The organism is Gluconacetobacter dulcium (assembly GCF_014174165.1).
Classification (GTDB): Bacteria; Pseudomonadota; Alphaproteobacteria; order Acetobacterales; family Acetobacteraceae; genus Gluconacetobacter; species Gluconacetobacter dulcium.
The window spans coordinates 1-48,819 of sequence record NZ_JABEQN010000032.1 but is presented as its reverse complement, the minus strand read 5'-3'; the positions used below and the strand labels follow the sequence as shown (position 1 = coordinate 48,819).

At 65.7% G+C, this 48,819-nt stretch carries 38 protein-coding genes and 4 pseudogenes; 18 read left to right on the top strand and 24 right to left on the bottom strand.

Going from position 1 to position 48,819, the window contains the following annotated elements; translation table 11 throughout:
• Positions 1-91: 91 nt before the first annotated feature.
• The 7 genes from HLH25_RS18460 to glgA form a co-directional block, all read right to left on the bottom strand.
• Entirely contained in the window at positions 92-1,660 is a 1,569-nt protein-coding gene (locus tag HLH25_RS18460) for an inorganic phosphate transporter (RefSeq protein WP_375289005.1), read from the bottom strand.
• Positions 1,661-1,823: 163 nt separating this feature from the next.
• Entirely contained in the window at positions 1,824-4,436 is a 2,613-nt protein-coding gene (gene treY / locus HLH25_RS18455; protein WP_182975470.1) for a malto-oligosyltrehalose synthase, read from the bottom strand.
• Positions 4,433-6,469, bottom strand: coding sequence for a 4-alpha-glucanotransferase (gene malQ / locus HLH25_RS18450; protein ID WP_182975469.1), 2,037 nt, complete (start codon positions 6,467-6,469; stop codon positions 4,433-4,435). The genes treY and malQ overlap by 4 nt, the downstream gene beginning before the upstream one ends.
• Positions 6,462-8,237 (bottom strand): malto-oligosyltrehalose trehalohydrolase, encoded by a 1,776-nt coding sequence (gene treZ / locus HLH25_RS18445; RefSeq protein ID WP_182975468.1) that lies wholly within the window; start codon positions 8,235-8,237, stop codon positions 6,462-6,464. Before treZ ends, malQ begins: the two co-directional genes overlap by 8 nt.
• Positions 8,230-10,356 carry a glycogen debranching protein GlgX gene (glgX, locus tag HLH25_RS18440; RefSeq protein WP_456305506.1) on the bottom strand — a complete coding sequence of 709 codons (2,127 nt, stop codon included), beginning with the start codon at positions 10,354-10,356 and terminating at the stop codon, positions 8,230-8,232. Before glgX ends, treZ begins: the two co-directional genes overlap by 8 nt.
• Positions 10,357-10,435: 79 nt before the next feature.
• The gene (glgB, locus tag HLH25_RS18435; protein ID WP_182975467.1) at positions 10,436-12,652 is read right to left on the bottom strand and encodes a 1,4-alpha-glucan branching protein GlgB; all 2,217 of its coding nucleotides are present in this window, start codon (positions 12,650-12,652) and stop codon (positions 10,436-10,438) included.
• A gap of 99 nt (positions 12,653-12,751) precedes the next feature.
• Positions 12,752-14,392, bottom strand: a complete 1,641-nt coding sequence (glgA, locus tag HLH25_RS18430; RefSeq protein WP_182975466.1) for a glycogen synthase GlgA — start codon at positions 14,390-14,392, stop codon at positions 12,752-12,754.
• A gap of 289 nt (positions 14,393-14,681) precedes the next feature.
• On the opposite strand from glgA, the gene HLH25_RS18425 reads away from it, so the two are divergent.
• Positions 14,682-15,941: an MFS transporter gene (locus HLH25_RS18425; RefSeq protein ID WP_375289006.1), complete on the top strand. Its 1,260-nt coding sequence runs from the start codon at positions 14,682-14,684 to the stop codon at positions 15,939-15,941.
• Positions 15,942-15,993: 52 nt separating this feature from the next.
• Here HLH25_RS18425 and acuI read toward each other — a convergent pair whose 3' ends face one another.
• Positions 15,994-16,977, bottom strand: a complete 984-nt coding sequence (gene acuI / locus HLH25_RS18420; protein WP_182975464.1) for an acrylyl-CoA reductase (NADPH) — start codon at positions 16,975-16,977, stop codon at positions 15,994-15,996.
• 29 nt (positions 16,978-17,006) lie between these two features.
• Positions 17,007-17,621 (bottom strand): acrylate utilization transcriptional regulator AcuR, encoded by a 615-nt coding sequence (gene acuR, locus HLH25_RS18415; RefSeq protein WP_182975463.1) that lies wholly within the window; start codon positions 17,619-17,621, stop codon positions 17,007-17,009.
• A 153-nt stretch (positions 17,622-17,774) separates the two neighbouring features.
• On the opposite strand from acuR, the gene HLH25_RS18410 reads away from it, so the two are divergent.
• From HLH25_RS18410 to HLH25_RS18400, 3 genes are read left to right on the top strand one after another with little or no spacing between them, the layout of a single operon-like run.
• Positions 17,775-18,176: a hypothetical protein gene (locus HLH25_RS18410; RefSeq protein WP_220791904.1), complete on the top strand. Its 402-nt coding sequence runs from the start codon at positions 17,775-17,777 to the stop codon at positions 18,174-18,176.
• The gene (locus HLH25_RS18405) at positions 18,173-18,382 is read left to right on the top strand and encodes a helix-turn-helix transcriptional regulator (protein ID WP_182975462.1); all 210 of its coding nucleotides are present in this window, start codon (positions 18,173-18,175) and stop codon (positions 18,380-18,382) included. The genes HLH25_RS18410 and HLH25_RS18405 overlap by 4 nt, the downstream gene beginning before the upstream one ends.
• A 46-nt stretch (positions 18,383-18,428) precedes the next feature.
• Positions 18,429-18,605, top strand: coding sequence for a hypothetical protein (locus HLH25_RS18400; protein WP_182977205.1), 177 nt, complete (start codon positions 18,429-18,431; stop codon positions 18,603-18,605).
• Between the two features lie 186 nt (positions 18,606-18,791).
• On the opposite strand, the gene HLH25_RS18395 is transcribed toward HLH25_RS18400, so the two are convergent.
• The 3 genes from HLH25_RS18395 to HLH25_RS18385 form a co-directional block, all read right to left on the bottom strand.
• Positions 18,792-21,305: a TonB-dependent siderophore receptor gene (locus HLH25_RS18395; RefSeq protein ID WP_182975460.1), complete on the bottom strand. Its 2,514-nt coding sequence runs from the start codon at positions 21,303-21,305 to the stop codon at positions 18,792-18,794.
• A gap of 130 nt (positions 21,306-21,435) precedes the next feature.
• Positions 21,436-22,434, bottom strand: a complete 999-nt coding sequence (locus HLH25_RS18390) for a FecR family protein (protein WP_182975459.1) — start codon at positions 22,432-22,434, stop codon at positions 21,436-21,438.
• 47 nt (positions 22,435-22,481) lie between these two features.
• Positions 22,482-23,003, bottom strand: a complete 522-nt coding sequence (locus tag HLH25_RS18385) for an RNA polymerase sigma factor (protein WP_182975458.1) — start codon at positions 23,001-23,003, stop codon at positions 22,482-22,484.
• 183 nt (positions 23,004-23,186) lie between these two features.
• On the opposite strand from HLH25_RS18385, the pseudogene HLH25_RS20865 reads away from it, so the two are divergent.
• From HLH25_RS20865 to HLH25_RS18365, 4 genes and pseudogenes are all read left to right on the top strand, one after another.
• Positions 23,187-23,606, top strand: a pseudogene (locus HLH25_RS20865) (sigma-70 family RNA polymerase sigma factor); the annotation flags it as partial.
• A 29-nt stretch (positions 23,607-23,635) separates the two neighbouring features.
• A pseudogene (locus tag HLH25_RS20860) lies at positions 23,636-23,917 on the top strand (transposase); the annotation flags it as partial.
• A 213-nt stretch (positions 23,918-24,130) separates the two neighbouring features.
• Positions 24,131-25,111 (top strand): alpha/beta hydrolase fold domain-containing protein, encoded by a 981-nt coding sequence (locus tag HLH25_RS18370; protein ID WP_182975457.1) that lies wholly within the window; start codon positions 24,131-24,133, stop codon positions 25,109-25,111.
• Positions 25,112-25,140: 29 nt separating this feature from the next.
• Positions 25,141-25,493, top strand: a pseudogene (locus HLH25_RS18365) (transposase); the annotation flags it as partial.
• Here the strand turns inward: HLH25_RS18365 and HLH25_RS18360 are convergent.
• Together HLH25_RS18360 and HLH25_RS18355 are read right to left on the bottom strand one after the other, a co-directional pair.
• Positions 25,477-26,748 (bottom strand): FAD-dependent monooxygenase, encoded by a 1,272-nt coding sequence (locus HLH25_RS18360; RefSeq protein WP_182975456.1) that lies wholly within the window; start codon positions 26,746-26,748, stop codon positions 25,477-25,479. The pseudogene HLH25_RS18365 and the gene HLH25_RS18360 overlap by 17 nt on opposite strands.
• A gap of 11 nt (positions 26,749-26,759) precedes the next feature.
• Positions 26,760-27,503 (bottom strand): siderophore-interacting protein, encoded by a 744-nt coding sequence (locus HLH25_RS18355; RefSeq protein WP_182975473.1) that lies wholly within the window; start codon positions 27,501-27,503, stop codon positions 26,760-26,762.
• 98 nt (positions 27,504-27,601) lie between these two features.
• Between HLH25_RS18355 and HLH25_RS18350 the strand changes: the two genes are divergently transcribed.
• Complete coding sequence (locus HLH25_RS18350; protein WP_182975455.1) at positions 27,602-28,237, top strand: TetR family transcriptional regulator; 636 nt, start codon at positions 27,602-27,604, stop codon at positions 28,235-28,237.
• On the opposite strand, the gene HLH25_RS18345 is transcribed toward HLH25_RS18350, so the two are convergent.
• Together HLH25_RS18345 and HLH25_RS18340 are read right to left on the bottom strand one after the other, a co-directional pair.
• Positions 28,225-28,404 carry a hypothetical protein gene (locus tag HLH25_RS18345; protein ID WP_182975454.1) on the bottom strand — a complete coding sequence of 60 codons (180 nt, stop codon included), beginning with the start codon at positions 28,402-28,404 and terminating at the stop codon, positions 28,225-28,227. The two genes, HLH25_RS18350 and HLH25_RS18345, sit on opposite strands and share 13 nt — an antisense overlap.
• A 77-nt stretch (positions 28,405-28,481) precedes the next feature.
• A complete protein-coding gene (locus tag HLH25_RS18340) occupies positions 28,482-29,627 on the bottom strand; it encodes an NAD(P)H-quinone oxidoreductase (RefSeq protein WP_343065510.1) in 1,146 nt (381 codons plus the stop codon).
• Between the two features lie 35 nt (positions 29,628-29,662).
• Between HLH25_RS18340 and HLH25_RS18335 the strand changes: the two genes are divergently transcribed.
• On the top strand, positions 29,663-30,541 hold the full coding sequence (locus HLH25_RS18335; RefSeq protein ID WP_182975453.1) for a LysR family transcriptional regulator: 879 nt from the start codon (positions 29,663-29,665) through the stop codon (positions 30,539-30,541).
• A gap of 170 nt (positions 30,542-30,711) precedes the next feature.
• Here HLH25_RS18335 and HLH25_RS18330 read toward each other — a convergent pair whose 3' ends face one another.
• The 3 genes from HLH25_RS18330 to HLH25_RS18320 all read right to left on the bottom strand — a co-directional run bounded on the left by HLH25_RS18330 (position 30,712) and on the right by HLH25_RS18320 (position 34,749).
• Positions 30,712-33,282, bottom strand: a complete 2,571-nt coding sequence (locus tag HLH25_RS18330; protein ID WP_182975452.1) for an HWE histidine kinase domain-containing protein — start codon at positions 33,280-33,282, stop codon at positions 30,712-30,714.
• Positions 33,279-33,845, bottom strand: a complete 567-nt coding sequence (locus HLH25_RS18325; RefSeq protein WP_182975451.1) for a biliverdin-producing heme oxygenase — start codon at positions 33,843-33,845, stop codon at positions 33,279-33,281. The genes HLH25_RS18330 and HLH25_RS18325 overlap by 4 nt, the downstream gene beginning before the upstream one ends.
• Positions 33,846-34,167: 322 nt before the next feature.
• A complete protein-coding gene (locus tag HLH25_RS18320) occupies positions 34,168-34,749 on the bottom strand; it encodes a TetR/AcrR family transcriptional regulator (RefSeq protein ID WP_182975450.1) in 582 nt (193 codons plus the stop codon).
• 92 nt (positions 34,750-34,841) lie between these two features.
• Between HLH25_RS18320 and HLH25_RS18315 the strand changes: the two genes are divergently transcribed.
• Positions 34,842-35,822, top strand: coding sequence for an SDR family NAD(P)-dependent oxidoreductase (locus HLH25_RS18315; protein WP_182975449.1), 981 nt, complete (start codon positions 34,842-34,844; stop codon positions 35,820-35,822).
• 113 nt (positions 35,823-35,935) lie between these two features.
• Positions 35,936-36,628: a CBS domain-containing protein gene (locus tag HLH25_RS18310; RefSeq protein WP_246402722.1), complete on the top strand. Its 693-nt coding sequence runs from the start codon at positions 35,936-35,938 to the stop codon at positions 36,626-36,628.
• 101 nt (positions 36,629-36,729) lie between these two features.
• On the opposite strand, the gene HLH25_RS18305 is transcribed toward HLH25_RS18310, so the two are convergent.
• From HLH25_RS18305 to HLH25_RS18295, 3 genes are all read right to left on the bottom strand, one after another.
• Positions 36,730-39,084: a TonB-dependent receptor gene (locus HLH25_RS18305; RefSeq protein ID WP_246402718.1), complete on the bottom strand. Its 2,355-nt coding sequence runs from the start codon at positions 39,082-39,084 to the stop codon at positions 36,730-36,732.
• A 154-nt stretch (positions 39,085-39,238) separates the two neighbouring features.
• Positions 39,239-40,051: a phosphate/phosphite/phosphonate ABC transporter substrate-binding protein gene (locus tag HLH25_RS18300; protein ID WP_182975447.1), complete on the bottom strand. Its 813-nt coding sequence runs from the start codon at positions 40,049-40,051 to the stop codon at positions 39,239-39,241.
• Positions 40,048-40,938 carry a fatty acid desaturase gene (locus HLH25_RS18295; RefSeq protein ID WP_246402717.1) on the bottom strand — a complete coding sequence of 297 codons (891 nt, stop codon included), beginning with the start codon at positions 40,936-40,938 and terminating at the stop codon, positions 40,048-40,050. Before HLH25_RS18295 ends, HLH25_RS18300 begins: the two co-directional genes overlap by 4 nt.
• Positions 40,939-41,095: 157 nt before the next feature.
• Between HLH25_RS18295 and HLH25_RS18290 the strand changes: the two genes are divergently transcribed.
• On the top strand, positions 41,096-41,935 hold the full coding sequence (locus tag HLH25_RS18290) for a helix-turn-helix domain-containing protein (protein WP_182975445.1): 840 nt from the start codon (positions 41,096-41,098) through the stop codon (positions 41,933-41,935).
• A gap of 26 nt (positions 41,936-41,961) precedes the next feature.
• Positions 41,962-43,206, top strand: coding sequence for an MFS transporter (locus tag HLH25_RS18285; RefSeq protein WP_182975444.1), 1,245 nt, complete (start codon positions 41,962-41,964; stop codon positions 43,204-43,206).
• Between the two features lie 56 nt (positions 43,207-43,262).
• Here the strand turns inward: HLH25_RS18285 and HLH25_RS18280 are convergent, their stop codons facing one another.
• Complete coding sequence (locus HLH25_RS18280; protein ID WP_182975443.1) at positions 43,263-44,156, bottom strand: DMT family transporter; 894 nt, start codon at positions 44,154-44,156, stop codon at positions 43,263-43,265.
• Between the two features lie 107 nt (positions 44,157-44,263).
• Between HLH25_RS18280 and HLH25_RS18275 the strand changes: the two genes are divergently transcribed.
• Positions 44,264-45,745, top strand: coding sequence for an aminotransferase-like domain-containing protein (locus HLH25_RS18275; RefSeq protein ID WP_182975442.1), 1,482 nt, complete (start codon positions 44,264-44,266; stop codon positions 45,743-45,745).
• Between the two features lie 55 nt (positions 45,746-45,800).
• Positions 45,801-46,271 (top strand): annotated as a pseudogene (locus HLH25_RS18270) (DUF523 domain-containing protein).
• A gap of 538 nt (positions 46,272-46,809) precedes the next feature.
• Here HLH25_RS18270 and HLH25_RS18265 read toward each other — a convergent pair.
• Positions 46,810-47,199, bottom strand: a complete 390-nt coding sequence (locus tag HLH25_RS18265; RefSeq protein ID WP_182975441.1) for a PRC-barrel domain-containing protein — start codon at positions 47,197-47,199, stop codon at positions 46,810-46,812.
• 264 nt (positions 47,200-47,463) lie between these two features.
• Here HLH25_RS18265 and HLH25_RS18260 point away from each other — a divergent pair, with 264 nt between their 5' ends.
• Positions 47,464-48,303 carry an aldo/keto reductase gene (locus HLH25_RS18260; RefSeq protein ID WP_182975440.1) on the top strand — a complete coding sequence of 280 codons (840 nt, stop codon included), beginning with the start codon at positions 47,464-47,466 and terminating at the stop codon, positions 48,301-48,303.
• 54 nt (positions 48,304-48,357) lie between these two features.
• A partial coding sequence (locus HLH25_RS18255; RefSeq protein WP_182975439.1) for a cupin domain-containing protein occupies positions 48,358-48,819 on the top strand: 462 nt, incomplete at its 3' end.

The following is a 48,819-nucleotide window of genomic DNA, read 5'->3' as shown; positions in this document are numbered from 1 at the left end:
CACCGCGGCGTCAAGCGGCTCAAACCACGTTATCCTCGTCGCCATCGTGGCAGGCCTCCACCCTATCGCCCCAATATCGTCATTATACCCTCTAAGTGAACAGTATTGGGGTGATCACCCAGGCCATGGCCATGGTACGCAGCGTCCGCCATTGCAGGCCCGAGCCCGCCGCCGCCATGGTGCCCGCCACGCCGCTGGAGAGGATATGGGTGGTGGAGACCGGCAGGCCATAGCCCTCGGCCAGGCCGATCGTCCCCATCGCGACCAGTTCCGCCGAGGCACCCTGTGCGTAGTTCAGATGCGTCTTGCCGATCTTTTCGCCCACGGTGACGACGATACGCTTCCAGCCGACCATCGTGCCCAGGCCCAGCGCTACCGCGACGGCAACCTTGACCCATGTGGGGATGAAGCGCGTGCCCGCGTTGAGCTGCCCCATGAAGCCCTTCAGACCGGCTGCCTCGGCTCCTGCGAAGGCATTGGTCTTGCCCAGCACGCGGATCGCATCCGACACCAGATACATGTCGGTGCGGACGTTCGGCACCTGTGCGGCGGGGATGGCGTTGAGGGTGCGGTAGCCCTTGACCGAATTCGCGATGTCGTCGGAGAGCACGGCCAGCGCGCCATAGACCTGTCCATCCGCAACCGCCCGGTCGCGCAGTGCCGCCGTTACCCGCGCACGGGCCGCCGCCACATCATCGACATCGGTGCCCGTCATGTGATGGCGGAAGATGCCCGCGGCGTCACCGGCCGACTGGACGAAAGCCGGCATCGCGGTTTCCGGCATCGCGCGGTTGAGGGCGTAGGCGGTGGGTGCGGCGCCGATCAGGATGAGCATGATCAGGCCCATGCCCTTCTGCCCGTCATTGCCGCCGTGGAAATAGGAAACGCCGGTGCAGGTGCCGATCAGCAGGCCGCGAATCCACAATGGGGGCGGCTTGTGGCCTTCGGGGGTCTCGAACAGCGTGCGGTTGCGCACGAGGACGCGGAACAGCCAGAACAGCGCCATGGAGAGTACGAAGCCGCAGAGCGGGCTGAACAGCAACGCACTGAAAACCTTGGACACTTGCGACCAGTCGACGCCGTAGGTGGCGGCCCCGGCGGGCGCCATCAACTGGTTGGCGATGCCCACCCCCATGATCGAGCCGATCAGGGCGTGCGAGGAACTGTTGGGCACCCCCATCGCCCAGGTCGCGAGGTTCCATACGATCGCGGCGATCAGGAGCGCGAAGATCATCGCATATCCCGCGCCGCTGCCGACCTGGAGGATGAGTTCGACCGGCAGCAGCGTGACCACGCTGTAGGCGACGGCACCGGATGAGACCAGCACGCCCAGAAGGTTCCACACGCCCGACCATACGACAGCCACCATGGGCGGCATGCTGTTGGTGTAGATCACGGTCGCGACCGCGTTGGCCGTGTCGTGGAAGCCGTTGACGAATTCGAAGCCCAGCGCGATCAGCAGCGCCAGCGCCAGCAGGGCGAAGGCCCCGATCGCCAGTCCGTTCCCGCCTGCCGCCCGCACGTCGGCCAGGACGCTGTAGCCGACGAAACCCAGCGCGCACGCCAGCACGGCCAGGAAGAATATCCTGAACGCGGGGGTTCCCCCACTCTCCATTCTAGGACGCAGAAAATGACTGCGCGGTATGGTTGTCTCCGACAAGGCTTCCCCCCCTTGGCCAAAAAGTGCTGTGACAGCGCGACACTCAGCGGAAAGTCCGGTCCAGAAACAGTGAAGTTATTTTGAAAGGGGAACCGTGCCCCATGCACGGAGCGGCCTTTCCGTGCGATATCCGCAGGATGGCCGAACTGCCGCCATCGGGCGTTCAGCCGGATACCAGCACATCCAGCGGCGCTCCGCCGGCCAGCATGGCGAGGTCCAGCATCGCCGCACGGTCGATGATGCGGTCCGGGTGGAGCAGCGAGCGCCACGGCCCGGCGGGGGCATCGTCCCAGTCCAGCGTCGTGCCGCGCCACAGCATCGCCGGGCAGGACAGGTTGGCCGGGTCCGGCATCAGGGCAGCGGACAGGCGCGGCGCGACCACCAGCATCGTGGTACCTTCCGTCACGCGGGTGAAGGCGAGCAGATGCTGCCGCCGCGTGCCCGCGACCCGGACCGGACGGTACGCGCCATCGGCAAACAGGGCCGGATAAGTGGCCCGGAACCGCAGTACGGCCGCGATCAGCGTCTGTTTTACTCTGCCGTCGCGCCAGTGCGGCAGCAGCGACCCGACATCCGCGCTTTCGGCCAGGGCCGCCATGCGGACCGGGAAATCCACCGGGCGGCGGTTGTCGGGATCGACCAGGCTGAAATCCCAGAACTCGCAGCCCTGGTAGAGATCTGGCACGCCGGGGCTGGTCAGGCGCAGCAGCGTCTGCGCCAGCCCGTTGAGGGCGCCGGCGGGGGCGATCTGGTTGGCGAACGCATCGACCATCCAGGGGAAGCGGTTTTCGGGGTGGGCGGATAGCAGGGCGGCGAGGTAGGCGCCGCAAGCCTCCTCGTAGGCGGGTTCCGGGTCGATCCAGCTTGTGTGACGCTTGGCCTCGCGGAGCGCCTTGACCTGCCAGGCGGCTATGCGGTCGTGGAAGTCCGGGGTGATCCTGTGTTCGAGCGGGCTGTCGCCGATCGGCCAGGCGCCCAGCAGGGTCTGGTAGAGGATCAGTTCGTCGGCGCGGTCGGGTGCCGTGCAGGGGCCGGACCGGGTGGCGACACGGTGGCGCAAGGGCGCATTGAACTCGCTCCAGCGGGTGGCGACGCGCACCCATTCCTGCGCCAGTTCGGACAGCACCGCGATGCGGGCGCGGGCGTCCTCGCCGCGTTTATGGTCGTGGGTGGCGGTGGCGAGCATGGCGCGGGGCCAGTCGCGCTGACGCGCGATATTGGCGGCGTGAAAGGCGGCGACCGTGCCGCCGAAATGGCCGGGATGCGTGCCGACATCGTTGCGCGACAGCAGGCGGCCATAGCGGTAGAAGCCTGTATCTTCTACCGATTTTGCGGCCAGCGGGGCTGTCAGATGCACGAAGCAGGCGATGGCTTCGGCGGGGCCGCCGGGGCCGAGTTGACGCTCCAGCCAGTCCAGAACCGGCTGCTGCGCGGGCACCAGCGTGGGGCGCACGGTCTGGCAGATGGTGTGCAGGACCGCGCTGTCTTCGTCATAGGTCCGGTAGACGGGAAAGCGGATCAGGATCTGGCGCAGCACACGGTCCAAGGCGGGCGGCGTGAAGTCGCGGGCGCGCGGGTCGCGGCGGGCGAGGCCGGACAGGACGTGGACCAGGCGGGCGAGATCGGCGGCCAGGGTGCCGTTCAGCACCGCCTCGCGTGCCGCCTGTTCTTCCTCGCGGAAGCTGGTGGCGCCGCCGGCGCCCCAGACCCACAGATCGTCCAGCGCGTCGGCGCCGCGCTGGTCGTGGAGCAGCAGGTCGACCTGTTCCAGAAAGTCGTAGCCGGTGGTGCCGTCGATCGGCCAGTCGGCGGGCAGGGCTTCGTCCGCCGCCAGAATCTTCTCCACATAGAGGGGGGTATGCGATGGGGCCTCGGGAGGGCGGCGTGGGGCAGCGGCGGACAAGGCGCGATGCAGGCGAGAGGTGTAGGCATGGGGGTCGGTGAGGCCGTCGATGTGATCCACCCTCACGCCGTCGATCAGCCCGTCTTCATACAGGTCGATGACGGTACGGTGCACGGCGTCGAACACGTCGGGATGTTCGACGCTGAGGCCGGCCAGCGTCGTGATGTCGAAGAAGCGGCGCCAGTTGATCAGGTCGGAGGCCGTGCGCCACCAGGCCAACCGGTAATGCTGACGCTCCAGCAGCGCGTGCAGGCGCGCCCGGCCCTCGGGGCTGTCCGGCGCCATGCGCGCCAGGACGGCGTCCGGCGATCCGTCGGCGTCCGCGAACAGGTCGGCATAGTGATCCGGGCAGATCGGGAAGCGATGCTCGTAATGCCAGCAGGCGAACGAGCCGTCGGCCGCGTCGTGGCGCAGGCGCAGCGTGCCGTTTTCCAGGCAGTCGCCATAGGGCTCGGCCAGGAACGGCAGCAGGACGCGGCCGCGCAGGCTTTCGTCCGGCGGGTTCCAGTCGATGTCGAACATATGCGCGCACCGGCTGGCCTGGCCCCACGCCAGAACGTCCTCCCACCACGCATTGCCGCTGCCGCCGACCGCCATGTGGTTGGGTACGATATCGAGGATCAGGCCCATGCCGCGCGCGCGCAATCGGGCCACCAGCCGGGCCAGGGCTTCGCGGCCGCCCAGTTCGGGGTTGATACGGCTGTAATCGAGCGTGTCGTAGCCGTGGGTCGAGCCCGGACGGGCGGCCAGCAGCGGCGAGGCGTAGAGATGGCTGATGCCCAGGTCGGCGAAATAATCGACCAGCTTCACAGCGTCGTCGAGCGTGAAGCCGGCGTGGAATTGCAGGCGGACGGTTGCGCGGACACCTGTCATGCCGGGCTCCGTGCCGTGCGCAGCAGGTCCAGCCGGCGGGCGGCGTCCGGCCGGGCCAGCAGCGGCGGGCCGGGCGGATAACGCTGCTGCCAGTTGGGATGGCCGGAGACGGTGCCGGGCAGGTTGGGCTGCTCGGGCAGGCCCAGCGCGTCTTCCAGCGGCAGGATGGCCAGCGGCGACGCGGCCGCGCCGACGAAGCGGGTGGCCGCATCGACCACCTGGGCCGCGCCGTCGGGCGTGACCGGGGGAAGTTCTGGCGCCTCGGGCGGGTGCAGCGCCGCCCACAGGGCCGCGCGGTCATGCGCGCGGGCGGCCAGCGCGTCTTCGGCGCGGGTGCCGCGCGGCAACTGGCGCAGGGTCTTGCGCCAGCCGATATCGGTGGCCTGCCACCAGCCGGCGACCGTCGGCAGGTCGTGCGTCGTCGTCATGGCCACGTCGTTCGCCCCCCATTGATCCGGCGGCAGGAACATGCCCTGAGCGTCGCGCTGGAACCACAGCACGTTCATGCCCATGATGGAACGCTGCGCGGCACGGGTGCGGAAGCCCGCGGGCACGGTGCCCAGGTCCTCGCCGATCACCACCGCGTCGTGCCGGTGCGATTCCAGCGCCACCAGCCGCATCAGGTCGCGGCCCGGAAAGGACAGATAGGCGCCGTCGGCGGCCGAGGCGCCCTCGGGGATGACCCACAGCCGCTCCAGCCCCATGACATGGTCGATGCGGATGCCGCCCTGGCGCGTCAGCGTCGCGCGCAGCGTGTCGATGAAGGCGCTGTAGCCGTGGGCGCGCAGCGCGGCGGGGGAGAAGGTGGTCAGCCCCCAGTTCTGCCCCAGCGGGCCGAGCGGGTCGGGCGGCGCGCCGACCGACCCGCCGATCAGGAAATCGTCCTGGTTCGCCCAGCACTGGCTGCCGCCCGGATCGGTGCCCACCGCCAGGTCCGCGATCAGGCCGATGCGCATGCCCGCCGCGCGCGCGGCCTCGCCCGCGCCATGCAGGCCGCGCGCCGCCAGCCATTGCAGGAACAGGTGGAAACCGACCTCGTGATGACGCTCGGCCGCGAAGCGCGCGACCTCGGGGCTGGCGGGGTTGCGCAGGGGGGCGGGCCACGCGCGCCAGTTGCCGCCGCGCGGGCCACGGCCGAGCTGATGCGCCTGAAGCGCCTCGAACACCGCGTGACGGTGCAACGCGGGGCCATGGGCGGCGACGAACGCCGTCAGTTCGGGCGGCGGGGTATCGCGGATATGCTCGTCATACAGGCCGCGCAGCATGCGCAGCCGGAGCGCCGCCGCCGCCGGCCAGTCGATCAGCGGTGCCTCTTCCAGCGCGTGCGTGGCCTGCGGCGCGATGCGCAGCCGGCGCATCATCGCCCCGATATCATGCGTGGAAAACCAGCTTCGCATATCGGCCAGCAGCACGTTCAGGAACAGCCGGCTGGACGGGGAATAGGGGCTGAACTGCGTGGGGCATGCGCTGAACATGGCATGGACCGGGCTGATGGCCAGCGCATCGGCCCCGGCGGCCGCCGCCTGCCGCGCCAGGTCGGCCAGCGCGCCGAAATGGCCGATGCCGCCATCGTGCCGCGCGCGCAGGCCGGGGATCTGCACCGACAGGCCCCAGCCGCGCGCGCCCTCCGTCGCATCGGCCACCGTGCGGCAGCGGGCGGGCGCGATGGCCAGCACGACGCGCCGGCCCGCGATGTCCAGACGGTGATAGCCGACCCGCGCGATGGCGGGCAGCCGCACGCGGCCGTCGCGCGAGCGGCCGGCCTGCCCTTCGAGCGTGCCGCCATCCTCATAATCCAGCCGGAACGCCGTCTGGCGGGATAGCGGTCGCAGCGGCAGCACGGTGGCGACCCCGACCTGCCCCACGATCATCGGCGGCAATGCGCCTTCCTCGGGCATCGAGCCGTCTTCGAGCACGCGCAGCAGGCTGCGCAACGTATCGAGCCCGACCCGATGCGAGGCGCCGGCGGCATCCTGCCAGACCGTGACCAGCCCGGCCTTGCGGGCGCGCGCGCGCAGGGTCCGGTCATCCATGGGCGGGCTCGGCCAGATGGATCGTGACGGCGTGGCGCGGCAGCCGGGCGCCGGTGCCGGCGGCGGGCGGGTACTGGAACAGGACCGGGCCGGCGACCCAGTCCGGCAGATCGACCGTGTCCGCGCCCAGATTGAGGCCGACCGACAGGATCGCGCCGTCGGCCATGCGCCAGCGCGCGGCCACCGCGCCCGGCCCGACGACCCGTGCCCCCAGCCCCTGCGCGCCGCGCAGGCGCGGCGTGATGCGGGCATGGCGCAGGCGCAGCAGGCTGGCGAAGAAGGCCAGCCAGTCCTGCCCCTGCGGCGTTTCGGCCTCGTCCGGCGGCGGGATCGAGGCGGCGAAGGTGGCGGGGTCGTTGGGGTCGGGGATCGTCTCGCGCCGGGCCGGGTCGCTGAAATGGGCGAAGGCCGCGAATTCGCGGCGGCGGCCGTCGCGCACGATGTCGCCCAGGATCGGCGGATGGCTGGTGAAATACAGGAACGGCCGGCGGGAGCCCCATTCCTCGCCCATGAACAGCATCGGGATCTGCGGGGACAGCAGCAGCAGGCCGTAGGCGGCGCGCAGGGCCTGAGGGGCGGCCAGCACCGTCAGCCGCTCGCCCAGCGCGCGGTTGCCGATCTGGTCGTGATTTTGCAGGAACAGGACGAAGGCGGTGGCGGGCAGGCCGCCCGTTTCCATGCCGCGCGGATGACCGAGGGTGGGGAACATCTCGCCCTGGAAGGCGAAGCCCTCGGCCAGCACCCGCGCCAGCCGCCCGGCGGGGTCGGTGGCGAAATTGGCGTAATAGCCCTCGTCCTCGCCCGTCAGCAGCACATGCAGGGCGTTGTGCCCGTCATCGTTCCACTGGGCGTCGAAGCCCGCGCGCAGCAGGCCGGAATCGTTGTTCTCGTTCTCCAGGATCAGATGCACATGGCGGCCGGGCTCGACCCGCGCGCGGACGTGGGCTGCCAGGTCCACCAGCCAGTCGCGCTCGCCGATCGCCTGCACCGCATCGAAGCGCAGGCCGTCGAACCGGTATTCCATGAGCCAGTACAAGGCATTTTCGGCGAAATACGTCTGCACGGCGGGCTGGCGGAAGTCGATGGCGTCGCCCCACGGCGTGGGCCGGCCGGCATGGAAGAACGGGGCGGCGTAGGCAGCGAGGAAATTGCCCTCCGGCCCGAAATGATTGTAGACGACATCGAGAAAGATCATCATGCCCAGCGCGTGGGCGTGATCGACCAGCGCCTTGAGGTCCTCCGGCGTGCCGTAGGACGATTCCGGCGCGTAGGGCAGCACGCCGTCATACCCCCAGTTGCGGCCGCCGGGAAATTCCGACAGCGGCATCAGTTCCACCGCCGTTATCCCCAGCGCCTTGAGCCGGGCGAGCTGCGCGCGCACGCCGCGAAACCCGCCGGCCGCGCCGACATGGATTTCGTAGATGACCGCCTGTTCCCACGGCAGGCCGCGCCAGTCGTCATCCTGCCACGCATAGGCGCGGGGATCGACCACCTGGCTTGGCCCCGACACGTCGCGCGGCTGGGCGCGGGAGGCCGGGTCGGGCACCGCCAGATGCGGGTTGAGCCGGTAGCGGTAGAGCGCGCCGGCGCCGCAGGGGGCCGTGGCCTCGAACCAGCCCTCGGCATCGCGCGCCATCGGCACCGGGGGATGGCCTTCGATTTCCACCGACACGCTGGCGCAGGACGGTGCCCAGAACCGGAAGCGCGTCTGCTGCGGCGCGAGCAGGGTCGCCCCGAAATGACCCGAGAACGCATGGGTTTTACGCATCGGCCGTTCCCTTTGCATGCTGGCCATCCGGCGTGAAGCCGAACAGCGCCACGGCGTGGGCTCCGACCGTCCAGCGCGCCAGCCTGTCCGAACGGGTGCCGGTCCGCGTGGGATCGGCACTGTCGAGCAGCAGCGTCCATTCGCCCGAGACCGGCGGCAGGATGCAGTCCTGGTCCTCGTCGCCCGTGTTCATGATCAGATAGGTGCTGTCGGGGGGGCCGTCATCGGTGCTGGAGCGGAAAAGCCCCAATATTCTTCCATGTTCGTCGTTCCAGGCGTCGGAGGTCATGGGGTGGCCCTCGGCGTCGTACCAGGCGATGTCGAGCAGGCCCGGCGCTGTTTCGCGCTTGCCGTACAGGTAGCCGCGGCCGCGCACCGAGGCGTGGGCGGCGCGCAGGGCGGCCAGTTGGCCGACATAGGCGGTCATCGCCTGTCCGGCGGGTGTGGCGGCCAGCGGCCAGTCCAGCCAGGACGTGGCGTTGTCCTGGCAGTAGGCGTTGTTGTTGCCGTTCTGGCTCTGGCCGAATTCGTCGCCCGCCAGCAGCATGGGCGTGCCCTGCGAGAAGAACAGCGTGGCCAGAATGGCGCGGCGCACCCGGTCGCGCACCGCCAGGATCGCCGGATCGTCGGTCGGGCCTTCCACCCCCCAGTTGCGGCCGAGATTGTCGGAATGGCCGTCCTGGTTATTCTCGCCGTTGGCGTCGTTATGTTTATGATCGTAGCTGACCAGATCCATCAGCGTGAAGCCGTCATGCGCCGTGACGAAATTGACCGATGCCCAGGGCCGTCGCCCGCATCGGTCGAAGATGTCGGCCGAGCCGGCGAGACGGGCCGCCATGTCGCCGCGCGTCAGCGCGTCGCCCCGCCAGAAGCGACGCAGCGTGTCGCGATAGCGGTCGTTCCATTCCGCGAAGCCCGGCGGATGGTTGCCGAGCTGGTAGCCGCCCGGCCCAGGATCCCACGGTTCGGCGATCAGCTTGCGGGTGGACAGGACCGGGTCCTGGCGCAACACGTCGAAGAAGCCGCTGAACGGGTCGAACCCGTAGCTCTCGCGCCCCAGGGTGGAGCACAGATCGAAGCGGAACCCGTCGATATGGAAATCGACCGCCCAGTGACGCAGGGAATCCATGACCATCTGCAACACGCGGGGGTGCGACAGGTTCAGCGTATTGCCGCAGCCGGTATCGTTGATCAGGTGGCGTTCGTCCTCCGGCACCAGGCGGTAATAGACGGCGTTGTCCAGGCCGCGATAGCACAGGGTCGGGCCGAGTTCGTTGCCCTCGCACGTATGGTTGTAGACCACATCGAGGATGACCTCGATGCCGGCCGCGTGCAGGCGGCGGATGGCGGTGCGGATCTCGTGCGGGGAGCCTTCGGCCAGGTAGGCGGCCTGGGGGGCGAAGAAGGACAGCGTGTTGTAGCCCCAGTAATTCGTCAGCCCGCGCTCGACCAGGAACCGCTCCTTGACGAAGGAATGGACCGGCATCAGTTCCAGCGTGGTGACGCCGACGCGCAGCAGGTGATCGATCAGGCGCGGGTCGGACAGGGCGCGGAAGGTGCCGCGTTCGACCGGCATCAGGTCGTTGCGCCGCATCGACAGGCCGCGCACATGGGCTTCCATGATCACCGTGCGTTCCCACGGCACGCGCGGCAGCCGGTCTTCGCCCCAATTGAAAGCGTCGTTGGTGACGACGCTTTTCGGCATCGCGGGCGCGCTGTCGCGCCGGTCGATCGACAGGTCGGCGCGCGGCGAGTTGACGCGGTAGCCGAACAGGGAGTCCGACCACGTCAGCGCGCCATGCAGCGCGCGGGCGTAGGGATCGACCAGCAGCTTGTGCGGGTTGAAGCGGTGGCCGCGCAGCGGTTCGTACGGGCCGTAGGCGCGGTAGCCGTAGAGCATGCCGGGCCGGGCGTCGGGCAGGTAGCCGTGCCAGACTTCGTCGGTGCGCTCGGGCAGTTCGAACCGCGCGACTTCGCGCCGGCCCGAGTGATCGAACACGCAGAGGTCGATCCGGTGCGCGTTGGCCGAGAAGACCGCGAAATTGACGCCCAGCCCGTCCCATGTGGCGCCCAGCGGCGCCGGGGCGCCGCGCGTCAGGCGAGCGGGAAAGCGCATCACGATGCGGAATCCGTCTGGAAACCGGCACCGGCGGCGGGCGGGCGTGGGCCTGCGTCTTCAGGCCCGGCCTTGAACACCATCATACAGCCCACTCCGGCGTGAGATAGAGGACGGCGAGCGGGGGGAGAACCAGGACGCAGGAATGGGTGCAGCCATGGGCGGGCTCGGGTTCCGCCATTGCGCCGCCGCCATTGCCCATGCCTGACCCCGCATATTCGCCACCGTCGGAATTGAGCAGTTCGCGCCAGTAGCCGCCAGCGGGCACGCCCACGCGGTAGGCCGGGCGCGGCACCGGCGTCATGTTGCATACCACCAGGACCGGGGCGGCGTCTGGCGCGCGGCGCAGCCAGACGAAGACCGCGTTGTCGACATCGTCCCCGACCAGCCATTCGAACCCGTCGGGCGTGCAGTCGGCGCGGTGGAGGGCCGGGATGGCGCGGTGCAGGCGGTTGAGGTCGCGGACCAGCGCCTGCATGCCCCGCCCCTCCGGCTGGTCCAGCCGGTACCACGCGATTTCGCCATCCGCCCGCCATTCGTGCGGCTGGGCCAGTTCGCCGCCCATGAACAGCAGTTTCTTGCCCGGATGCACCCACATGAAGGCGAAATAGGCGCGCAGGCCGGCATGTTTGCGCCAGTCGTCGCCCGGCATGCGCTCCAGCAGCGAGCCCTTGCCGTGCACGACCTCGTCATGCGACAGCGGCAGGATGAAACGCTCCGAAAAAGCATAGTGCAGGCCGAACATGATTTCGGAATGATGGTAGCGGCGCCAGATGGGGTCGCGGCCCATATAGGCCAGGGTGTCGTGCATCCAGCCCATGTTCCATTTGTAGGAAAAGCCCAGGCCGCCATCGGCCACCGGCCAGCTTACGCCGGGCCAGGCGGTGGATTCCTCGGCGATCATGAGCGTGTGGGGGCAGAGTTCGGCGACGGTCACGTTGAGGTCGCGCACGAAGGCGACGGCCTCCAGATTCTCGCGGCCGCCATGGATGTTGGCCAGCCATTCGCCCTCGCGTCGGCTGTAGTCGCGGTAGAGCATCGAGGCCACGGCATCGACCCGCAGCCCATCGACATGGTAGCGCCGCAGCCAGGTGAGCGCGCTGCCGATGAGGAAGCCCCGGATCTCGTTCCGGCCGAAATTGTAGATCAGCGTGTGCCAGTCTGGGTGGTAGCCCTCGCGCCGGTCCGCGTGCTCGTACAGGCACGAGCCGTCGAAATGGGCCAGGCCGTGGGCGTCGGCGGGGAAGTGAGCCGGCACCCAGTCGAGGATGACGCCGATGCCGGCGCGGTGGCAGGCATCGACGAAGGCGGCGAACTGGTGCGGCGCCCCGAAACGGGCCGACGGCGCGTACAAGCCCAATGTCTGGTAACCCCATGATCCGTCGAAGGGATGCTCCATGACCGGCATCAGTTCGATATGGGTGAACCCCATGTCGACAACGTAGGGAATCAGCGTCCGTTCCAGGTCCGCCCAGCGCAGGATGCCGTGGGGGTCGCCCTCCGGCCGGCGCCAGGAGGCCAGATGCACCTCGTAGATCGACAGCGGGGCGGTGTGGGCCTGCCGGCCGGCGCGGCCCTGCATCCAGTCCTCGTCGGTCCAGGCGAAGGGGGAGGTGTCCGCCACCACGGAGGCGGTGGCCGGGGGTTGCTCGGCCGCCAGGGCGTAGGGGTCGGCCTTGGGGGGGAGCAGGCGCTGTTCGGCGTCGATGATTTCGTATTTATAACGCTCGCCGGGGCCGATGCGGGGGATGAACAATTCCCAGATGCCCGCCTCGTGGCGCAGGCGCATGGGGTGGCGGCGGCCGTCCCAGACATTGAAATCGCCGATGACCGAGACGCGGAAGGCATTGGGCGCCCAGACCGCGAAACGCACGCCGGCCACGCCGTCGATCACCATCGGCTGGGCGCCCATCACCCGGTCCAGGTCGCGATGGTCGCCGCGCGCGAACAGGTGCAGGTCGAGATCGCCCAGCAGCAGGCCGAAGGAATACGGGTCCTCGGTTTCCTCCCAGCCATCGGCCCAGCCGATCTTGAGCCGGTAGCGGGCGCCGGCGGGCACGGTGCCGACATACAGGCCGCGTTCGTCCACCCGGCGCATCGCCCGCTCGATCGGGGCCGAGCGCGGGCGTTGCACCACCAGACGCACCGCCCGCGCGTCGGGGCAGAAGGCGCGCACGATGTCCAGCCGCCCGTGCGGCTGGCGGCCGAGGATGGCGAACGGGTCGGGGCAGGTGCCCCGCAGCAGGTCTTCGGCTTCCGGCGGGAGGGAATAGACACTTTCGTTCGAGGCAACATTCATGAGGCGGGATTCCGGCGGGCAGGAGATGCAGGCGGAGAATGGCGGACGAACACACGGACAGGCGGCCGGTCATGCCGGGTAGAGGACGGCGCGGGGCCGTCAGCCGGGGCGGCCGAACGGATCGTTGGCGCGGACCCGCCCACGCCGGGCCGCCTGGTAGCTGGCCCGCGCATTGCGCGCGGAATGGGCCGGGCCGGTCGGGCCGGCGAGTGGCGGGCGGCGGCGCATCGAGGACTGGTCGAATTCGGTCATGCCGACTTCCGCGCGGCCGAGGACGCGGCGGAAAAGTCGGGCATATTCCTGCGCCTTGCGCCCCCACGAGACATCGTAGCGCGCGCCGTTGCGTTGCAGGCCCGCCCAGCGCGCCGGCTGGCGGTACAGCGTGGCGGCGCGGCGGATGGCGCCGGCCAGCGTCTCGCCATCGACCGGGGAGAACAGGAATCCGGTCGCGACATCGCTGGCCATCGCGGCCTCGTTGGCGTCGATGATGGTGTCGGCCAGACCGCCGACGCGCGAGGCGATGGGCACGCAGCCATAGCGCACGGCGCAGAGCTGGGTCAGGCCGCACGGTTCGAAGCGCGAGGGCACCAGCAGGGCGTCCGCCGAGGCCTGGATGCGGTGGCCAAGCTGCTCGCTATAGCCGATATGGCAGGCCAGCCGGTCGGGATACTGGCGGGACAGCCGGGCCAGGGCGCGCTCCATCCCGACCTCGCCGCTGCCGACCACCACGAGCTGTGTCTGGTCGTCGAGAATATGGGGGATGATATCGGCGAGGATATCCACGCCCTTCTGGCCCGTCAGGCGGCTGACCAGACCCAGCAGGAAGACGTTCGGGTCCTGCCGCAGGCCGAATTCCGCCTGGAAGGCGCGCTTGTTGGGCCGGCGGCCCGCCAGATCGCCCACCTGGTAGGGGAAGAGGACCGATGGGTCGGTTTCGGGATTCCAGTCGTTGGTGTCGATGCCGTTGAGAATGCCGCGCAGGCGGTCCGCCCGGCTGCGCAGCAGGCCGTCCAGCCCCATGCCCCATTCGGGGGACTGGATTTCGCGCGCGTAAGTCGGCGAAACCGTGATGATGCGCTCGGCGAAGAGCAGGCCCGCCTTGAGGAACCCGACCGCGCCGTAGCATTCCACGCCGTCGATCGAGAACGCATGAGGCGGCAGGCCGAACCGAGCGAGATCCGCCGCCGGGAAGCGGCCCTGGAAGGCGAGATTGTGGATGGTCTGCACCACCGAGGCGGCCGGCTGGCCGTCATAATGCAGATAGGCGCCCGTAAGGCCGGCCTGCCAGTCATGCGTCATGACCAGATCGGGCCGGCGGCCGGGCACATGCCCCTGCGCGAGACTGGCCGCGACGCGGGACAGGCAGGCGAAGCGCAACCCGTTATCGGGCCAGTCGGTGCCGTCGGGCGCCAGGTAGGGATTGCCCTTGCGCCGGAACAGGGAGGGACAGTCGATGACCAGCAGGCGATGGCCGGCCGCGTAGCCTTCGAGCAACGCGATTTCGACCCCCGGCAGCGGCGACATCTCGGCCACGCGCACCGGACCTTCCAGCGCGTCCAGCACCGCCGGGTAGCCGGGCAGCAGGGTGGTGACCAGCACGCCCTCGGTGTGCAGCGCCGCCGGCAGGGAGCCCACCACGTCGCCCAGTCCGCCCGTCTTGACGAAGGGGAACATTTCCGATGCCACGGAGAGCACGCGGATCGGACCCGATGGCTCCTGTTCCTGCTGGTGACGGTGCATGCCGCGTACCCTTCTTGGTCAGGAGGAAAGGAAGGCGCCCGATCGGGCCTCTGAAAAAATCTAACGACGGCGAAGGGCCAGGGAACAACTATCACGATAAAGTGATTGATTCGAAAGAATCCTGCCAGTTCGGCGAGAAATGCGAACTCGTGATGCGAACTTTTCGCCGCCTCGCCGATCGGGACCGGACGGTGGGCAGCGGGCATTTTTCCTTCGGGGCCGGTTCCCCCCTGCCATCGGGGCCAGTTGCCGCTAGAACGGAGAAAAGCAATAAGGAACCGTCCCGATGATGACCCCCCTGCCCCCGACCGGCGCGGCCCCGCCGCTGCGCAGCCCGAGCGACGCCCGGCATATTATCGCCGCGTGCTTTCTGGGCTGGACGCTGGATGCCTGCGATTTCTTCATCGTGCTGTTTACGCTGGATAATGTGGCCCAGAGCTTTGCGACCTCGCTGGAGGCGATCCTGCTGGCGCCGACGCTGACGCTCATCAGCCGGCCGGTCGGGGCGTATCTGTTCGGCCGGGCCGCCGACCGGTACGGTCGCCGCCCGATCCTGATGGCGACGATCGTGACCTATTCGACCATCGAACTGCTTTCGGCCTTCGCGCCGAACCTGACGATCTTTCTCGCGCTGCGGCTGCTGTTCGGCGTGGCGCTGGGCGGGGAATGGGGCGTGGGGACCTCGCTGACCATGGAGACCGTGCCGCCGCACTGGCGCGGCACGGCATCGGGGCTGCTCCAGGCCGGGTATCCGGCGGGCTACCTGCTGGCGTCGCTGATGTTCCTGCTGCTGCCGGCGCTGGGGTGGCAGGGACTGTTCGTGCTGGGGGCCTCGACCGGGCTTTCGGTGATCTATGTCGCGCTTTACGTGAAGGAAAGCCCGGTGTGGCTGGCCAGCCAGCAGCGGATGGCCGGGATGCCGCGCGCGGCGAAGCCGTCCATGCTGTCGGTGCTGCGGCGTTACCGGGGGCTGGTGGTGTATGCCGTGTGCCTGATGGCGGCGTTCAATTTCTTCAGCCATGGGTCGCAGGACCTGTTTCCGAAAATCTTCCTGGCCCTGCAACGGCATTTGCCGCACCCGACCATTACCGTGATCGTGGTGCTGTATAACCTCGCCGCCATCGCGGGCGGGCTGTGCTTCGGCGCGCTGTCGGAGCGGATCGGGCGCGCGCGGGCCATTGCGCTGGCCGCGGTACTGGCGCTGCCGCTGCTGCCGCTGTGGGCGCTTTCGGCCACGCCGCTATGGATTGCCGTGGGGGCGGTGCTGATCCAGTTCTGCATCCAGGGCGCCTGGGGTGTGGTGCCGGCGTATCTGAACGAACTTTCGCCCTCTGACGTGCGCGCCACCTTCCCCGGCGTGGCCTATCAGTGCGGGAACCTGATCGCGGCCAGCACCGGGCTGATCCAGCACCGGATCGCGCTGGGGCTGGGCGGCGACCTGGCGCCCGCGCTGATGATCGTGGTGGGGGGCGCGGGCTGCGCCATCGCGCTGCTGGCGACGTTTGCCGGGCCGCGCTTTCACGCACAGCTTGACGGCGCGCCGGAGTAACGGCGCGCCATCGGCCTATCAGGAGCCTATCAAGGGGCCTATCAGGGGCGCATCAGGGTACGTGGACGACGACGCGGCCGCGTACCCCGCCTTCGAGCAGCGCCGCTGCGGTTTGCGGCACGTCAGCCAGCGCGATTTCACTGACCATCGCCTCCAGCTTCTCCGGGTCGATCAGTTCGGCCAGGCGGCGCCAGGCTTCCAGCCTGCGGGGATAGGGGCACATGACGCTGTCGATGCCCACCAGCGTGACGCCGCGCAGGATGAAGGGGGCGACCGTGGCGGGAAAGTCCATGCCCGCCGCGAGGCCGCAGGCCGTCACCACGCCTTCGGGCAGCATCGCCGCGCAGATATTGGCCAGCACCACGCCGCCCGCGACATCGACCGCGCCGGCCCAGCGCGCCTTTTCCAGCGGGCGGCCGGGGCTGGAGAAATCGGCGCGCGGCAGGATTTCGGCCGCGCCGAGGCCGCGCAGATAATCTTCCTCCTCCGGTCGGCCGGTGACGGCGGCGACGTGGTAGCCCAGCCGGGCCAGCAGCATGACGGCGACGCTGCCCACCCCGCCGGCGGCCCCGGTGACCACGACCGGGCCGTGCGCCCGGGTGAGGCCCTGCCGTTCCAGCGCCATGACGCACAGCATGGCGGTGTAGCCGGCGGTGCCGATGGCCATGGCCTGCCGCGTGGTGAATGCGTCGGGCAGTTTGACCAGCCATTCGCCCTTGACCCGCGCCCTGCCGGCCAGGCCGCCCCACCAGCGCTCGCCCACGCCCCAGCCGTTCAGCACCACCCGCGTGCCGGGCGGGAGGTCGGCGCGGGACGAGGTTTCGACCACCCCGGCGAAGTCGATGCCGGGGACCATGGGGAATTGCCGCACGATCGGGCCGCGCCCGGTGATGGCCAGCGCGTCCTTGTAATTCAGCGTCGACCATTCGACGCGCACCGTGACGTCGCCATCGGGCAGGCGCGCGTCATCGACCGGGCCGACATGGACCGTCTGTGCGCCGTCGGCGGATTTTTCGATTATCGCGGCATCGAACATCGTCTGATCTCCTTTCGGCCGGCCGGGCGTCACTGCCCGACCATGGCCTCGAATCCATCCAGAAACAGGTGAAGCGGGCGGGGTGAGCGTTCCAGCCGGGCGCGCAGCACCGCACCTTCCCAGCCGGTCCAGAAGAAGGCCGCGTAGCGGCGGGCGGCGTCCTGCCCGTACTGATCGGCCAGGCAGGTGGCCAGCCGGGTTTCCCATGACGCCAGTACAGCCGAGAGGGCCTGGCGATAGGTGTCGGGCAGTACCGCCAGTTCCTGCCCCAGATTGCCGATGAGGCAGCCGCGCCGGAAATCGTGCCGGGCCATGCCGGCGGCCGCGTCGGCCACGAAATGGCGCAGCCGCCGCATGGGGGGAAATTGGACGTCGCCCAGCCAATGTTCCAGCTTGGCTGTGAAATAAGCATCGTAGCGGGCGATCAGTTCCAGGCCGAATGCCTCCTTGCTCTCGAAATAATAATAGAATGAGCCTTTCGGCACGCCGGCCGCGCGCAGCAGGCCGTCGAGTCCGGTGGCCGTGAAGCCCTGTTCGGTCAACGCCGCGACACCGGCGCGGACCAGATGCTCGCGCGTCTGCGCGTGGCTGTCTGGTGCGCGGGGCGGGCGGCCGCGCCGACGGGGGGGTGTGGTGGCGTCCATGGGGCATTATTAGACCGATCGTCTATTAAATGCCAGCACGTCGGGCCGGGCGGGTGGTCACGAAACGGGGATCGGCGCGATGTAAAGCGTGCTTGACACCGTTCGTCGGCCGCCGATAGAAATGTAAAGCGTGCTTTACATAAGGAGGGATTGATGTGGGACCTGATGTCGCGGTTGAAGTCGAAAAGACGGTATCTGATCGAGCTTGGCGTGTGCCTCGCGCTCTATGTGCTGGCCATCAGGCTCTCGATGCTGCTGCTGAATGACGGGATTGCGACCGGCATCGGAAAGCCGATCGCGGCGTTGATCCCGATGGTGCCCGGTAGCGGGATGTGCTGGGTGATCGTGCGGCAGTTCCACCGGATGGATGAATTGCAGCGCCGGATTCAGTTCGAGGCGCTTGGCTTTGCCTTTGCCGGCACCGCGATCGTGACCTTTTCGTACGGGTTTCTGGAAACCGTCGGTTTTGCGAAGGTCTCGATGTTTTTCGTGTGGAGCGTCATGGCCGTTCTGTGGTCGCTTGGAATGGCCGTGGCCACGCGGCGCTACCGATGAACAACAACATCCGCGCCCTGCGCACGGCGCGGGGCCTGTCGCAGGAAGCACTTGGCAGTGCGTTGAACGTGTCGCGCCAGACCATCAATGCCATCGAGGCCGGGCGCTATGACCCCAGCCTGCCGCTGGCGTTCAAGCTGGCCCGCTTCTTCGCGCTGCATATCGAGGATGTTTTCGATGATGGGGAAGAGACTCTCGGGTCGTAGCGCCCGCGACGCTCTGCCGGTTTGACGCCGGGGCGGGCATAATGCGGTGCCCGTGAATTTTCACCCGCCATCGAGCCGGACCATCCTGAATCCGGCGGATGCCAGTGCTGGGTTCGACCTGGGCGGCTTGCAGGAGCGGTTGCAGGATGCGCTGGGCATACGGGGCGACCTGTTGACGCCGGCGACATCAAACCCTCCCCTTCGGACACGCATCCTCTGCTGATTGTGTCGCCCTGTGATGCGGAAGAGCCTCAACGAACTGCTCGCGTCGATTCCGGCAGGCACGGACAAGGCCCTTGCCTGTACCGCCGGGATGGCGCGAGAGCCGTTTCTGGCCTTTATCGTTATCGGGGAAACTTCTGCCGAGCGCGGCCCATATTTTCGGGGAACCTTCGAGGTAGCAACATGGTTACCAATTGTAGGTCAGGTTTCCATAAACACGCCGGCCCTGGCCGAGATAGCAACTGAAGTTTCCGCATGCCGTGACGTAATAGGCGTTTGTCAGATTGGACATGGCGAGTTGGGCCTTGAGACCACGCAGCAGCGGGGTCGTAGCCCCGAGGTCGTAATGCGCGCCGACGTCGAAGAGAATATACGACGGAATCTTGTAGGATTCGACATTGGTGGCGTAGGTGGAGCCGACATAGCGCAGGCCCCAGTTGAACCCCAGGCCCTTCATGATCGTCGAAGGAATTGTGTAATCGGCGAACACGGAAAACATGTTGCGGGGAATCTGCGGAACGAATTTTCCGGCTTCCGCCGTCAGGGCGCCAGAGGCGCCGGTGTAGGGATCGGTCTTGCGGGCGAAGAGATTGTTCTTGTTGAAGCGAACATCCGCGAAACTGTATGACGCGATCACCCGGAGGTCTTTTGTCACGTTGGCATTTGCCGAGAGCTCGAACCCCTGCGAGCGGACGCGGCCCGCGTCGTCACTATAGCCCGTATGGATCAGATCGCTGATCAGGTAATGGTCTTCGTCGATACGGTATGCGGCCGCCGTCAGAAGGATGTCGCGACCGGGGACCTTGTATTTCATGCCGGCTTCGAGTTGCTTTCCCGACAAGGGCGGAAAAAGCTTCCCCTGCCAGTCGGTCGAGGTCTGCGGCGTGAAGGACGTGGCATAGCTGAAATAGGGGGCCAGGCCGAAATCGAACTGGTAGACCAGCCCGGCGCGCCAGGTGAAGGCTGCCTGGGAGATCGATGTCTGTCTTCGTGAACGGGCCAGATAGCTGTATGAATTGGTCGAGGAATTGAACCAGTCTTCGCGGCCGCCGAGAATGACGGACAGTCTTTTCCACTTCATCTGATCCTGGAAATACACACCTTCCTGGAAATAGCTCCAGGTGCCATCATAACCTCGGACGCGGCATCCGGAAGACGGGCTGGTGTCCATGCATGGCGTGACATGCGTGGCCTGCGGATCGTACAGGTCGATGATCACGTCGGATGCCGCGATGACGTTCTTCTGCGGATTGTCGTAGTGTCGGAAATCGGAGCCGACGACCCAGGTATGGGCGACCGGTCCGGTGTCGAAGCGACCATCGAACCGGGTATCGAACGCCACACCTTCCGACGAGTAGGCGCGGATCTCCGGCCGATAATATTGCAGGTTTGGGCGGGAGAGATCGACATTGCCGTTGTCGTAGGAATCCCTGTCGTCGCTGATGCTTTTTTCCCAGCGCAGGATCTGGCTGAAATTCAGGTATCGGCTGAACCTGTGCTGGAACTGATATTCGAACATGGCATCCTTGACGCTCTGTTCGTTGAAATTTCGCAGACCCGCGAATGTGTGGCGCGAGATTCTTCTGTAGCCGTCGGTGATCAGGGTGCCGCGCTGCGGATATTGCGCGCCGGGATTGGTGCCGGTGTCGGGCGTGTAGTTGTAGGAACCGATCAGGGTCATGGACGTATCCCTGTCTATATCCCACGTCACCGACGGCAGGACGGCCACCCGCTGGTAATGCACGTAATCCGTCTGTTGGTCCTGGGTGTTGCCGATCGCCGCGATGCGGTAGCGGACATTGCCCGATTTCGTCACCCTGTCGCTGACATCGACGGTTGCCTCGTACCGGTTCCAGTTGCCGAAGCCCAGACTGACCTGGTGAAGCGGCGTGGCGGTTGGTTTCTTCAGGCTCATCGTGATCAGGCCGCCGGGGGCGTTCTGGCCGTACATGACCGATGCCGGACCGTTGACGGCTTCGATCCGTTCGAGAAAACTCGTCTCGCCTGCTGCATAGGATGTGCTCAACAGCCCGTCGACATACTCGCTCGCCGCGAAGCCGCGCTGCTTGATGCCGCTTCCGCCCATCGCGGCGCCGACCGAAAAACTTCCGAAAGATTCGGAATAGACGCCTGTGCTGTAGCGCAAGGCTTCGAGCACGTTCTGGGGCTGCTGGTCCTGCATCTGCTGTTTCGTCACGATATGGATGGAATTGGGAATCTCCATGAGTGACGTGTTGGTCTTGGTGCCTGCCATGGTGTTTTCGGCCACGTAGCCGACACCGGGGCCGGTCGGGTCCTGACGTGCGACGGTTCCGCCCACCCGGACGGGGCCGAGCGTGATGGCCGAACCAGCCCTGGCGAGAACGACCGTTCGGCCATCGGTGAAATTGTAGGACAGGCCGCTGCCGGTGAGGAGGCGGGACAGGGCCTCGGCGGGGGTCATCGTTCCCCTGAGGCCTGGCGAGGGCAGGTTGCGCGTCAGGGACGCATCATACACAAGCTGGATATTGCTTGTTTCGCTGAAACGGTTGAGGGCGATGGCAAGTGGGCCGGCGGGGATATTGTAGCTTTGACGGCTTGCGGCCTGGGCGGCGGGGGCGGCATGCGCCGCGACGGGGGGCAGGCAGGCGGTGGCGAGCAGGAGGCAGGCCGCGAGGCTTCCGAGCCCGCCCTTCCGGTGGTCAATGGTCGTAGGGAACATCGCTTTCGATTGGCCTCTTCGGATCGGACATCACGCGGTGGCATGTTGCTTGTTGCAAATGCCTCTCATCTGGATGACGCCTGGGCTGCGAGAACGCGAACCTGCCGGTGCGGGATTTTTTTGGATTATTTTATTTTCTGATCAGAATCAGCGCGTTGGTGAGTTTGGTGACGCGCAGGTTCATTGAATGCCCCAGCGTGTCGATGGCGGCGACCGGGTCGGTCGCCACGAAGGAGCCGCTGACGCGCAGGTCGCGCAGCCCGGTGCCGACCAAGCGGATATAGCCCCGGTGATAGCGGGACAGTTCGGCGATGACCTCGCCGAGCGGGCGGTCGACGAAGACCAGGCGATCGCGGGTCCAGGCCGCCGCGCTTTCGACATCCACCTGATGAGGGGGCGAGAGTCCTTCCGGGCCGTAGGTGGCGGCTTCGCCTTCGCGCACCACTTCCTCCGAAGGGCCGCCCTCGTGCGGGGCGACGACGTGGACGCGATGTTCCGTGACCAGGATGTCGGTCCGGCTGCCGTCGCGCCTGACGATGAAGCGGGTGCCGAGGGCCGTTGTCGTGCCCTGGGCGGCCGCGACGGTGAAGGGGCGGGACGGGTCGGGCGCGACGGTGAAGGCGGCCTCGCCCTTCAGCAGGCGGATGCGGCGCTGGCCGGGCGTGTCGTCGACCGCGATGGCGCTGTCGCTGTCCAGTTGGACGCGCGAGCCGTCCGCCAGCGTGATGGTGCGGATTTCGCCGACCGACGTGCGCGCGCTGGCCTGCCACCAGATGAGGACGGACTGGCCCTGCAAGGAGACGCCCAGGACGACGCATGCCGCGAGCGCCATGGCCTGGTACCGGCGGCGCAGGAGCGGACGGGCGGCGCGTGACGGTGGGGATGGGGCGGAAGGGGACGCGGCGGAAACGGGCGGCGCGGTTGGCTGGCGGGCGAGCGCGCGGGTTACGGCGGGGGCACCCATGGCGCCCCAGGCTTTGCAGGCCCTGGCATAGGCTTCGGCGTGGGCCGTGTCCGCGTGGAGCCAGGCGGACAGTTGCTGCGCCTCGGAAGGAGAAAGGGCGTCTGAATCCTGCCGGATGACCCAGCTTGCCGCTTCGTCGTCGATCTGTGCGGAGGGTGGGGTCATCAATCAGGCTTTGTAGAGAACAGGGAGGTCGCTTGTGAAGCACTGCATCACGAGGCGTCGGTGCCGGTTTCGGCGAGGCGCGCCATGCAGTGCGTCAGGGCATTCTGGAGGTGACGGGCGACCATGCTGGGCGAGATGCCCAGGCGGTCGGCGATGTCCACGACCCGGAGATTTTCGACCTTTCGCAGGATGAAGACCTCCCGACAACGAGGGGACAGGCTGGCGATCGCGGCCAGTACGATGCCGAGGTTTTCCTGGTCGATCAGGTGCCGCTCGGCCGACGGGACCGGGGCTGCGATTTCCTCGGAGATCGGGCCGGAGGCGAACAGGGCCTCCCGTCTCTCCCCTGCCCTGAGACGATCCAGGGCGACGTTGCGGGCGAGGCGGTAGAGATAAGCCTGCTTGTCGTTGATCGGGGGTGTGTCGGTGACCGTCTGGATGCGTAGCCACAGGGTCTGGGTCACGTCTTCGGCGTCGGACGTGGTGCCGACGATGCGCCGGATGAGGCGGAGCAGCGAGGGACGCTCCTTCAGCAGGAGCTCCGTCAGAATCGTGGCGTTGGCGTTCATCTTGTCGGGTCTGTACCGGTAAACCTTCGGTCTTGCTATAGGAATTGAGAATTAATCGCAATGCATGCGCGGCGGCCCGGTTTTCATTGCGCTTGCAATCGGCCATGCCTTGGCGTAGCGAAACCTGAGAATTGTTCTTAGTTCCGGCCGGATGACCTGGTGGCGGGTCGTCTTGCGGATTGGATGGCATACGTGGGCAGTGAGAAGGATAATCTTGACCTGTTCATGACCCATCGGCAGCGGCTGGTGGATTATGCCACGACGATATTGGGCAGCGCCGCGCAGAGCGAGGATGTGGTGCAGGAAGCCTGGATCCGCTTTTCGGGGGCTGCCGACCCCGGCGCGCTGCGGGAGCCACTGCGCTACCTGTTCCGGATCGTGCGCAATATCGTGGTGGACGGGCATCGCGCGCAGGTGAGCCGCGGCCGCTATCTGGTTGCCGCAGCGACGCCCGAAACCACGCTTTCGCGGCCGGACGACCGGCCGGCGCCGGAAGCCGAGATCCTGTATCGGCAGCAACTGGCGATCGTGCAGGAGGCGCTGGCCGAGTTGCCGCCACGGACACGGCGCGCGGTGGAACTGCATCGTCTGGAAGGACTGAAGACGCGGGAGGTGCCCACGCAGCCCATCTTGTCGCACATGACGTTCGCTCCCTGGTGCTCCGGCGCGTGGCGAGGATTGCGCAGGGGTATGAGGATCGGGTCGATCACGATCAGCTTCGGCATGATCCGGTCCTGGCGGCACTGGCGGTCAAGCTGGACGCTGAACCGGGTGGAACGCGGGCGTGCGGAGCCGGGCCGCTCTCATCGGATCGCTCATGACCCGGCAGCGATCGAGGTGCTGTTCGTCGATGTCTTTCTTGACGCTCACCGCGCGCCGCCCCCGGCCAGATCGTGCTGGGGCTGGACGCGACCGGCATTTCCACGCGATCGGTGAAGGACCTTGTCGGGGCACGCCGGTGAACCTCCTTCAACAAAGTGCCGTGATACCAAAAAACCGTGTTTCCACGAGTCCGGGATTCCGGTCATGCTGGTGCGTTCTCCAGACGGAGGCGGCCATGTGCCGACGCTTTGGAAATTGGAAAGACGTTCGACGTCGCGAGCCCATGGGAAAAGGAACGAAACGCAATGGAAAATCCTGGGATAAGATATTTCCACAGGGACGCTCTCAGTAACGAAGCCGCAGATTTTCAGAAGCAGCTTTACGAGAATCGCGTGAAGGGGCTGTTTGTCTCAGTCATGGCGAACAGCGTCGATCCGACATTGCTGAAGCAGCTCGCCGGCATGGATAATATTACGACTGCGGCGCCCATTCCGCAGTCTCTGAGCGATCTCTGCGCTATCACGACCGATCTGGCGAAGAACCGCACCGTCTGGACCTTGACGCCCAGGAACGCCCCCTCGGGCAAGGTCATTTTCTATCTTCATGGCGGAGGTTACGTCATGAACATAACCTCCAGACACTGGGTATTTCTCGAAGATTTGTGTCGCCATACTCATGCGACGATTGTCATACCCGACTATCCGCTCGCCCCAGCCTCCACATGGGAGGATGTTTATGCCTGTGTGGAAACGGCGTATGGTCGCCTTGTCGAGACCATAGCCTCCGATCAGGTGGTCGTCATGGGTGACTCCGCGGGGGGAGGGTTGTGTCTGGGTTTGGTCCAGAAACTCCGTAACGACGGACGCCCGCTACCGGAGCAGGTTATCGTTCTGTCTCCCTGGCTCGATGTGACGGTGTCTAATCCGGCGATGGACGCAATCGACGATCGTGATCATCTGCTCGGCACGCGCGGCCTCGTGCAGGCGGGGCAAGCCTATGCGGGGACGACCGATTTGCGTGATTTTCGGATAAGCCCGATTTACGGCAGCTTTTCCGATTTCCCGCCACTGTCGATTTTTCAGGGAACGCACGACATCTTTCTTGCAGATAGCCAGAAACTGGTCGCCAGATTGGAACAGGACAATCGCTCGATCAACTATTTCGAATTTCAGGCACAGTGCCATGTGTGGGCCATCTTCCCATTGCCCGAGGCGCAGATCGCCAGCAACCTGATGGCGACCCTCATCAATGGCCAGCCCATCATTCTGCCAGACAATAAAGGCTGAGATCTTTCCGTCGTCGTCGAACGGCGGGCGATAGCCTGTGCACCCACATGCTGGCCATCGCGTGCGGTTACGAGGATGCCGATGACCTCGATCACCTGCGCATCGATCCGGGGTTCAGGCTCGCCTGCGGCCGTCTGCCCGATACAGGGCGTGATCTGTGCTCGCAGCCCACCATAATCGCGCTGGGAGAACGCCCCGACCCTGCGCGAGGGTATCCGCCCGAGAGCCTGACCGCAAATGCGCGCTGGTCGATGCCTGGTGCGACAGCTATTCCCGACCGCCAGATGCGATCACGCTGGATGTCCACGATCTGGATGTCGACGATACGGTCGATGTCGTCCATGGCCACCAGCAACTGGCGTTCTTCAATGCCCATCACGACGGATGATGCTCGATGTGTCGTCGATCTGTACGGGGACCGCCTCGCGGTTGGACGGGCATGGCTGTTCCTCGTATCTGGGGAGCACAAAACCTTGTTCCGCGGGTGTGTCGCCGCCAAAGCGTCGGAAAATGGACTGTGCAAGAGCGCTCGACAGGCCTTTCCAGGCTGCGCGGAGCACTCCGATGCCGAGGCGCGACCTGGGATGGATGAGACGAAGCATGAAGGGTCGTATCGTCCGGCCGTTGGCCACGTAGGACCGCATCAACGCCTCATAGGATGCCAGGGCCGCTGTGTGTGTCGGCTGCTTCCTGAGTTCACCGGCAAGGATATAGGCGCCGATGAGCGCGAGCGGGGTTCCCATCCCTGTATAGGCCGACGGGCACCAGGCCGCATCGCCGGTGAGCACGAAGCGCCCCTTCGACCAGGTGGAGCCAATCACCTGGATCATCGGGCCGAGATATGGATCGAGATCGTGATCGAGGTTCGCGAGGATGCGGTCTGCCGGTCCGCCAGCGCCTTGTAGCGCATCGCGCAGCATCTTCTTTGGCGCGACGCCATCCGCGTCGCGCGCATCGAATTGCTTGCGCAGGAAGGTAACGAGAACGGTTGTGTCCTGGTCATGGACGGGGCGCAGCAGCATGAAGACGCCACCCTTGCCGTTGTAGATTTGCGCCCAATCCCTATCCCCGGGGTCTCTCGGAATTCTGAAGTAAGAGGCGTAAACACCCAGGTACCGGAAGCGGATATCATCTTTCATCACCAGCCGCCGTGTCGAGGAGCCGATGCCTTCGGCGCTGACAACCAAATCGAACTTCTCGGTCGACCCGTCGTTAAAGGTGACCCACACGCCGTTATCTTGCTGCTTCAGGGCCGTGATCGTCGTGTCGAACCGATAGTCGCAATGATCCTTGGTCTCATCGTAGAGGATGTGTGCAAGGTCTCCCCGCAGGATTTCATAAGAGCTTGTCAGCGAGCCGACAGAACCCTTCGGCAGCCGCGCAATCGGTTTGCCCGTGCTGCCCAGGAATTCCACACCCTTTTCTCGCGTGTTTTTCGCCTCGATCTTCTCTTCGAGGCCCATCATCCTGATGACTTCCTGACCCGGTCCCTCGATATCGACGTTCTGGCCGCCGGTGCGGAAAGTCTTCGACCGCTCGATGACCGTCACCTTGTCGCCATACCTGTTCAGCCAAAAGGCCAGGGTAAGACCCGCGATGCTTGCTCCGGAGATCAGTATTTTTCTGCTTTCGTTCATGATGGGATTCCTTAATCGAGACCTGTTTTTCCCGGCGACCAGTAGGCCTTCGACTTCACGCTTGATGAGCCCATGCCACTCCTCTTCAGTGCCTGGCTCACACTCTGTATCGATTGGGCCTTGCCCGTCAGCACGAAGCGCGCGTTGGGGGTGACGTGGCGCGAGAGATCAGCGCCGATCGCCGCCAGATGCACACCACCATCACGGCGCTCGATCACCGTTGCCCGGTCGAGGCCAATCGCCGTTAGTACGGCCCGTGATTCCGCAGCGTCCGAGACTTCAAAGACCAGCTCGGTAGCCGCAGGGTCGTTCCGCAATGCCGCCGCAAGGCCGAAGGAGGTTTCATCGCCGAACAGTATGACTGGTCCGTTAGCGCCAGAGAAATCGAGCGAGCGGCGCGGGCCAAGGAATTGGCAGACCTGACCCGCAAGCAGGCTGCCCGCCCAGCGGCTGCCTGTCCCGTCGCCGTGCAGGTAGGCCAGCATCCGCGTCCGACCGGCATCGGCATCCCAGGACATAGGCGTATAGGTTCGGCTGGAGAGTCCTGCGCCGATCGCCACCTGGATCTTTTGTCCAGGCTGCCAGGCGACATTTTTCAGGCATTCCCCTTCAAGGTCGATGAGCCGAAAGCGCGGAGAAAGGGCTTCGACGGCCGCGACCCGTGCCGGTCGCATCATCCACCGTAGCAGCGCGCGCGTGATGCGCCCCGGCGTCGTGGCGAGCCGTGGCGGCGGGATCGTATCGGCGCTGTGCATGTTCACGAGGCAAAATCCGATGCTGTTTGACGGGAGCGTGATCGACCATCAAAATACGACGAAACATTCGTATTCTCTAATCGCATTCGGGAGCCATCATGACCGATCGCCGCAAAGCCCAGATTTCCTCGCGAAAACAGCCTCGGCAGACCCGCTCGATGGAACTGGTCGCGTCCGTAATGGAGGCCGCTGTTCAGGTTTTGGCGGCCGAGGGTGCGCAGCGTTTCACCATGGCCCGCGTTGCCGAGCGGGCTGGCGTCAGCGTCGGCTCGCTCTACCAGTATTTCCCCAACAAGGCGGCGATCCTGTTCCGGCTACAGAGTGACGAGTGGGCGCGCACGGCCGAGATATTGCGGGGGATACTGGAGCAGAGGGTGACTCCGCCGCTCGACCGTCTCCGCATGGCGGTTCATGCCTTCATTCGTTCCGAATGCGAGGAAACGGGCGTCCGCATGGCGCTCGATGACGCGGCTCCCCTCTATCGCGGCGCGCCGGAGGCACACGATGCCTTGAAGGCAGGCGCTGCGATCATGCAGGCTTTTATGCGCGAGGTCTTGCCCGACGCCAGCGCGGACCAGCGCGCGCTGGCCGGCGGCCTGGTCGAGTTGACGATCCGGAGCGTCGGTAAATCCTATTCGGAAACGCCGTGTACGCCGATCGAGATCGAGGCTTTCGCCGAGGCCATGGCGGATATGTTGTGCGCCTATCTCGAGGGATTGAATCACGTCGCCTGATGCTTCGGTTCGGCGTCGGCGATGCCGTCCGGACGGTATTCGATGACACGGACCACGACGGCATTGGTTTCGTGACGCCGGTCCCGTTCGGACGGATAGGTGCGGATCAGGCAGGAGCCGTCCGGTAACCGGCGATCACATTCCAGGTGCAGGCTCTGAGGCGCCAAACCCGGTCGGCCCCGGTGTCCGCCGCCAGGCGCCACAGATCATATGCACAGACTGCCCCCGCCGTCGGGGCCATCTTCTATCGCGATGACGGGCGGCCGTTCGAGGCGGGCGTCACCAGAACGATCTTGCCGATGTGCTTGCCGGAGTCGAGCAACTCGTGTGCTCCTTTGGCATCCTCCAGCGCGAAGGTGCGATACACATAAGGCTTCAGGATACCCTGGCGGATCGGCGGCCATACATGCGTTTCCAGGTCCGCGAGAATGCTGGCCTTCTCGTCATTCGTGCGGGAGCGAAGGGTGGAGCCGATATGGGTCAGGCGCTTGCGCAACATCGGCCAGAAGTCGAGATCCTTGGCGGGTCCCTTGATGACGCTGATCTGCACGATCCGGCCGTTCATGGCGGCGACATCATAATTACGCGCCACGTAGTCGCCCGCGATGATATCGAGCACGACATCGATGCCCCGTCCGTCGGTCGCCGCCTTGGCGATTTCCACGAAATCCTCGTCATTGAAATTGACGGCGATATCCGCGCCGAGTTCCAGGCTGACGGCGCGCTGTTCGCTGGAACCGACGGTCGTCACGATCTTCGACGCGCCGAAATGTCTTGCCAGCATCGTCGCCGTCGTGCCGATGCCGGAGGCGCCGCCATGAATGAGGATGGAGTCGCCGGACTTGAACTGACCGCGCTCGAACATGTTGAGCCAGACGGTCATGAATGTTTCCGGAAGTGCCGCCGCCTCCGCCATGTTCAGCCCTTCAGGGAGCCGGAAGGCGAGCTTTTCGTGGGCGACCGCGTATTCGGCGTAGCCGCCACCGGTGACCAGCGCCGCCACGGTGTCGCCCGGACGCAGGTTTGCGACCGCCTGCCCCGTCGCGACAACCACGCCTGCGACTTCAAGGCCGGGAATGTCCGATGCACCGGGAGGCGGGTCGTAGAGCCCCTTTCTCTGGAATACGTCCGGCCCGTTCACGCCAGCCGCATGCACCTGGATCAGGACTTCGTCATTGCGGGGAACGGGAACAGGGCGCTGAACCGGAATGAGGACGTCCGGCCCCCCCGGCTCGCGAATATCGATCGCCGTCATCGTGCGGGGAATGGTGAACTCAAGCGACATGCTGGAAAAATCCTTCCTGCCTTGGGATCTTAAGGCCGTCACGAGCCGACGGTCGGGTTGAAATTTAGTGCATCCATCCATCCATGGGATGGTGTAATGCGGCACGCGTCGAATGCATTTCTGCATGGGAGAGAGGCGGCATGAACTGGGACGACACGCGAATATTCCTTGCCATCAGGCGCGAGGGGACGTTGCGTGGGGCTTCCCGGCGCCTTGGCATCGATCAGGCTACGGTCGGGCGCCGTCTTGCCGGGCTGGAACGAGCACTGGACGCCAAGCTGTTTCTTCGAGGGTCGGATGGCCTGACATTGACCGAGGCCGGGGACCGGCTTGTCGTCGCGGCAGAGCGCATGGAACGGGGGGCTGACGAAATCGAACGTCAGGTGCTCGGCTCGGACGCGCGCTTGCAGGGAAGCGTGAGAGTCACCACGACGGATACGCTGGGACTGGGCTTCGTCATACCGGCCATGGGCAGGTTGCGGCAGAAATATCCCGCGATTTCCGTCGCCCTGTCGACCTCGACCGACATACTCAATCTGGTGCGTCGTGAAGCCGATATCGCAATCAGGACCGTCGCCCCGGAGAGCCCCGACCTTCTCGCACGCCGCATGACGTCATGGCCGATGGGGCTTTATGCCAGCAGAGACTATGTCGCGCGTCGGGGGGAGCCTGTTTTCGGGAACGCATTCGCCGATCACGACCTGGTCCTGTATCAACCCCATCTCACGACCGATAGACATCTTACACTTGTCGGAGAGGCGATTACGGCCAGCAGGGTGGTCGCCACCGCGACGTCCAGTCTCATGGTACGCACGATGATCGGCGCGGGGCTGGGCATTGGAGAGGTCCCGGTGCCGCTGGCGGAGCGTGACCGGCTGGTGCGTATATGGCCCGACCGGATACGCTCGGAGCCGTATGACATATGGCTCGTCACCCATCGCGACCTGCGTCACACGGCGCGGATCAGCGTCGTGATCGAGGAGATCGTCTCGTCCTTCAGCAGGGAGGATGGCGGCTGATCCGGCCCTCTTGCCTTGCGCCGGACCTGCAGGTCACGCATCTGGAGGGATCGAAGAACCGTATTATTGACGGCGTGACGCGGTGAATCGCGGCTCGACGATGCAATCCCCAAAATTAGACCGTCCTGGCTCTGGTGCAGAATTCGATATGGGGGCGAATGGTGCTGAGGTCAGTCGCGCTCCATCACCAGGGTGGCGAGGACGGCAATGACCTCGGCCGGAGTGTAAGGCTTGTGCAGGATCGGCACGCCGGCGAACGACGGCGCCGCAAGTTTTTCGCTGCCGTAGCCCGTTGCGAAGAGAAACGGGATGCCCCTCTCTGTCAGGAGGCCGGCGACAGGTGCGGAACAGAGGCCCTGCACGTTCATGTCGAGGATCGCGCAGTCGATCTTCTGTGTCTTCAACAGGTCCTGGGCCGTCTGGATATCCGGCGCGAGGAAGACATCGGCCGCGAGGTCGGACAGGAGCGTCATCTCCAGATCGGCCGCGATCAGAAATTCATCTTCCAGGATCAGGATAGTCCTGCCGCGCAGCAGGTCTTCCGGGCGTGGCGACGGTTCGGGAGGGGTCTCTTTCGGAGTGGATGCCTTCGGGTTGGCGGCTGGCGCGTCGCGCATGATGGCGGCGGCGGGCAGGCTTATATCCACCGTGACGCCTTCCGGGTCGAAACGACGCCGGGCGGTGCCCTGCAGATCGTGACTGACGGCGCGATCGATCAGCAGGCTGCCGAAGCCGGAGCGGTCCGGTGCCTGGACGGGGGGGCCGTCTCGTTCTGCCCAGTGGATCGTGCAGATGCCCGATGCGGCATCATGCGTCCAGCGCACGGTCACCCGACCTGACGGGATGGAAAGTGCGCCGTATTTGACGGCGTTGGTCGTCAGTTCGTGGAACAGCAGGGCGAGCAGGGTCAACGCGCGTTCGGTCAGACGGATGTCGGGGCCGCGCAGGGCGATCTTGCCTTCGCCCGACGCATAGGGAGCGAGTTCCGTGATCAGCAGGTTATGGAGGGACGTATCGGCCGAGGCGCCGATGGCAAGGTCGTGCGCATGGGCCAGGGCCTTGATGCGGCCCTGGATCGTCCTGCGGTAGTCGGCCACGCTGTCCTGGCGCGGGGGCAGGCGCGCGACGAGCGAGCGGACAACGGACAACACATTCTTGACGCGGTGATTGAGTTCGTCGTTGAGAATGCGCTGGGTTCTGTCCGCGATGAGGGTTTCCTGCAGCTTCATCCAGTTGGATCGGGCGGCGACTTCCATCAGGGCCGAACGGAACAGCCCCGCGACCTCGACATGATCCGCCGACCAGGAGGCGGAATGCTGCCTGACCTCCTCGGTCCAGATTTCGAAGCTGCGGCGCGGTGTCAGGCGGATGCCGTGGGGGCCGGTGCTGTAGGTCTTTTCGGGGTCGCCGCCCCATACCACCGTGCGCGCCCATTCGCGCCGGAAGAGAACCAGGCAATCTTCCTTTTCGGGAAAGAAGGGAATGATCAGGGCACCGCAGAGATCCGACGGCGGCAGGGCCGGACAGTCCCGTGTCAGGCAGTCGCTGTGCCAGAGCTGGTTGCTGGCGGCGGTGCCCGCGTGGGCGACGAGAGTGCGAACGTCGGCTTCCGGCAAGGCCCGACCGACCGAAATCCATCGCTGTCCGCTGAGAACGCCGCTGCCGTCGCAGGAAATGAGGCCCGGCAGTTCGACGAGGTATTTCCGGGCGCGGGGCAGCAGGTCCGTCATGCCGGACGTATCGTCCAGAAACCGTGACAGGAAGCGCTGTGCGGCCTGCGCGAGCCTGAGACGACGCGAGCGGTGGAGGGCGACGACCTGCAAACCAATGAATTCGCCGATCATTTTCGCGGCGATCCGCTCTGCCATGAACAGGGAACGCGGGCTGTAATGGTGGCAGGCAATGAGACCCCAGAGCCTGCCATCGACGATCAGGGAGACCGACATGGAGGCGTGGACACCCATATTGATGAGATATTCGCAATGGATGGGAGAGACGGCGCGCAGATGCATGAAGGACATGTCCAGCGGCGCGGCACCGGGCTGTTCGACCAGGGGTACGGGCTGGCAATGGGCGTCGCCGATCACGCGGATGAGCGCGCGCCGGTAGAGTTCCCGCGCCTGGGCGGGGATATCGCTGCTGGGAAAATGCTGGCCGAGAAAACTTTCCAGATCGTCGCGGCGGTCTTCGACGATGACCTGGCCGGACCAGTCGGGGGCGAAGCGGTACACCATCACCCGGTCATAGCCGAACATCCGGCGGATCGACGCGGCGACCGCGCGCAGCAGCGACATCTTGTCCTGCGGATCGCGCGCGCATTGGAGGAGCTTGCGCTGTTTGACGGCGAGGCGGGCGTGCATCTGCTCCGGAGTGGCGGGCTCGCACTCCACGATGATGCTGTCGCGCGATCGGTGGACCGCGACATCACACCGCCGGTCGCCGGGAAAGGCGACATTGAAGGCGATTTCCGGGTAGGTCGTATTGCCGTTATCGGCCAGGGCGCGGATGAGGGGGGCGGCGTGTCCGACACACTGTTCCAGCGTCATGCCGTGATGCAGCGGAGGACATTGCAGGAAATTGGCGGTATTTTGAGAAAATGCGACGAGTTCGGGGCCGGACCCGGCGAATACCATCATGCATCCCGCAGGCTGAATGCTGGCGGGGATGTGGATGGGTTCGCGATCGCAGTTCGTCAGGTCCGCCTGGCCGAAGACGATCGGCGCGATGTCCTGCTTTGTCATGGTTTTTTCTGAATCTGGGAGGGCGCGACGGATTGCATCGCGAGAATGGCGGAATCGAACGTCTGCATGGCGGCGCGGTCTGCCGCGCACGATCCGGCGGGTAGCCGGTCGAGACGGCTGACAAAATCCTTCCACGGGGAATGACGATCGGCCTGAGCGGCCAGATGGCGTGCGCCGTGGGTGGCCGTGAAGCCCTGATCCGCAGCCTGCCTGACCAGAATGCGCGCACCGAGCGAGGAGCCTTCCAGCACATAGAGCATGCCCGCCGTGGCGGGGGCGGTTTCGAGCGGCGGCATGGCGATCGGGGGCGGAGGGGGCAGTGCCAGGTCGGCGAGATCCTGCATGAGGAGAGGCGTGAGGTGCTGCGGCTGCCAGCCCTGGAGAATGTCGGGCCATGGGGCGGCCCGCAGGGCCTGTTCGGCGCTGATGCGGAAGGCTGCGATCCCGGACAGATAGGCAAGATAGGCAGCGGCGCTGTCTATCCTGCCGACAAAGGTGTCGAGAATGACGTGGCGGGAGTGGGTGGCGTCTCGGAGACGGGATCGGTTAGCCGGCTGATACATTGCAGCATCACTATACAGATGGGATTGCCCGCGACCAGTCCGGTCGCGATCCAAATACTTAAGTTATGATTAAATTCGGTATCAAATTTTTATTTGAAGACTTGGTTACTCCGAAAATAAACATATGCGGTCAGGTCGCAAGTGAGAAATATGTCTGTATTCGTGTGCACCTGTATCAATTCGTCCTGGCCAAGACTGCGACCGACCGGTTTCGGCAGGCAATATTATCCGTGGATTTTTTTCTCCGTGCGTCAGGGCCGACGCACTGACGCTGTCGACACAGGGACCACATCGGCGCCGTGAGAAATGACTCTATACTTCGTCAACGCGAAAGGGGCCTTGAACCGGCGATGAGGATATCGACAAGACGCCGGGCGCTGGCTTCCCAGCCCGGGGCGGCCGCGACGTTGGAGACGCCGACCAGGGCGCGCAGGAAATCCAGCGGGTCGAGGTCGGGGCGGATGTCGCCGCTTTGCACCGCGCGCGCCACCAGCGCGTCGATGGTGGCCTTGATGACATCCGCCGAGGCCGCGTAGAGCGCGCTGGGGCCGCCCACCAGCGCGTTCAGGGCGGGCGCGATCACCTGCTTGGCGGCGATGTAGTCCACGAACAGCAGCATCCATGCACGCAGGGCCTCGACCGGCGGATGCATGTTGGCGAGGTCCACCGCGGCGACGGCGAGGCGGTCCAGTTCGTTGCGATAGATCGCCTCGATCAGGGCGTCTCGGCTGGCGAAATGGCGGTAGAGCGTGCCGATTCCGACCTCTGCACGGCGGGCGACCTCGTCCAGCGGGATGTCGGTTTCGCCCGCGTGGAAGGCGGCCTTTGCGACATCCAGCAGGCGCTGCCGGTTGCGCTGGCCGTCGCTGCGCGGCTTGCGGCGCGATGTTTTTTCTCCGTCCACCCCACCTGCCCCTTGTTAAACGGAGGGATGCTCCGCATATCCATAAGCGGAGCATGCTTCCATATAACTCCCTTTTCTGCTGGAGGCCAATGATGGCACAGGATTTTGGCGCGACATCCACGACCGAGGATGTTCTTTCCGGTGTTTCCCTTGCCGGCCGGCGCGTGCTGGTGACCGGTGTTTCGGCCGGGCTCGGGGTCGAGACGGCGCGCGCGCTGGCGGCCCATGGCGCGCATGTGGTGGGGACCGCGCGCGACCTGGACAAGGCGCATCGCGCGACCGAACAGGCGCGTGCGGATGCGGCGCGTGGCGGCGGGGCGCTGGAACTGGTCGCGCTGGACCTGGCGGACCTGGCCAGCGTGCGCGCCTGTGCCGATGCGCTGAAGGCGCAGGCCCTGCCCTTCGATCTGGTGATTGCCAATGCGGGCGTGATGGCAACGCCGTTCGGCCACACCAAAGACGGGTTCGAGACGCAGTTCGGCACCAATCATCTGGGGCATTTCGTGCTGGTCAACCGGATTGCCGGGCTGATGAAATCCGGTGGGCGGCTGGTCAATCTGGCCTCGGCGGGCCATCGTTTTGCCGATGTCGACCTGGACGATCCGAATTTCGAGCGGACGCCATATGAGCCGTTCGTGGCCTATGGGCGGTCCAAGACCGCCAACATCCTGTTCGCGGTGGCGTTCGATGCGCGGCATCGGGCGCGGGGCGTGCGGGCGACGGCCGTGCATCCCGGCGGGATCATGACCGAACTGGTGCGCCATATGGGTGCCGGGGAGATCGAGGCCATGATGGCGCAGATCAACGAACGCGCCACCGCCGAGGGCAAGCCGCCCTTCCAGTTCAAGACCATTCCGCAGGGGGCCGCGACCTCGGTCTGGGCCGGCGTGGTGGCGGATGCCGATGCTGTCGGCGGCCATTATTGCGAGGATTGCCACGTGAGCGCCGTGGTGCCCGACGACTCGACGAGCGGGCTGATGGATGGTGGCGTGCGGGCTTATGCCGTCGATCCGGCGCGGGCGGAGGCGCTGTGGGCGGAGAGCGAGGAGCTGGTGGGCGAACGGTTCGGCTGATCGGGACGGGCGCCTCTTCACAAAATCCGGAACGCGATTGCAGAGGTTGCCGGGCGTGCCCACCATCGGTGTGTCTCTAGCAAAGGCTGCACGCCATGAGAGTCCGGGACATCATGACATCACCGGTGTTCTGCGTCGAACCGACGCAGGGCATCGCCGACGCGATCCAGTTGATGCTGGAGCGCAGAATCAGCGGATTGCCCGTTACCACCGCGCAAGGCGAACTGGTCGGCATCGTCACCGAAGGCGACCTGTTGCGTCGGCATGAACTGGGAACCGCCGGTGCCCATTCCTGGCTGAAGGACCTGTTCCTGTCACCCGGTCGGCGGGCTGAGGACTATGTGCATACCCACGGCCGCAAGGTCGCCAACGTCATGACCGAGCAGCCGGCGACCATCGAGCCGGATGCCCGGCTGTCCGACGCCATCGACATGATGACCGTCCATCATGTGCGGCGCCTGCCCGTAATCGAGAATGGCAGGGTGATCGGCATCCTCGCGCGGGCCGACGTGCTGCGCGCCCTGCTGCCCCTGGCCGCCGAACCGCCCGATGCCACCGATGACACCGTGATCCGCGAAGCGGTCGAGGCGTCGCTGGAACGCGGACTGGGGGCCTCGGTGCGGGATCTGGTCAAGGTCGAAACCTATCGCGGGGCGGTTATCCTCAGCGGCGCGGTGACCGACGAGCGGCTGATACCGGCGGCGCAGGTAGCGGCGGAGAACACGCCGGGGGTGACATCGGTGACCAACCAGTTGATCGTGGTCGGGCCCTTTGTGGGGGCGAATGTGCCGGCACCGCCGTTCTGAACCCGCGCCTTTTCGAGCAGGGGAACCGGGAAACCCTGATTCGTTCGGGAATCTGTTGCCGGATTCGGCACGTTTTCTGAACGGATCTGGGTCTTTCTTTGTCAGAAATTTGCGCTGATGGTGCCGAAGAACTGGCGCGGGGCGCCCATCAGGAAATAATTGTAGCCGGTATCTACGAAATTGTTGCCCAGTTCGTTGGTGGTGGCAACGTAGGTCTTGTTGGCCAGATTGTAGATGTTGAAACTGGCCGTGACGCCCTTGAGGAAACCGACGGCACCGAAATCATAACGGGCGCCGAAATTGGCCAGGAAATAACCGGGGACGTGCAGGTCGTTCGTGTAGGTCAACTGGCGGCTGGACAGGTAGCTGCCATCGACATGCACCGCGAAACGGCCGATGCGGTAGCTGATATTCCCCTTGTACATGAATTGCGGATAGTTCGGCACCAGCTTGCCCCGGATCGGCTGCACGATGCCGCCGGTCGTGACGTTCTGGTCGTAGGTCGAGTGGGCGTAGGAAAAGGAATTGTAGATCGACAGCCCGTCCAGCGGGCGGATGGTCACGCTGGCTTCCGCGCCGTCGGTGGTGACGCCGCCGACATTCTGCACCGCCGTGATGGGGTTGATGCCCGCCTGGCTGGTAATGAGTTGCAGGCGGTTGGAGAAATTGATGCGGTAGAGCGAGGCCAGCGCGCTGATCAGCGGCGTGGTGAAGCGGTATCCGCCCTCGTACACCCAGTCGGTTTCGGGACGCAGCGTGTTCTTCGTGCTCTGGAACGCGGTCTGGGAGGCGGTCCATGGCGTGGCCGAGACATTGGTGCCGTAGCCGTCCTGGGGGAAGCCGCGCATGTTGTGCGAGACATCGAAGAACAGTTCGTTATGCGGCAGGAAACGCCAGTTGGCCGAGAGTTGCGGCAGGAAGGCGTTCGAGGCTTCCAGCCGCCCCTGCGCGACCTGGCCGCCATTGATCGACGGGTCCTGCGTGGAGACGTTGTTGCCCGCGTTGACGATCATGGATTTGAAGCCGGCATTGACCGTCAGCGTGTCCGTGACGCGATAGGTATCCTGAAGATGGAAGACGAAGGTGTTGGACGAGAACGCTTCCTGCCAGGGATGGGCGAAGACCTTGTCGCCGGGGAAGCCGTTTGTGGGGTTGCCCAGCGTGCCTTCGCCCAGCAGGGGGGCTTCGGTAAAATAGCGGCCTTCGTTGAAAGTTCCGTATTCGTACCAGACGCCGGCATTGATGGTGTTGCGGGCGATCGTGTAGCTGAGGGCTGTCTGGAAGCCGCCCCGGGCGACCTGCGGGGTCTGGATACGCTGTGACAGCGGCGCGCCGTTCGGCGAGGGCATGTAGGGCGTGGTCCAGGTGCTGTAGCCGGTATCGGCGTGGCCGTAGAGGGTGGTTTTCCAGTTCAGCCGGTCGGTCAGGTTCTCGTCCAGCGTCAGGCCGCCCAGGTAATCGACGCGGTTGGCCGTGCCGGCGTAATAGGCGGCGTCGAACGGGTCGTTGGTGGCCAGGAAGGACGCAGGATAGGTGCCTTGCGCGGCCCTGTAGGCGGCTGTGTAGTCGGGATAGTAATTGGCCAGTCCGGGGCCGACCGTGTGCAGATAGTTCGTCGTCATGTCCTGATAGTCGAATTGCTGCGTCGAACTCCAGTCGAAGAACAGCTTGAGCGACGAATTGCGGGCCAGCGGCTGGACGAGCTTGGCGTTGACCTGATCCGAATAATTGTAACCGCCGCCTTTCCACAGATTCATGTTGGTGCGCGCGTAGGAGACGTAGAAACGGGTGCCGGTCTTGTTGAGGTCGCCGCTTTCCAGCCGGATATAGGTGCGCATGGCGGCGTTGCTGCCGAATGTCTGGCTGACCGTGCCGCCGCGCCTGTGGGACGGGTCGATGGAATGGATCTGGATGGCGCCGCCGAGATTGCTGGTGGATGCGACGTCGATCGCGCCTGCGCCCTGCGAGACATCGACGCCGCCGACATTGTCGGAAATGATCGAACGGGTCACGCTGAGGCCGTTGTAATTGTTGAACTGCTGGTCGCCCAGCGGAATGTCGTCCAGCGTGAAACCGAGTTGCGACTGGCTGAAGCCGCGCATGAAGATCTGGCTGGAATATTCATAGGCGCCGAACGGGTCCGCCGACTGGTACACCACGCCGGGGAGCTGGCTGAGGACCTTGAGCGGGGACGTGCCGGGCACGCTCTGCTGCATCATGGTGCGCGTGATGCTGGTCATCTGCCGGGTGGAACCGTGGCCGAAGACCGCGATCTCTTCATGTTCCGCCGGCGGAGGGGACGCCTTGGCGGCGGGTGTGCGCGCGTGTGCGGCCGGGTGGCCGGGCGCGGCGTGCGCGGGTCTGTCGGCAGCGTTCGCCGCGTGGCCCGGCAGGAAGGCGGGGATCATGATCACGCCGCTCAGGATCGTGGAACGTGCAAGGTTCTGTCGGGTCATTGTGAGACTCTTTGAAAGGCGAAAAATAGCGTGGATCTCCGCGTGGCCGATGAAACGCGCGACGCCATGGCGGCGATCCGGCCTGAATCCCTGACGGGATCATTGGCCCCGGAAGTGTCGCGCAAACAGCACAGCACCGATCATGCGGAAACGGTCAGCGGGAGGCGGGCTGCCAACATCGCGCTGCCTGCATGACGGTGCGCCTGACATCCTCCGGCAGGGATGCCGAGCAGATGAATGGCAGGCCGGTGGAGGGGCTGGTCCAGCCGGTTACGCGCAGTCCGGCCGCGAGAGACGGATGATGGCGCTGCGCCAAGGCCCAGCTTCGGCAGTCGATCGCGGCCAGGTCGGCCGCGCCTTGTGCCACCCGGTGCAGGGAAGACAGGTGGCTGCCGGTCTGGATCGTGCGGGAGAAGAGCGCCATGGACGCGCCGCGTGCCGCCAGGTCGCGCACCAGGGAAAGGTAGCCGGAGCGGGAGTCCGCCGCGTTGAAGGCGAAGCGACGCCCGGCCAATGGAGGCAGGATGGGGGCTGCGGCGTGAGCGGGGGATATGTCGGCCGCGTCGCCTGCGTGACGGCGTTCGACGATCGCGCTGCGATAGAGGGGGCCGTCGCCGCCCGTCAGGCCGTCGTAGCTGTTCTGGGCGACGACATGCACGAAGGGTTTCAGGCCCCGGTCGAGCGGGCCCCAGCAGGTTTCGCCGAGCAGCAGGGCCGGGTGACGCCAGAGAACGTGCAGGTCGAACGTCTCGGGCGGCAGCGTTGCCGGGTCGGGCGCGATGAGGGTGCCCGAGGCATCCCTGATTCCGCCGGGCACCGCCGGCAGATCCGCGTTGCGTCGGGCGAGGTCTTGCGGGGCGGGGATACCGCGCTGCCGCAATGCGTCGCGCAGTTGATGCCAGGCGGCGTCGACGGCCGCGCGTTCCTCCGGAAGATCATACATCGGCAGGGCGGCAACGAAGTTCATGGCCGGGGTCCGGCCGGGGAGACCGGGTGCAGCAGGGGTTCCTTGGGGCGCAGGAAATGCCGCCGGATGATGGTGCGATAGCCGCGATAGACGTAGCCCCGGTTGCGGGCCTGCCATCCTGCGCGGTCCTGCGCGTAGAGGCCGGGCATGCGGAACCAGGGTTCGCCGGGACGGGCATGATGGACGACATGCAGGTTGTTGTAGAGAAACAGCAATGACAGCAGCGATCGTTCCACGATGATCGTCCGGCCGTCGGGCGTTTCGTGCCACTGGTGCTCGCAATAGGAGCGCAGGCCGATCAGCGCGTTGCCGGCATAGGCGGGGCCCAGCGCATACAGCCAGAACGGCATGTGAAAGCCGCGCGTGACCATGGCGGCGACCGCGAGAACCGAGAGGGCGTGGATGGCCCACGCCAGGCGGATCGTGCGGTCCCCTGCCCCGATATGGCGCAGATCGTGCAGGAAGAAGCGCAGGCTGCCCACCAGCGGACCCAGCAGCAGGCGGCCCAGCACCGTATTGTTGGCGGTGAGCAGCAGGCGCCGGGCGCGGCCCAGTTGCGACCAGCTTTCGCGGTCCCAGTAATAGCTCTCGGGGTCGCCGTGCGGGTCGGTCAGCGTTTCGTCGCGATGGTGCAGCAGGTGCGTCGTGCGGTAGCGGCGATAGGGATAGGCCAGGCCGAGCGGCAGGCCGACCAGCAGTTCGTTGCACAGGGCGGACGGTGTGGGGTGGCCGTGGATGGCCTCGTGCTGGAGCGAGGAATGGAAGGCCACCATCACGGCCATGCCTGCCAGTGCCAGAACGGGATGCGCGGGGTAGAGCAGGCCGCCGAGCAGGAGCCAGCTCGTGTAGCAGAGCAGGATGGCAGCCCATGTGGGCCATTCCGCCATGGTCTGCGCGGCAAAACTACCGCGCCTTATCGTTTTATACTCAATGTCCCTCATAAAACTCATTCGTAACCGTCAAAACAACCTTTTCAATGAGTATGTTGTAAAATATGTTCACTTTTGTCACGCATATCACGATTTATAATGTGAATAAACCATCATGAGCAAACGCCTGATATCGCAGGTTTTTCAGCAGCGCGTGTTGTCGCTGATCCAGGCGTCTTCGAGAAGCCGCTCTGCCTTTGCCGAGGAGATCGGGGTCGATCGGTCGGCGTTGAGCCAGTTGTTGGCCGAGGATGCCGTGCGGCTGCCCCGTGCCGATACGCTGGTGCGGATCGCCCGACGCTACAACGTCTCCGTGGACTGGCTGCTGGGCATGACGGACAGTGCCGGCGCGACCGGCGGGCGCACGACGGAGGTGGCCGATAATCCGGATTATTACAATATCCCCCTCCTGACCCGGTGGCATGCCGAGGCCGAGGGCATGAAGATCCGCTATGTGCCCTATCGCCTGCCGGATATCCTGCGTATGTCCGAAATCGTGGCGTGGGAACTGGGGCCGGGCCATGACGACCCCGAGGCGATCGAGACGATCGTCAGCAAGCTGGATTATAACCGGGGACCGGGCACGGATATGGAAATCTGCCTGCCGACCCAGACGGTCACGAGCCTGATCGACGGTGTTTTTCCCTGGGACGGGCTGCCGGTTTCGATCCGCCGCGCCCAGATCGAGCATATGGTGGAGCAGGTGGAGGCGCTGTATCCGTCGCTGCGCATCTTTCTGTTCGACGGGCGCAGGCAGCATACGGTGCCCTATACGATCTTCGGTACGCAGCGGGCGGCCATCTATGCCGGCAGCCAGTATATCGTCTTCAACGACCAGACGACCATCCAGCAGATGCAGCGCCATTTCGACAGCCTGATCCGCCAGTCGGGCATCCAGCCTCACGAAGTCTCCCGCTGGTTGCGGCAGGCGGCGCTGACGATACGAAACCGTTAGGGTTTACCAAGGATTTTATGGTTCCCATGCAGCCTTCCGACCGCCGCACGCGCCAGCGCATCACGCTTCTTCTGCTCGTTGGTGCCGGTTGCATCAATTATGTCGATCGGGCGACCCTTTCCATCGGCAATACCGCGATCATGGCGGACATGCATCTGTCCTACGCCACGATGGGCTGGCTGCTGTCCGCGCTGGCCTGGACCTACATGATCAGCCAGGTGCCGATGGGCCTGCTGGCGGACCGCCTGGACGGGCGGGTGTTTCTGGGCACCGCGCTGGTACTCTGTTCGTGCGCGGAAATCGCTTTTGGACTTGTCGATAGCGCGGCGAGCATTTTCTGGACCCGCGCGCTTCTGGGCCTGGGCGAGGCGCCGCTGTTTCTGGCCGGCACACGGGTGCTGGTGCATTGGTACGCGCCCGAGGAACGGGGCGGGGCGATCGGGCTGTTCAACGGCTCTGCCTCGCTGGGTCCGGCGCTGGCGCCGCCGCTGCTGCTGGCGGTGATGGCATGGTGGGGCTGGCGCGACATGTCGGTGGTGGTGGGGGTGGTCAACCTGCTGCTCGCCATCGGGTGGATCGTCTATTATCGCGATCCGCTGCCCGGCGAGTCCGCCGCCGCGCCGGTGCGGGTGCATCATGACAAGGCGCCTGTGCGGTCTGCCCTGCGCGACGATCTGGGCTATCTGCTGGGGCGGCGCGATACGTGGGCGGCGACGGCGGGGTTTACCGGGGTGGTGTATCTGAGTTCGCTCTACATCACCTGGCTGCCTGCGTGGCTGGAGAAGACGGAGAGCCTGTCGGTGATCCAGGCCGGCCTGCTGTCCGCCTTTCCGCAGATCTTCAGCTTCGCGGGCTGCCTGGGTGGGGGGAAGCTGGTGGATATGGTCAGCCGGCGCGGGGTGGCGCCGCTGGCGGCCTGCCGGCGGACCGTCGTGCTGTCCATGCTGGCCTGTGCGGTGCTGACCGCCCTGCTGGCGCTGCAACCGGCGCGCATGCCCGCCCTGACCCTGCTGGCGCTGGCGCTGTTCGCCAACGGGGTGGCGGTGAGCTGCGGCTGGACGCTGGGCACGCTGATCACCACCGAGGACCGGGTGGCGACGCTGGAAGCGATCCAGAATACCGGGGCCTCGCTGGGGGGCGCGATGGCCCCCATCCTGACTGGTCTTCTGGCCACGCGGTTCGGGTCGTTCGGTCCTGCCTTTGTGCTGGCCGGCGGGATCGGGCTTGTGAGCACCGCGATCTATCATCGCGGCTTCGCGGCCACCCGTTAAAATGAAGGGTGGCCAAAGCCTCTGGCTTTGGCGGGGCGGGGGGGGGCAAAGCCCCGCTATGGCTGGCGGGCCGGCACCCGCACGGCCGGCGAGAAATGCCGCGCGCCGATCACGCAGAACACGACGCCGAGCGCGGTGAGCAGCAGTTGGCTGCTGACAGGCTCGCGCAGCACCAGGGAGGCGAGGAAGAACCCGAGGAAGGGCTGGAGAAGCTGCAACTGCCCGACCGCCGCGATACCGCCCAGCGCCAGCCCGCGATACCAGAAGACGAAGCCGAGAAACATCGAGAACACGGTGACATAGGCCAGCCCCAGCCATGCGGAGGGTGCGATGCCGCCCCAATGGGCGGGGGCCGTGATGACGCCGCCGATGATCGAGACCGGCAGGGCCACCACCAGCGCCCAGCAGATGACGCGCAGGCCGCCCAGAGTGCGCGACAGGCGGCCGCCCTCGGCGTAGCCCAGCCCGCAGATGATGACGGACAGGATCATGGTGAGATCCGCGCCCAGGGACCCTGCCACGCCCCGGTGGGCGGCGAAGCCGCAGACCAGGGCCGCGCCGGCCGCCGACCAGGCCCAGAAGGCCGGCGATAGGCGTTCGCCCCCGCGCAGCACGCCGAAGGTCGCGGTGGCCAGCGGCAGCAGGCCGAGAAAGAGGATGGAACGGGTGGAGGGCATGCCCTGCAAGGCCAGGGCGCTGAGCAGCGGGAAGCCGAGCACCACGCAGAGCGCGACGACGGCCAGGGCGAGCAGGTCGCGCGGTGCGGGGACGCTGGCCCGGCATCGCCACAGGCACAGCGCCCCGAGGAGGCCGGCCAGTGCGGCACGGGCGGCGGTGAGAAACAGCGGGTCGAACCCCGCGATCGCCAGCTTGGTGGCCGGCATCGAGCCGCTGAAGATCGTCATGCCGATCAGGCCCGCGATCCAGCCTTCCGTCGTTCTGTCCTGCATTGGTCCGTCCTTTGCCTGCCGGTTCGTGATGCGGGACGTGGCCGTGGATTTCCAGATACGGTCAGGTACAATTACACTAAACTGTATTGTTCAGGAGACCGGTACGGATGGACGGGCAGCAGGCGGACGGCACACGGGTGGCGCAGGTGATGGGGCTGGTGCGGCACCGGATCGAGCGGCGGTTGCTGACGCCGGGGGCGCGGCTGCCTTCGATCCGCGCCATGGCGGAGGCGGCGGGGGTGTCGAAATCCACCGTGGTCGAGGCGTATGACCGGCTGCATGCCGAAGGGGCGGTCCGCTCGCGCCCCGGTGCCGGCTTTTATGTGGCGGCGCCGCTGGCCCCGCTGTCGCTGGACGTGCCGACATCGGAAGGGGCGCGGATGGTCGATCCGATCGGCATGTTGCGGGCGTCGCTGGAGCAGGACCCGGCGGCGCTGTCGCCCGGCTGCGGCTGGCTGCCGGCTGCCTGGATGCCGGAGGATCTGGTGCGGCGGGCGTTGCGTGCCGTGGCGCGGGAGGGTTCAGTCGAGATGCTGTTCGATTACGACAGCCCGCTGGGGCATGCGCCGATCCGCGCCTATGTGGCGCGCCGGATGGCGGAGCAGGATATCGGCGTCTCGCCCGCGCAGATCCTGACGACGGATTCCGGGTCGCACGCGCTGGACCTGATCTGCCGCTTCCTGCTGCGGCCGGGCGATAGCGTGATGGTGGACGACCCGTGCTATTTCAATTTTCTGGCGCTGCTGCGGGCGCATCAGGTGCGGGTGGTCGGTGTGCCTTATCTGGCCGACGGGCCGGATGTTGCCGCCTTCGACCGTGTGGCGGCGGCGTGCCGGCCGCGCCTGTATATTACCAATGCCGCCATTCATAATCCGACCGGTGCCGTTCTTTCGCCCGTGGTGGCGCACCGGGTGCTGCGGCTGGCGGAAGCACACGACATCATCATAGTGGAAGACGACATCTTCGCCGATTTCGAAGCGACGCCCGCCGCGCGCCTGGCGACCTTCGACGGGCTGGAGCGGGTGGTGCGGATCGGCAGTTTTTCCAAGACGGTTTCGGCCGCCTTCCGCTGCGGCTACATCGCCGTACGGCCGGACTGGGTGGAAGGGCTGGTCGATCTGCGCGTGGCCAGTTCCATTGCCTCCGGGCGGCTGGCGGCCGGAATCTGCCATGCCGTGCTGACCGATAGCGGCTATCGGCGGCATGTGGGACAGATGCGCGCGCGGCTGGACCAGTGCCGGGCGCGGGTGACGGCGCGGCTGAAACGGCTGGGACTGACGCCGACCGTGGAGCCGGATTCCGGCCCGTTTTTATGGTGCCGGCTGCCCGACGGGCTGGCGGCGACCGATGTGGCACGGCGGGCGCTGGCGCAGGGGGTGATCCTGGCGCCGGGGAATCTGTTCAGCGCCGATGGGATTGCCGCCGATTGCCTGCGGTTCAACGTGGCGCGGATGGACGACGAGAAGGTGTATCGGGTGTTGGCGGAGGCGGTGGGAAGGCCAGGGTTCCACCCTGGACCCGCCAAAGGCGGTGCCTTTGGAAACCCATTTTTTAATCCGTCGATTTCCGGGATTCCTCGCATGAAGTGATGCGAGGTCGGACGTCTTTCTGCCTCTTTTTTGGAACGCAACGCGAGGCTGCCTGGTGGGCCACCCTGTGCGCCATGACGGGGCGGCCAAACCTGCCCTGCATCCGGCGCTGGACCGGTGGCAGGCGGAGGGTCGGCTGGTGGTTGTCTGCCCCGAGCTTTCCGGCAGTTTCGGCGTTCCGCGTCCGCCGGCCGAAATTGCGCGTGGGTAATCCGGCGAAGGGGTGCTGGAAAGGACGGCCTGCGTGATCGACACCAATGGCGGGGATGTGTCGGCACCCTATATTGCCGGGGCCGAGGCCGCGCTGGCCCTGGCGCGGGAGCAGGGGTGCCGGTTTGCGATCCTGACCGACGGCAGCCCGTCCTGCGGCAGCGTCTTCATTTATGACGGGACGTTTCGTGGCAGAAAGCATGAGGGCATGGGCGTGACGGCGGCGCTGTTGCGCGCCTATGGCGTGCTGGTGTTTGCGGAAAGCGGGATCGACGCGCTGGAGGCGCGATTGTCTGAAGCTGACACGGAAGCCTGACGCCTGCCCTGCCCTTGTCGCAAGCGCGTCGGTTGCCAACGCGTTTCCGCCCAATGAGTGTTCATTCGACCGGATTCGCAGGATTTGTGAGAATGAGACGCCAATCTGGGGCGGGAAAGATGCTTGCGGACGGGCCTGGCGCACGGTTTGACGAGGACGCAATGACCGATGGGCGGTGAAGGGCTGAAGGAGGCGTTTGCCTCCGGCGTGGCCGCGCTGGCGTATAGGTGACATCGGGGGATAATCCGAATGCGGTGGCGTCGGCCGGGAAGCTTGTCGCTTCGGATGACGGTGTGAACTGGGCGGTGATCGACCGTCACGCCGGGCAGTATTTCGCGTGGAAGCGGCAGGCCGGCCTGTTCCTGATCGGCGATCCATGCCGGCATGGACCGTATTGTTGGCAACCTCAGGAGCGGAACCGGCGATGATCGGCGCGCTCGAACTGCTGAGGCATCGTCGGTAAACATTATAACGACGTGGCGGAGGGTTTGGTCCCCCTGCCACGCCGAGATGCTGATCGGTGACGATTGAGGGCGTTTTAACGCCCGATCCTGCCTTCGTAGTAGTCATCGACCTGATGCGTATACAGGTCGTCGCTCCAGTTCGGCATGGATTCCGATGTATAGCTGGGTGCGCTCTTCAACTGGTCCGGCGTCAGATCGACGACGTATCCCCGAAGATTCGTGTCGTATGTCAGGGCCTTCCATGGGAGCGGATGGTAGCTGTTGCCCATTCCAAGAAAGCCGCCGAAACTCATGACGGCGTAGGCGACATGGCCGGTCTGTTTATCGACCATGAAGTGTTTGATCGTTCCCAGCTTTTCCTGGGCCGGGGAATAGACCGCCGTGCCCTCGACTTTGTCGGAGGCGATGAGGTCGTGGGTCTCGTCGATTCTGTCGGTGGTGAATCTGTCCGTTGGATTTGCCATGATGGCCTCCTGTTGGTTGGACCACGGGAATGTAGGTCGGCACGGTTATCCGCCGGGCAAGGGGGGAGCCGATTTTTCTCTACACGTTCCCTTGAGGCAAGCCGGAGAAGGGGGATTTCGAAAGCAAATGGAGGCGCTTGGCATTTTAAGAAGAAGATGCGCCTTCCCTTCCCTGCCGCGCTGCCATCGGCCATGGTTCTGAGGCAACCTGTGCGGCGTTGCGGCGTCAGTGACCGTAACGTGCATGATTGAAAGAAACGGATAATGAGCAATCCCGACTCCCAGCCTGGAAAAGGCACGCAGCCGCGTATCCCGCTCAATGACGGCACGACGATGCCGCAACTGGGTCTGGGCGTGTGGCGGACGCCGGCGGACGAGACGGCCGATATCGTGCGCTATGCGGCCGATGCGGGATATCTGGCCGTGGATACGGCCGCGATCTACAAAAACGAAGAGGGGGTGGGCGATGGGTTGGCGGATCGCCCTGGCATTTATGTCACGACCAAGCTCTGGAACGATGACCAGGGGTATGACGCGACAATGCGCGCATTCGAGACCAGCCTGCGCAAGCTGCGCCGCGAGGTGCTGGACCTGTATCTGATCCACTGGCCGCGGGCCGCCGAGGGCAGGTTTGTCGAGACGTGGAAGGCGATGGTGGCGCTCCAGAAAGACGGGCGGGTGCGGTCGATCGGTGTTTCGAATTTTCGCCCGGAGGATCTGGACCGCGTCATCGCGGCGACGGGTGTGGTGCCGGCCGTCAACCAGATCGAACTGCATCCGCGTTTCCAGCAGCGTGCGCTGCGTGCCTTTCATGAAAAACACGGCATCAGGACCGAATCCTGGAGTCCGCTCGGGCAGGGGCAGGTGCTGGAAGACCCTGTGATTGCGGAGATCGGCCGGAAATACGGCAAGACGCCGGCGCAGGTGGTCATTCGCTGGCATCTCGACAGCGGGCTGATCGTTATTCCCAAATCGGTCACGCCGAAGCGGATCGTGGAGAATATTTCAGTCTTCGATTTTGCCCTGGATGCGGAGGACATGCGGCGGATTGCAGGTCTGGATCGGGCGGATGGCCGCATCGGGCCGGACCCGGCGACGTTTTAGCAAGGGAGGAATGGGCTGGAAGGGGTTTGCGGCCATGCTTTGGAGGGACAGCAGATGTTCAGGATTCCGTTTCTTGCCGTGTTGGTGACTGTGGGATTCGCGACTGTCGGGCCGGGCGCCCGCGCTGGGGACAGGCCGATCGTTCTGACGCCGCAGGATATCAGATGGCAGGCCGCGCCGGCGGATTTTCCGAAGGGGGTCGAAATTGCGTATGTTTACGGGAATGTGGCCCAACCTGGGCCGTTTGTGATCCGGGTGAAGATGCCGGCCCATGCGCAGATCGCGCCGCATACCCATAACATGGACGAGACCTTAACCGTTCTGGCCGGCCATTTCACCCATTACATCGGCAAGAGCTTTACTGGCGCACAGGCGAACGAACTTGCGACAGGGGGATTCGTCCAGTACTGTTCACTTAGAGGGTATAATGACGATATTGGGGCGATAGGGTGGAGGCCTGCCACGATGGCGACGAGGATAACGTGGTTTGAGCCGCTTGACGCCGCGGTGACGCGA

What these genes read in the sequence shown, in the direction of transcription:
- HLH25_RS18410 (WP_220791904.1), top strand. Translation starts at nt 17,775, where the DNA reads ATGTGGGACCTGATGTCGCGGTTGAAGTCGAAAAGACGGTATCTGATC.
- HLH25_RS18310 (WP_246402722.1), top strand. Translation starts at nt 35,936, where the DNA reads ATGACATCACCGGTGTTCTGCGTCGAACCGACGCAGGGCATCGCCGAC.
- acuR (WP_182975463.1), bottom strand. Translation starts at nt 17,621, where the DNA reads ATGGACGCCACCACACCCCCCCGTCGGCGCGGCCGCCCGCCCCGCGCA.
- HLH25_RS18385 (WP_182975458.1), bottom strand. Translation starts at nt 23,003, where the DNA reads ATGAACGCCAACGCCACGATTCTGACGGAGCTCCTGCTGAAGGAGCGT.
- HLH25_RS18305 (WP_246402718.1), bottom strand. Translation starts at nt 39,084, where the DNA reads ATGACCCGACAGAACCTTGCACGTTCCACGATCCTGAGCGGCGTGATC.
- HLH25_RS18315 (WP_182975449.1), top strand. Translation starts at nt 34,842, where the DNA reads ATGGCACAGGATTTTGGCGCGACATCCACGACCGAGGATGTTCTTTCC.
- glgA (WP_182975466.1), bottom strand. Translation starts at nt 14,392, where the DNA reads ATGCACCGTCACCAGCAGGAACAGGAGCCATCGGGTCCGATCCGCGTG.
- HLH25_RS18355 (WP_182975473.1), bottom strand. Translation starts at nt 27,503, where the DNA reads ATGCACAGCGCCGATACGATCCCGCCGCCACGGCTCGCCACGACGCCG.
- HLH25_RS18405 (WP_182975462.1), top strand. Translation starts at nt 18,173, where the DNA reads ATGAACAACAACATCCGCGCCCTGCGCACGGCGCGGGGCCTGTCGCAG.
- treZ (WP_182975468.1), bottom strand. Translation starts at nt 8,237, where the DNA reads ATGCGTAAAACCCATGCGTTCTCGGGTCATTTCGGGGCGACCCTGCTC.
- HLH25_RS18265 (WP_182975441.1), bottom strand. Translation starts at nt 47,199, where the DNA reads ATGGCAAATCCAACGGACAGATTCACCACCGACAGAATCGACGAGACC.
- HLH25_RS18290 (WP_182975445.1), top strand. Translation starts at nt 41,096, where the DNA reads ATGAGCAAACGCCTGATATCGCAGGTTTTTCAGCAGCGCGTGTTGTCG.
- HLH25_RS18370 (WP_182975457.1), top strand. Translation starts at nt 24,131, where the DNA reads ATGGAAAATCCTGGGATAAGATATTTCCACAGGGACGCTCTCAGTAAC.
- HLH25_RS18425 (WP_375289006.1), top strand. Translation starts at nt 14,682, where the DNA reads ATGACCCCCCTGCCCCCGACCGGCGCGGCCCCGCCGCTGCGCAGCCCG.
- HLH25_RS18360 (WP_182975456.1), bottom strand. Translation starts at nt 26,748, where the DNA reads ATGAACGAAAGCAGAAAAATACTGATCTCCGGAGCAAGCATCGCGGGT.
- HLH25_RS18330 (WP_182975452.1), bottom strand. Translation starts at nt 33,282, where the DNA reads ATGACAAAGCAGGACATCGCGCCGATCGTCTTCGGCCAGGCGGACCTG.
- acuI (WP_182975464.1), bottom strand. Translation starts at nt 16,977, where the DNA reads ATGTTCGATGCCGCGATAATCGAAAAATCCGCCGACGGCGCACAGACG.
- HLH25_RS18325 (WP_182975451.1), bottom strand. Translation starts at nt 33,845, where the DNA reads ATGTATCAGCCGGCTAACCGATCCCGTCTCCGAGACGCCACCCACTCC.
- HLH25_RS18275 (WP_182975442.1), top strand. Translation starts at nt 44,264, where the DNA reads ATGGACGGGCAGCAGGCGGACGGCACACGGGTGGCGCAGGTGATGGGG.
- HLH25_RS18295 (WP_246402717.1), bottom strand. Translation starts at nt 40,938, where the DNA reads ATGGCGGAATGGCCCACATGGGCTGCCATCCTGCTCTGCTACACGAGC.
- glgB (WP_182975467.1), bottom strand. Translation starts at nt 12,652, where the DNA reads ATGAATGTTGCCTCGAACGAAAGTGTCTATTCCCTCCCGCCGGAAGCC.
- HLH25_RS18390 (WP_182975459.1), bottom strand. Translation starts at nt 22,434, where the DNA reads ATGACCCCACCCTCCGCACAGATCGACGACGAAGCGGCAAGCTGGGTC.
- HLH25_RS18280 (WP_182975443.1), bottom strand. Translation starts at nt 44,156, where the DNA reads ATGCAGGACAGAACGACGGAAGGCTGGATCGCGGGCCTGATCGGCATG.
- HLH25_RS18300 (WP_182975447.1), bottom strand. Translation starts at nt 40,051, where the DNA reads ATGAACTTCGTTGCCGCCCTGCCGATGTATGATCTTCCGGAGGAACGC.
- HLH25_RS18395 (WP_182975460.1), bottom strand. Translation starts at nt 21,305, where the DNA reads ATGTTCCCTACGACCATTGACCACCGGAAGGGCGGGCTCGGAAGCCTC.
- treY (WP_182975470.1), bottom strand. Translation starts at nt 4,436, where the DNA reads ATGACAGGTGTCCGCGCAACCGTCCGCCTGCAATTCCACGCCGGCTTC.
- malQ (WP_182975469.1), bottom strand. Translation starts at nt 6,469, where the DNA reads ATGGATGACCGGACCCTGCGCGCGCGCGCCCGCAAGGCCGGGCTGGTC.
- HLH25_RS18335 (WP_182975453.1), top strand. Translation starts at nt 29,663, where the DNA reads ATGAACTGGGACGACACGCGAATATTCCTTGCCATCAGGCGCGAGGGG.
- HLH25_RS18285 (WP_182975444.1), top strand. Translation starts at nt 41,962, where the DNA reads ATGCAGCCTTCCGACCGCCGCACGCGCCAGCGCATCACGCTTCTTCTG.
- HLH25_RS18260 (WP_182975440.1), top strand. Translation starts at nt 47,464, where the DNA reads ATGAGCAATCCCGACTCCCAGCCTGGAAAAGGCACGCAGCCGCGTATC.
- HLH25_RS18350 (WP_182975455.1), top strand. Translation starts at nt 27,602, where the DNA reads ATGACCGATCGCCGCAAAGCCCAGATTTCCTCGCGAAAACAGCCTCGG.